The organism is Bacillus sp. CPT56D-587-MTF (assembly GCF_058792335.1).
The window spans coordinates 1,177,531-1,235,201 of the sequence record NZ_JBYTEF010000001.1; the positions used below are offsets into that span (position 1 = coordinate 1,177,531).

A 57,671-nucleotide genomic window follows, 5' to 3' on the forward strand; every position below is an offset into this window, starting at 1 on the left:
GGATGTTAATAAAAATAGTTTAAAGACAATACTTCTGTTTTTCACTGCGTCACCTCTTATGAGAAATACTGTAAATGATTTCTTTCTCCCGTTAAATCCGATTGGTTCAACTAATAATCAGTGAGGGATGGAAAAAACCTCCACTGATTAAAGTTTCACTTCATTATAACAAACGTTACAAGAAAGTAGAGGGGAGAAATCTGTCTCTTTATAAAGTAGTTATTTATAAAAAGTCACATAAAAAGAACTCGCCAGACGTATGACAAGTTCTTTAGTGTATTATTGTTGAATTGCTGCATCTAAAGCGATTTCAATCATTTCGTTAAATGTAGTTTGACGCTCTTCAGATGTTGTTTCTTCGCCAGTGAAGATGTGATCGCTAACTGTTAATACAGATAATGCATTTACACCGTATTTCGCTGCTAATGTGTAAAGAGCAGTTGTTTCCATTTCTACTGCTAATACACCGTAATCTCCAAGTTTTTTAACTATGTCCATGCTTTCACGATAAAACACATCTGCTGTTAAAACGTTACCGACACGAACGTGTAATCCTTTTTCAGTTCCAGCATCATAAGCTTTCTTTAAAAGGTCAAAGTTTGCAGCTGGTGCAAAATCAAATCCTGGGAATGTTAAACGGTTCATATTAGAATCAGTACAAGCCGTCATTGCGATAATAACATCACGAACTTTTACATCTTTTTGAATTGCACCGCAAGTTCCAACGCGAATTAAATTTTTAACTCCGTAGCTTTGGATTAATTCGTTTACATAAATAGAAATAGAAGGAACACCCATACCTGTACCTTGAACAGATACACGTTTTCCTTTATAAGTTCCAGTGAAACCTAACATACCACGCACATTATTATAGCAAGTAACGTCCTCTAGAAATGTTTCAGCGATATATTTTGCACGTAATGGATCACCAGGTAATAGAATAGATTCAGCGATTTCGCCTTGTTTTGCTTCGATATGTACACTCATAAAAAAGTCCTCCTTATAATGTATTGATAGAAATCAATATCATTTGCATTATACACTACGAATCCTTTCAATTAAAATCTTTTTATTATTTGTAATATGTGCAAAATAGGAGGATTTCATAAATCATAATCTAGAATATATATCTTAAGAAGTTTTGTATGAATAGAGACAATAAAAATGGTAGGTGATGTTTTGAAAAATCTTGTCATTGGGCTTATTGCGTTAGTACTTATTGTGGCAGGAGGATTTTACATAAAAAAATATCAAGAAAACGAAGAGACTGTAGGAGATGTTCAGGAAGTAAAGTGGGATGTTTCAAATGGAAAGGGAAATGAGAAAGTAGATATTGTATTTCAGTTGTTAAACAACAAGAATAATGAAATTCGTGGTGTAAATGATCAAATGCGGGCAGTGATTGTAGATGGACAGTTAAAAAACATACAACAAATTAAACCCACATTTGCAGGGAACGGGTCATATAAGTTATCTTCCAAAATAGCAAAAGACGAAGAATATACAATATTTTTATACGAAGACAAAAATAAGTCCGTAGAGTCATTCGCTAGGAAGAATTTTGGTAGAACGAAAGAGGAGAACAATAAGAAAAAAGTGAAATTTCCAATCGACAGTGTACTTACAAAAAAAATAGGAGAGTATGAAGTTTCTCTTTTATTTGGCGCATTACATCCGAATGAACCAGTTACGTTAACATTTCAGTTTCAAGCGAAAAAGGGTGAAAAATTGAAATTGCATTCAGAGAGAGGAGAAGTAGAGTCACTCTATATAGTGGATGAAACGAAGGAGAATTTTTTATACGCTATGCCTGTAGATACGGATGAGCAATTACAATACCGAATTACATTTCCTGCCGAGGGCACGTATAAAATGTGGGGGAATTTCTATATAAATGGTAAGAAGTATGAAAAAGAATTTATTGTACAAGTTCAAAAAAGAAAAAACAGCTAAGAATTTAGCTGTTTTTTCTTTTTCCTATTAATTTTGTTACAGAGAGCATTGTAATTGGTAAAGAATGATTCTTCCTAAATGCTAAATATTTACCGCTCCATGCTGGTTTATATTTTTCTTTAAAATGTCGTAATCCGCTGAAACTATACGTATAACGAACGTTATTAAAGATTGCAGCAGCCACTCGTTCAGACCAGAAAGACTGTGTGGATAAACCAACATTTGAAAGTGGTGCCATACCGATATTAAAGGAGTGGTATTCATTTTCTTTTGCCCACTGGAATAAGTGGATGAAAATTGCGTCCATAATGCCGCTAGGCGCATCTGGATAATATCGCATTAAATCGACAGATAATGATCCGTTTTGATATACAGGCATGAATGTTGTGAATGCAATAATTTTTCCATCCGCATCAGATAATGTTGCGATAGGAGCGCGACTAATATATTCACGATCGAAGTATCCGAGTGAAAAACCTTTCTCTTTTTTTCCACCAAGCCATGCATCTGAAACTTTTCTTAACTCTTCATATAATTCGTCGGAGAAAGGTGGCTCATGAATAGAGAATGTATAGCCTTCTCTTTCAAAACGGTTGAAAGTAGCTCGCATGCCAGCGCGTTTCTTTCCTGTTATTGTAAAGGTATTTAAATCAACAACAGCTTCTTCACCAAGCTTAAAGAAGTTATAACCAAAATCGTGGTATAAACTCATCCATTTACTTTCAATTTGATAGAATACACAAATGTATCCAAATCGATCAGCCTCAGCTAAAAACTCTTGCAATACAGTACGATAGGAGGAAGGGTCCCCAATTGGATCACCCAGTACAATAAGTCGTTTTCCAGTTATCGAGAAGAGAATGAGTGCTTTTCCATCACTACTGAAAAAGAACTGTTTATCTCCTAAAAAACCTAAATGACTAAGTACATTTCCACCATGTTCATCTAAGAAGTTTTGTAATCGTTTATCATTAGCTGGTTGCCCGGGAAATTCATTTCGATAACGATTTGCAATGAGTGAACCAATTAGTAAAAAAGTAGGAACAAAAAAGGCAGCTGCTAATGCACTTCGTTTTACTTGTGTAATATTACGAACGACAAAATCAGGTTTGAAAGCTTCTTTTGCACCTGCAAATAAAATACCTAAGTTTTTATATAAATATAACGTTACAAGTAGGAATATAAAAACTTTTACGATATCGGAAAGTGAGACTTCCATTTTCTCACGTACAAACCTTTTACGAAGCATATACAATACAGCGAGTACGATTAATAAAATAAAAGTTTCTTCAACATCAATTCCTTTTAGTGTGTTAAAAATAGCCGCTCCAATTAAAGATACAATCGTCATATAATAAGAACGTTTTGTTCCGTAATATATCCCCCGCGAAAGAATGAGGAGGAGAATACCGAATGTTAGCGATAAGCTAAAAGAAAATTGAATAAGATGTTTTGGAGCTAGAATATGTAAGGCGTGTGCCCGATTTATACTTGTCGGTAGAATGGTTGATAAAATAACCATTAAGCCAGCAAATACTGTTAAAGCAGCAGATGCCCAAGAACCTAACTTTCCTAGAAAGTCACGCTGCAAAGTCCATATAACACCAGTTGTCTCTAATGCAGGCGCAATAAAAGGTTTATCTTCAAACTTTTTAATGGCTACTCCTGTCATTTCAAAAGCTGCAAAAATGAGACCAAGGCAGAAGGGCAAGATGTAATAGACGAGACGATATAATAACATAGCAGGGAGTAAAACACCTGTATCGATGCCGTATTGCCCAAGCCCAGTTAAGAAGACAAGATCAAATGATCCAAGGCCACCAGGAACAAGACTAACGACACCAGCTAAAGCAGCAATAACATATACGCCTAAAAACTTTTGGAATTCGATTTCAATGCCAAATAATAGTAATATGACGTACATAACAATACCAGCAGATACCCATTCGACTAATGAAACTAATGAGTATAAAACAGTTGGGTTTTTCTCCTCTTCTTCTTGTTCCTCTGTTTGCGTCGCTTTTCTATTTTTTAATTTAGAAAATCCGATATATATAGGGACGAAAAGAGCGAAGAAGATAAGAACAGGCCATAGCCATGGTTTTTCATGCAAAATAAATCTCGTGTCTAATATTCCGATAAGACCAAGAAATGAAAGAATGGCTAATCCATTAATAAAGGCAGTTGTCATCCAAGCGATACTTTTAATAAGTTTTCCATTTTCTTTTATATATGGACGATAAAGCATTGTGCGTACGCCGGCTCCAACAAGACCACCAAACCCGATAAATCCATTTAAAGTATTAGCAATCCACGAGATACGGAAAATCTTTTGGACAGGAATGTCAGCTTTTAAGTAACGAAGCATAACATAGTCATAAAAGAACATTGTTGATACAGCGAATGCACCAAGTGTAATTGCTAAAAAGACTCCTCCAGTTGGAATGTTTTTAATTGTATCAATCGCTTCTAAAAAAGAAATGCCCGCTAATTCTTTTTTTGCTTGAAAGAATACAATTGTTAATACAACAAATGGGAAGATAATTTTCCCGATTTGTAAGAAACGTTTCCATGAAAACGACATAAATACAACTCTCCTTGTATAAGAAAACTGAGACAATAATATTATTATGACAAACTTCAAGAAAAATAAAAAGGTAATTTCCTGTATAGGGGAGCTATTTTTTATATAGGTATATTTAAAAGAATATTTTGTTTATCAGAAAATTAAGTTAGAATAAGGTGAAAGAAGGTTGAGGGGGGAGTATATGATTATAAAAGGTTACGTAGGATATGAGTTAGAAAAAGAGAAACCTAATACATCAGAAGATTTTTTTAACAGATCTGAAGTGACATATATATTAAATGGTAAAGAGAAAACTTTTTCGGTTTTATACGTTCGATATTTTGAAGAAGTTTTACAAGAAATTACTCCTTTTGAAGGAAATCCAGTGTATAAAGTAGAAGAACAAAACATATATTTGCGCGATATTGTAGCGATATGTTGTTTAATGAAAGATAAGGAGCTTCGTGCGCAAAAACGTTTGTATTTAAATAATATGGAAGAATTTCAACAATATTTTGATGAGGGAACGGTGTCGAAAGTACAAGAAATATTGGCTGAATTACATAAAAATAAAAGAGTAGAAATAGCGTGAAATGGCAAAGGAGAGAGAAAAAATGTCTAATTTTATGGTTGAAAATCAAACAGAACAAGTTTCTATATTTTTAGAAGATGCTATTAATTTAATAACCAATTATGTAAATTATCATACGTTACCTTCTTTATTAGAGGAAACACCAGCAGGGAATGAGCGATATTATAAAGGGTTATTAGCATCAATGAGACGACTTCTCGTTTTTTGCGAAGAAGGACAGGATGCATGTTTTGTTTTGTTGAATAGCCAGCCATTTCGAAAAACAGCAGCTGAAAAAATTTTATATAAGATTTACCATCAAGTAATTGCAGAGTTTTTTTCACCGAAGAGTGATCATTGGTATGAAAATAGTCGGTCTGCATATACAGGGAAAAATTCTATCGTTTTTCAACAAACACCACCTGCATCTTTAGAGCAAGTGATGAAGAGTTTAGAAGGTAAATTTCAATTGATGCGTGAAGAACTAGAATATTATGAGACGGATTATCAGACAAAGATGTTACACAAATATTGATTGAGGAAAAGAAGCTAAGGTGACTTAGCTTCTTTTCCTTTTGTACAGTTATATAAGGGATTTTCATTGAATATAGTTAAGTGGATAGCATTAGGGAGGTGCAACATGAATCAGCAAGGTGTATTTACAGATTACTTTCATGAAGTAGAAAATTGGTGTGAAAGTGTTCTTCACGTATTAGATAGTCGCGCAATGGAAGTGTATGATGTCCATATGCTTGCTTATAAAATTCAGACGTTATTAGAGCGTATGAAAGAGCATGAGTATGAAACAGATGCAGAGTTTATGTATGAAATAAGCGATGATGTAGAACATATTCAGCATCACTTGCAGGAAGTATTTATGCAAGAAGAAGAGGAATATGAATTATATGAAAGAGGGGATAGTGAACGAGCTGTCCCAATTGGAGGACATACACTCCCGCCATTACCTTATCCATATAATGCGTTAGAACCGTATATTTCTAAAGAAATTATGATGTTACATCATGATAAACATCATCGGAGTTACGTGGAAGGATTAAATAAAGCAGAGAAGATGATGGAAGAAGCGAGAAAAACAAATAAATTTGATTTAATTAAGCATTGGGAAAGGGAAGCGGCTTTTCATGGGTCAGGTCATTACTTACACACGATATTTTGGAATAACATGAAAAAAGACGGTGGTGGAAGTCCAAGAGGAACTTTTTCACAACAAATTGAACAAGATTTTGGGAGCTTTTTACGTTTCCAAAAACATTTTACAGAAGCAGCCTCTAAAGTAGAAGGTTCAGGCTGGGCAATTCTCGTTTGGGTACCCCGGTCTGGAAGGTTAGAAATTTTGCAAAGTACACTTCATCAATTATTTACACAATGGGATACGATACCGCTCCTTGTACTAGATGTCTGGGAACATGCGTATTATTTACAATACCAAAATCGAAAAGATGAATATATTAAAAACTGGTGGAATGTTGTAAATTGGCCTGATGTAGAAAAAAGGTTTGAAACTGCGAAACAAATTGAATGGACACCATATTAGACGCAAATTCTCTGCGTCTTTTTTAATGGAAGTAGAAGGAAGATTTCGTTCATATTTTAAAAGGCCAAGCATACACTTGTACAAAAAGTGCCAAAAGGACGTGGGGGGAAATATGAGACGAATTTGTGTAATCATTACGCTTCTTATGATGTATGCAAGCGTTATGCCGATTCCTACATATGCAAAGATGAACAGCAATGTTAGTGCTCGAAATGCTGTATTAATGGAGCAACAGTCTGGTCGTGTATTATACGGAAAGGCAGAACATGAGCCTCAAAAAATTGCTAGTATAACAAAAATTATGACCGCCTTATTAGCTGCTGAATCAGGGAAGATGAAAGAAATGGTATCAGTTAGTAATGAAGCGGTGAGGGTGGAAGGATCGGCAATCTATTTAAAGCCTGGACAAAAAGTGAAGTTAGAAGATTTAGTATACGGACTCATGCTTAGATCTGGTAATGACGCAGCGCAAGTAATTGCTGAAAGTGTGGGTGGGAGTATAGATGGATTCGTATATTTAATGAATCAAAAAGCGAAAGAAATTGGAATGAAAGATACGCACTTCTCAAACCCTCATGGCTTAGATGGAGATGGATCACATTATTCGTCGGCTTACGATATGGCATTATTAACGAAATATGCAATGGGAAACGAGACATTTAAGAAAATCTTTGGAACCAAAACATATAAATCAGATTCTTGGGATTACCCGTGGAAAAATAAACATAAGCTGGTAACGTCTTATTATGAATTTGCAACAGGGGGAAAAACAGGCTTTACGAAGAAAGCTGGGCGAACGCTTGTTACAACGGCATCAAAAGGTGGACTAGATTTAATTGTCGTAACTTTGAGTGCCTCTAGTGATTGGGATGATCATATGAATTTGTTTGATAAAGGTTTTGACCGTTTCAAACAAACGAAAGTTTTAGGACAAGGAGCAATTGCTGAAATAAATGAAAAGAAGTATGCCAACCATGTTTATACGAAAAATAGTTTTTCGGTACCGTTAACTGAAGAAGAAAAAAAGAACGTAGTATTAAAAGTTGAACTCGATAAAAGTACAAAACTTACGGATGGAGTAAAGGTTGGAAAGACAGACATTTATGTTGGTAATGAAAAAGTTGGAGAACGGAATTTATTTTATAGTAAACGAAAGTTAGTAGCTACAACGGGACTTTACTGGAATAATGTGAAAGAAATTTTTTCTTACATGATAGGTGTTGGGAACGATGGTTAATCTCGTATGGGTAGCGATGGCTGTCATTGGGATTGTATACGCCATGATAAATGGAACGATGGAAGAAGTGAATAAAGCTGTATTTGACGGAGCAAAAGATGCGGTAACGATTTGTATAGGACTTATTAGTGTTTTAGTATTTTGGCTCGGTTTAATGAAAATTGCAGAGGAAGCCGGATTGTTAAAAAAATTAGTTACACTTTTTATGCCGATAGTAAAAAGGTTGTTTCCAGAAATACCAAAGGATCATCCGTCTATGGGATTTATTCTATCAAATATGATGGCAAACTTTTTTGGTCTAGGTAATGCAGCGACCCCTCTTGGTATTAAAGCGATGGAACAACTGAAAGAGTTAAATGGAGGAAAGGATTCGGCGAGCCGTTCTATGGTGACGTTTCTAGCATTAAATACATCAGCTATTACATTAATTCCTACGACAGTCATTTCCATTCGAATGACGTATGAATCAGCGAATCCTACTGAAATTGTTGGGGTAACATTTATTGCACAAGTACTTTCTATGATTGGAGCAATTTGGATTGACCGCTATTTTTACCGAAGAAGGAGTAGAAAGGGGCGGAAAAAATGAGCATTGTAAATACAATTTCCTTATGGGTAATCCCTTGTGTAATTGGTTTTATCCTTTTATATGGCACAATAAAGAAAGTGCCGACGTATGAATCGTTCGTTGAGGGAGGAAAAGAAGGGATTCAAATTGCAATTTCCATCTTACCGTTTATGGTTGGAATGCTTGTGTCTATTTCTATATTCCGGTCTTCAGGTGCGTTAGATGCAATGATATCGGTAATGAAGCCAATGTTAGATTTGATCCATGTTCCAGCAGAAATTGTACCCTTAGCACTTATACGCCCTATTTCAGGCTCTGCTGGTTTAAGTATTACGACCGATTTAATTGCAACATATGGGCCAGATTCGTTTATTGGGAGATTGGCTTCTACGATGCAAGGGAGCACAGATACGACTTTCTATATTTTAACTGTATATTTTGGAGCGGTTGGGATTAGAAAAATGGGGGATGCACTAAAAGTAGGACTTTTTGCAGATTTAATCGGGATTATATGCTCAATTGTGTTCGTTTCTTTATTGTTTCAGTAATACTATTCATTTTTTACGCTATTTCGCTTATAATACGTATACGACCACTATTAAGGTGTAGCTTAATAGTGGTTTTTTTATGTGGTATTTTTGACAAAATGATGAACTTTTATTGTGAGAAATATGAAAAATATGGACAATAATAAAGGGTAAAAACATGATTTGACCTTTATATGTTTATTATCATCGCTATGTTGTTTAAGTAAGATGAAGCGAATAGCCGTAAAGCGTATGCGGTTGCCAAGTCTTTCTAATGTAAGGTAAGATAAATTCGAGGTGAAAAAAAGAAATGGAACGATTACAAAAAGTGATTGCGCAAGCAGGTATTGCATCGAGAAGAAAGGCTGAGGAATTAATTCAGCAAGGAAAAGTGAAAGTTAATGGAAAAATAGTGAAAGAGTTAGGGACAAAAGTAACTCCTCAAGATAAAGTAGAAGTAAATAATATCCCTCTTGAAAAAGAAGAACCTGTTTATTTTTTACTATATAAACCAACTGGCGTAATTTCAAGTGTATCAGACGATAAAGGAAGAAGTGTTGTAACGGACTTTTTCCCGGAAATTACACAACGTTTATTCCCAATCGGACGCTTAGATTATGATACGTCTGGCGTATTATTAATGACAAACGATGGGGACTTCGCAAACGTATTAATGCATCCTAGATATAAAGTTGAAAAAACATATGTTGCAAAAATAAAAGGGCCATTAACAGGTGAGAAAATTCGCATGTTAGAACGCGGTGTTACGTTAGAAGATGGTAAAACAGCACCAGCACGTGTGAAAATTATTTCTTGGGACAAGCGTAAAGAGATGGCTATTGTACAATTAACAATTCATGAAGGACGTAATCGTCAAGTACGTCGTATGTTTGAAGCGTTAGACTGTAAAGTAGTGAAATTAAAACGTGAACGTTATGCTTTCTTAGAAGTAGGAAGCCTGCGACCTGGTGATGCGAGAGAATTGACACCACATGAGGTGAAACAATTACGCGCGCTTGCTTCTACAAAGCCAAGATAAGCTATAGAGTTAAAAATTCACCAGTGGAGTGCTCTGCTGGTGATTTATTCAATACAACATTTACAGAAGATAATACATAACATTTACCGAGGAGAGGAGAGGTAATATGAAGAAAAATCGCTTATTATTTCGCGTTATTATTCTACTCATTTTATGTGGTGCTGTAGGATTTACCCTTTATCAAGGATTCTTTGCTAATAAAGAGAAAATGCAAATCGGAAAAGAAGCACCTAACTTTATTGTGACGGATTTAGAAGGAAAGAAAATTGAACTAAAAGATTTAAAGGGAAAAGGTGTATTTTTAAACTTTTGGGGCACGTGGTGTAAACCTTGTGAAAAAGAAATGCCTTATATGAATGAATTATATCCAAAGTATAAAGAAAAAGGCGTTGAAATCATAGCGTTAGATGCAGATGAAACGGATATTGCAGTAAAGAACTTTGTGAACCAATATGGTTTGAAATTCCCAGTTGCCATTGATAAAGGACAAAAGATTATAGGAACATATGGAGTAGGTCCTTTACCGACAAGCTTTTTGATTGATAAAGATGGAAAAGTAGTGGAGCAAATTATAGGGGAACAAACGAAAGAACAGTTAGAAGGGTATTTAAAGAAAATTACTCCGTAATAAAGAAAGCCTTTACATAAGGGGTGCGTGTTTATAGTGCCTCTGGTTTAAAAATTCTGAGTATTGCGGTAACTTGAGGTTAGAATATACAATAGTACATATAGATACAGGGGCGGTGAGAGTGTTGAAAGAAATTAAATGTGAATGTGGACATGTTAATCCGATAGGAACCGTTTTTTGTGAAGCTTGCGGGAAACCATTTGAAAGCAATGAAAATGCAAAACTATTGGATATGCGCTATGAGGGGAGTGCACGGAGATCTCTCACGCAGACAAAAACGATAGTCGATAAAATTTGGAGCTTTTTCTCTTCTGTAAAAGTAGGTGTATGGCTAATCGTAATAACTTTAGCTGCATCAGCGATAGGAACTATATTTCCGCAAGAAATGTACATAACTCCAGGTATTGCACCAGCTGAATATTATAAACAAGAATATGGATTTTTAGGACAATTATACTATCAATTAGGGTTTAATAATTTATACGGTTCATGGTGGTATATGATTTTGATTGCTTCTATCGGTATTTCACTTGTGATATGTAGTTTAGACCGCGTTATTCCACTTTATAAAGCTTTAAAAAAGCAAGGCGTAAAAAGACATCCTAGTTTTTTAAAGAGACAGAGATTATATGGGACTGGTACACCGCAAGAAGGTGACCTGGAAAGAGTGCAAGAGAATTTAAAGAAAAGAAACTATAACGTGAAAGTGGAAGACGGAAACGTTTTAGCAGAAAAGGGACGCTTCTCGCGTTGGGGTCCATATGTAAATCATATCGGTCTTATTATCTTTTTATTCGGTGCGATGCTTCGTTTTTTACCGAGTATGTACGTAGACGAAGCACTTTGGTTACGTGACGGTGAAACGAAAGAAATACCAGGGACGGATGGACAATACTACTTAAAAAACGAGAAATTTATAAAAGAAGTTTATGATAAAAGTAAGGACAAGGAAGTTTTTGATGAAGCGATTGATCGTGTAGGCGATAAAATGATTGCGAAAAACTTCCAAACGAATGCCGTATTATATAAAGCAGTAGGAGAAAATATAGCAGGACAAAAACCGAAATTAGAAAAAGTAAAAGAAGCGGAAATTCGAGTGAATGAACCACTGAAATTTGATCAATTTGCAGTGTATCAAGTTTCTTATAAAGAAAGTGAATTTAAAAGTATGTCCTTTAACTTGCAAAATAAAGAAAATAATCAAAAGTGGGGACCAATTAAAGTAGATTTAACGAATCCTAAGGAAAAATATGATTTAGGAAATGGTTATTCTCTAGAACTATTAAGCTATTTTCCTGATTTTTATTTTGATGAGAATGGAAAACCAAATACAAAAACGAAATTACCAAACAATCCTGCATTTGTATTTAAAATGTTTACACCTGAAACACCAGATGGTGAAGTGAGTTTTGTTGGTATTCAGCAAAATATAGAACCAGATGGAAACAACAAATATAAAATGTCGTTTGCAGGTGTTGAAATGCAAAATGCCACAGCACTTACTGTAAGAAAAGATTTAACGCTTTGGATTCTCGGCATTGGAGGATTTATATTTATGGTTGGTGTCATTCAAGGTATGTATTGGAATCATCGCCGTATTTGGATACAACGTGTTAATGATGAATGGTGGATTGCAGGGCATACAAATAAAAATTGGTTCGGTTTAAAGAAAGATATTGAAAGAGTACTAGAAGGTACAGCAATTCCACAGCCAAATGATAAAGTAATTGATAAAAAAATTAGTTAAGGTGGGGAAACGATATGGTGCAAATAAGTAGTAACTTTCTCTTTACCGCATTTATTTTATATTTAATTGCCACTCTATTTTTCGGGGGAGCAATTAAAGAAAAGGGTCATAAATGGGCAAATGTAGGAATAACGATTACAATTTTAGGGTTTATTGCACAAACAGTATATTTTGTTACAAGGTGGATTGCATCAGGACATGCGCCAGTTAGTAACTTTTTTGAATTTGGTACATTTTTCGGTATGATGCTTGTAGGAGCATTTATTGTCATGTATTTTATGTACCGTGTAAGCATAATCGGACTATTTGCATTACCAGTTGCGCTTTTATTAATTGCCTATGCAAGTATGTTTCCGAGGGAAATATCTCCGCTTATTCCATCTTTAAAAAGTAATTGGTTACATATTCACGTGACGACGGCAGCAGCAGGACAAGCCATTTTAGCGATTAGTTTTATTACAGGTGTTATGTATTTATTGAAAAATGTAGATCAATCGACGAGAAGTAAACGTACATTTTGGCTAGAGACGGTAGTATTTACACTTGTTTGTACAGTTGGATTTATTGGAGTAACAACGGTATTTTCTAGTATGAAATATGAAGCGAAGTTTCAATGGATTGATAAAAATGAACAACAAGTGGAAATGAAATACAATCTTCCGGCTTTAGTTGGACCGCACGAAGGGAAGTTACTGACAGAAAATAAATTAGAACCGGCAGTTGAAGTTCCAGCGATTGTAAATGCGAAAAAATTAAATACTGTTATTTGGTCAGTGTTAGTTGGAACATTACTGTATATTGTATTAAGACTTGTTTTACGGAAGCGAGTATCGGCGGCACTTCAGCCGTTAGTAAAGAATACGAATAGTGATTTACTAGATGAAATCGGATATCGATCTATTGCAATTGGATTCCCAGTGTTCACATTAGGTGCATTAATTTTTGCGATGATTTGGGCACAAATAGCGTGGACACGTTTTTGGGGCTGGGATCCAAAAGAGGTTTGGGCACTTATCACTTGGCTCTTTTATGCGGCAGTATTACATTTACGCCTATCAAAAGGATGGCATGGAGAGAAGTCAGCTTGGCTTGCAGTAATTGGTTTTGCAATCATTATGTTTAACTTTATTGTAGTAAACTTAATTATTGCCGGTTTACATTCATATGCATAGAGAAATAAAATAGGGGAGTGCATGTCACTTTCCTATTTTATTTTTGTCAACTTTTCTTCTTTTTTGAGAAAAACATGACAAAGTAGCGGTTGATTTTGTAAAATGATGTCGAGGACATTATATGCTGTTCAAAAAAAATACATAGTTTTGGAAAAAAATTGAACAAAATTTATTATTCTTGTGAAGCATAATATGGGAAGTGAAACATTTAGAAGATTGCTTAAATAAACGAGAATAGCGCAACATAATAGTTAAAGAAGGGTAGGTGTGAACCGCTGAGGTGAGAGTGCGCAGCGGGTAGAGATGGAAAATGAATCAAGAATTTTAATTGTAGATGATGAGGATCGTATTCGTCGTTTATTGAAAATGTACTTAGAAAGAGAACAATATACGATTGAAGAAGCAGATAATGGTGATACAGCTTTAGAAATGGCGTTGCAAAATGATTACGATTTAATCTTATTAGATCTTATGATGCCTGGTAAAGATGGCATTGAAGTATGTAAAGGGGTTCGTGAGAAGAAAGCGACACCAATTATTATGCTGACAGCAAAAGGTGAAGAAGTAAATAGAGTACAAGGATTTGAAGTTGGAACAGATGATTATATTGTAAAGCCATTTAGTCCACGTGAGGTCGTACTACGTGTGAAAGCGGTATTACGTCGTGCTGTACCAACAACATTCTTTACACAAGATACAACGACAAAAGATGTTACTGTATTCCCGCACTTAACAATTGATAACGATGCACACCGTGTTACTGCAGATGGTAATGAAGTAAACTTAACGCCGAAAGAATATGAGTTACTATTATTTTTAGCGAAAGCTCCTGATAAAGTATTCGATCGTGAGCAACTGTTAAAAGAAGTATGGCAATATGAATTCTTCGGAGATTTACGTACAGTTGATACACATGTAAAGCGTTTACGTGAGAAGTTAAGCAAAAAATCACCAGATGCAGCGAAAATGATCGTTACTGTTTGGGGTGTAGGTTACAAATTTGAGGTTGTGAACGACTGATGCTTTGGAGAAGTGTAGTAGGGAAGTTATGGATGACCATATTACTTCTCGTTTCGTTTGTTCTTGGATTTGTTGCGATTTTACTTTCACAGTTTTTTAGAACGTATTATGTTGATATGAGTGAAGCTAGGCTTCAAAAAGTTGCAACAAGTGTTTCAGAGTTAATTGAAGAAGGTGCCGATGTAAAAACGATTGAGAATATCGCTTACAAATTCTCTGACCCACTTTCAAGGATTATTATTGTAGAAGATGGTAAAGAAATCTCTTCTTCACCGAAACAAGAAGGGTTAGTCACTCTTACAATGGATGACTTAAAAGAAGATAAAGAATTAGCGGCTGTGTTTACAGACAAAAAAGAAATTAAGAATAATATTAGAAAAGCGTCTAATAGTAGGAAGAATAAAAACACCGAAAATGATATTATGATCGTCGGAAAACCAGTGCAATCAAAAAATCAAAGTGCAGTGTTCGTATATGAATCTTTACAAGTACCGATACAAGGTATGGAAAGAACAACTGATTTTATTTTCTTATCGGCTGGAATTGCGATTATATTAACAACTTTCTTTGCGTTCTTCTTATCTACTCGGATTACAGCACCGCTTCGTAAAATGCGTGAGGTTGCTTTTGAAGTGTCACGTGGGAAGTTTGATGCAAAGGCTCCTATGGTATCTCAGGATGAGATTGGTGAGCTTGCAACGGCCTTAAATCAAATGGGAAAACAGTTGAAGTTTAATATGAACGCCTTGCAACAAGAAAAAGAGCAGTTAGCAAGTATTTTGAGTAGTATGGCAGATGGGGTTATTACGTTAAATCAAGAAGGTGAAGTCGTTGTAATCAATCCGCCGGCCGAACATTTCTTACAAGTTTGGCAAGAAGAAAAAGAGATAGAGCTCAGTAAAAAACTACCTTCTGAACTTGTGGAATTATTCCATCTCGTTGTAGAAAGCGAACAACAACAAGTTGTTGAAATTAATTTACAAAAAGGAAACTATGTAGTTCTTATGACGCCGCTTTACAATCAAACGAAAATTCGTGGAGCTGTAGCAGTGCTGCGAGATATGACGGAAGAGCGTCGTCTTGAAAAGATGCGTCAAGATTTTATTGCGAATGTATCACATGAACTTCGTACACCAATGGTCATGCTGCAAGGGTATAGTGAAGCGATTTTAGATGATATTGTGCAAACGAAAGAGGAAATAGATGAGTTTGTTCAAATTATTTATGATGAATCTGTTCGTTTAGGTAAACTTGTAAATGAATTGTTAGATTTAGCTCGTATGGAAAGCGGTCATGTAGAGTTACATATTGGTGAAGTGGATATACATCCGTTTGTTGAAAAAATTGGTCGTAAATTCCAAGGGATTGCAAAGGATAAAGAGGTCGCGTTAACGGTTGATTTCAAAGGTCCAATTGAACAATACCCGTTTGATGCAGATCGTATGGAACAAGTATTGACGAATTTAATTGATAACGCAATACGTCATACGAATGCAGGCGGACATGTAACGCTTGTAATTGATACGAAAAATAACGGTCTTATTTTTGAAGTACAAGATTCGGGTGCAGGCATTCCAGAAGAAGATATTCCATTTTTATTTGATCGTTTCTATAAAGCTGATAAAGCAAGAACACGTGGGAAAAAGGGTGGAACAGGACTCGGGCTTGCGATTGCGAAAAATATTGTTCAAGGCCATGATGGTAAAATTTCTGTATCAAGTGTTGTTGGAGAAGGAACTACATTCTCTGTATATTTACCGAATCGTATAATTTAGATATGCGTTTTTAAAGTTGATAATGAATAAAGTTCTGCTGTTTTTTATTTTTTTGTAAACTCAATTAAATAAAGAATGGTAGAACTTTTTTCTATGTTGCTCGAATAAAGAATAATAAGAGAGGTGCTGTGAAGAAATGAACTTATATACAAAAACAGGAGATAAAGGAACGACAAGTGTAATAGGTGGCAGGGTTGATAAAGATGATATCCGTGTGGAAGCGTATGGAACAATAGACGAGGCAAATTCTCATATTGGATATGCAATGACTAAGCTTCAAGGCGGGGCTTTTATAGATATTTACAATGAGCTCGAAAATATTCAACATGAACTATTTGATTGCGGAGGAGACTTGGCAATAGTGGAACAAAAAATTCCTTATAAAGTGACAATTGTGATGGTTGAAAGTTTAGAAAGAAAGATTGATTTATATATAGAAGAAGCCCCGCCACTAGAACGCTTTATTTTGCCAGGTGGTAGCGAGGCAGCGGCTACTATTCATATTGCACGTACTGTTGTAAGGAGAGCAGAACGCTCTATAGTATCATTGCAAAAAGAAGTGAAAATAAATGAAGTTGTATTAAAGTATGTAAATAGATTATCTGATTATTTGTTTGCGATAGCTCGAGTAATAAATGCCCGATTACAAGTGAAAGATGTGGAGTATAACCGTAGTGCATTAGTTTTTCGTGATAAGAAAGAGAAGGAAGTGGAGTAATTCACTTTCTTTTTTGTATACTTTTTTCTGTAATATACCAAAATAGAGAAGGTATGGTGGTAATTAGAAAACGGAGGATGTATATGAAAGTTTTAAAATGCGGTGTCATGTTATTGAGTATACTGTTTGTATCTCAATTACATGTTTATGCAGAAGAAAATCGATGGACATGGCCTGTTGAAGGTCAGATAAGTGATTATTTTGGGACAAGGCATGGAAAACACTATGGTATTGATGTAGCTGCGCCGATTGGAACGCCTGTGGCAGCTATCCAAGATGGTAAGGTAACGAGGTCTTATTATTCAAGTAGTTATGGAAATGTTGTATTTATTAAACACGGAGAATATGAGGCTGTATATGCACATTTAAATAAGAGATATGTGGATCAAGGAGATTATATTTCCAAAGGAGAAAAAATTGGAGAAGTAGGGAACACGGGAGAATCGCGAGGTGCGCACTTACATCTAGAACTTCATCAAGGAAGATGGACGATGGCGAAAAAGAATGCGATGAACCCATTGCTTGTTTTAAGTGAACAAAGAAATGAAGTTGTTTCTTCGTCATTATATGTCGTACAAAAAGGGGATACTTTAGTTAGTATTGCACGGAAATTTAGTATGACACTTAAGGAAATTAAAGAAAAAAATGGATTGCAGCAAGAGCTAATTTATCCTAATCAACAATTATATGTTAAGTAAAGGAAACGCTTCAAAAATTAAACTTTGAACAAATTTATGTTCTTCTTAAATAAGATTCAATGTAAATGAAATTATATGGGCGCTTTTGCTAGAACTATTGAGTGAATCAGAGCATCTATATCTAAAAGAAAACCGTCCCAAAATTTATTTTGGGACGGCTTCTTTTACCAAAAAATAAAGACACATATAAATCCAGAAATAGCTAAATAGCTATATAAGTAAAAAACTTTTGTTCTTGTTTTCTCTTTTGTTCGAAACAGTACGATAGTCGGTTCAATTAAACCGATTGTCAAACAAAGTAGGCCAAGAAGCATACAACCAATCGAGATAGAATACAGGGCGATTTGTGGTGCTTGAAATGGAATCATCCATTTTAATAAAAATGCAATAAGTGCAGTGTAACAAATACTACCGATGTATTTATTCAGTGGTGTATTAGAACGAAAACCAGGAAGTTTTTTTAAGAAAGAGCGGGAAACAACTTCTGTTTGTAAAGATGTATGCTCTTCAATAATTTTTTGAGCTTCTTTTCCTTTTTGAAAAAGAGATAAGATCCAATTTCGCTCACCCTGAAAAATAAATTGAGAAGTTGTCAAATAGTGATCAATCTTCACTTTATTCCAACTCTTCCACGGATGACGCTCACACAATTTTAATTTACTTTCTGTTTTTTTATCATACTGATAAATACTGATGCCATCTTCATCGAAAGTAGCATAGTATGTCTCGTTTGAGAATGTGCCTAAATCAATTGGGCAGTAGAAAAGTAATTCTTTTTTTAAGTAAAAGTATTCTTTTCTTAAGTTTTTTTTCATTGCTTCTCGAATAGAATGTCTCTTGTCTTTTTTCATGACATTTCCTCCATAACTCAGAAAATGTTCTTATCTTAACAATTCAATATCTTATCACTTTTAATTATATATGACTAGGTAATTCAAAAGAGAAATGCCGAATAATAAAAAATATGGATTGTATTGTAAAATATCTCGCAATTTATTTGTTGTTACGAAAAATAAATAACTAATTTTAAATAAGTTACAATTTTTTAGTTCACAATGTTATGAGGTTGTTGTATAATGAAGGGGAAAATAGAATATCGGTCTATCTTCGGGGCAGGGTGAAAATCCCGACCGGCGGTGATGAACTATTTATGATTTTGTTCTAAGCCCGCGAGCCGTTAAGGCAGGATTTGGTGTGATTCCAAAGCCGACAGTATAGTCTGGATGGGAGAAGATGGAGGTTCAAGCGTTCAAAAAAGATATGGATTTGAACGTCTGTTTGGTGTGCCTTAAATTCTCCCTTTGTGTAAAACACAAAGGGTTTTTTCGTTCTATGAAAAAATAGGCATAGCAGAACCTTTCCACTTTCCATGAGATGATCGATGGAAAAGGAGAGAGAAAGATGAAACAAAAAAACAGTGTAGTGCAGATGGTGAGTGTAGCGATGCTAAGTAGTATTGCATATTTACTAATGATGTTGGATTTCCCGTTCCCAGGGCTTCCGCCATTTTTGAAAATTGATTTTAGTGATGTACCAGCTCTAATTGCGGCAATTATCTTTGGACCAGTAGCAGGAGTGATTGTAGAGGTGATAAAGAACATTTTACATTACGGGATTCAAGGAAGTTTAACGGGAGTACCAGTTGGAGAAATTGCAAACTTTATTGCAGGATGTTTATTTATTGGGCCAGCAGCTTTCTTATTTAGAAAGTATCGTACTGTGAAGAGTTTAACTACAGGATTAATGCTAGGGACAATTACAATGGCACTTATTATGAGTGTATTAAACTACATCATCATATTCCCGGCGTACACTTGGTTTTTAAATTCACCAGCTATGTCTAGCGAAGCTATAAAAACAACGGTTGTAACGGCAATCTTACCATTTAATTTAATTAAAGGGATTGTTGTAACAATTGTATTTGTAGCATTATTCTCACGCCTGAAAGTATGGGTGTTTGCAAAAATGAAAAATGCATAATATATACTAAAACCATTAGTAGTGTGAAACTACTAATGGTTTTTTATTAAGGAAAATAAAATTTAGATACAAAAAACGCCCCTCATCAATAGGAGGGGCGTTTTTTGAAGTTAATAAAAGACTATTCGAATTTTAAAGCGTCTCCGTCGAATGATTCGTCAGCAACTTTAATTGAGTCAGTTGGACAGCCTTCGAATGCATCCATCATATCTTCAATTAATACATCTGGAATTTCAACGATACCTTGGTTATCATCTAATGTTACAAATGCAATACCTTCATCATCATAGTCATAAATGTCTGGTGCAGCAGCGCCACAAGCACCACATGCAATACAAGTATCTTTATCAACGATTGTATATTTTGCCATCTTTTTTCCCTCCTGATAATATGTATGTGAAAAGCTCGCCATAAAAATTATAACCTTATTGTAAAACGGTTTGTAAAACTTTTCAACATAAAATTATAATGATAATGCTTATCAATTAGAGTGTCAACTTATTTTTGAATTATGTCATAAGATTTTCAAAATACGTAAATATGATTTCGTTTGATACAATAGAATATATACAAGTATATAGTTCTTATATGATAAGTTTAATGAGCGACAGTAGATAGTGTAATTGTACTGAAAAGAATGAAGTTAAGATTGGAAGGTGGAAGCGGTCATGCAAATACAATATACTTTGTTGCATTGTTTAAAACAATTGAATGGTGAAAGAACCGTTTCTTCTATTTATTATTTACTAAAGGGCAAACGTTCTTCGCAAACTTTACAAGATGGAAATATGTTCCGAATTTCTTTTTTGTTCGGAATATATAAATCATTAAATAGAAATGACTATGATGGTGAAGTTGCAAAGTTGTTGCAAGCGGATTTTATTCAAGAAATACATGAAAATACATATGTGTTAACACCTACGGGTAAAATGCAGTTACATAAATGGGAGGAAGTTTATGCTTTTCCGGCGCATTTGCATGGTTTACATTATGGTGAATTAGGTGAAACATTTTGGAAAAGATTATCATTAATTATTCAAACCATATCAAATTTACAACAGAATAATACGAGATTTATTCCAATTCAGCAAGATACAGAAATAATGATGTGGGTGAAACGTTTTCTAACAGGAAGGCCATATAAGAGAAGTGAGTTGGCGAGAAAACTATGGACGGAAGTACATAATCTTTTAGAAAAGAGTAATGCGATAGAAGCGACGATTGTAACATATCGATTAACGGGTTATGAACGCATTGGTTGTACATTGCAACAATTAGCAGAAATTACGAAACAAGATATATTCAGGGTGTATTTTTTATTTTGGGGTACAATACATTTCTTTATACAAGAAGTTCGTGATAAAGAAAATGAATTTCCACTATTAGCTGAAATTATATCTTATCCAAATGAGAGAGCTGAATTATTTAGTTTATCCACGAAAAAAACATATAATTTTTGGAGACAAGGACGTTCTTTAGAAGAAATAGCGACGATTCGGAATTTAAAGGTTGCAACGATAGAAGATCATTTTGTTGAAATTGCTTTGCGAGAAAAAGATTTTTCTATTGAAATGTTTATGGAAAAAGAAAAGATAGACAAAGTAATAAAAGTAATTGAAGCATTGCAAACGCGGAAGTTACGTGTTTTGAAACAAGCGGTTGGAGAAGATATCTCTTATTTTGAAGTTCGTCTTGTATTAGCGCGGATGGAGGGTGTAAATGAAACTTGAAGAATATTTATATAAGTGGTTTGGATATTCTGAATTTCGTCCAGGTCAAAAAGGAGTAATTACAGATTTATTAGAAGGAAAAGATGTGATAGCAATGCTTCCGACTGGAAGAGGGAAATCTATGTGCTATCAGTTTCCGGGGCTTATGCGAGAAGGAACAGTGCTTGTTGTATCACCGTTATTATCTTTAATGGAAGATCAAGTGACACAATTAAAGTATGTTGTGAAAAACCGAGTGATAGCATTTAATAGTTTTCGGACATTAAATGAAAAAAGAGAAGCGATGAAAAAATTATCTTCATATAAATTTATTTTTGTTTCACCAGAGATGTTGCAGTCGGAGTTATTAATTAGGGAATTGAAGAAAATTCATATTTCATTATTTGTTGTTGATGAGGCTCATTGTATTTCTCAATGGGGTTATGATTTTAGACCGGACTATAAAAAACTAAATGTAGTTATTGAAAATATTGGTTCTCCTACAGTATTAGCATTGACAGCCACAGCGACAAAAGGGGTACTGCAGGATATCGCAGATAGTTTAAATTTAAAGGGTGCCGCGGAACATGTATACTCTATTGATCGTCCTAATATTGCAATGGATGTGCAATTTGTAGAGACGATAGAAGAAAAGAAAGAGGCGCTTTTAGAGCAGGTGATGTATTTACAAGGGCCGGGGATTGTATATTGCTCAAGTAGAGCGTGGACAGAAAGGTTAACGGAATACTTGAGAGGGAAAGGTGTTACTGGTGTAGCTTTTTATCATGGTGGTATGGAACATGAAGAGCGTATGTTAATTCAACAGCAGTTTATGAACGATCAATTGCAACTTGTAATATGCACAAGTGCATTTGGTATGGGGGTAAATAAGGCGAATACGCGATATATTATTCATTTTCATTATCCAACTAATATAGCCTCTTACTTACAAGAAATCGGAAGAGCTGGAAGAGATGGCGAACCGAGTATAGCTATTTTATTATGTAGTCCGTTGGATCATGATTTACCAATTTCAATCATTGAGGATGAATTGCCAAGTAAGTCACAAATAAAATTTTTATTTTCTTTACTACAAGAAAGAATATTTCAAACGAAGGAATTACCAATAGAAGATGTAGAAGAAATTTGTTATAATGCAGCAAGATTTAATGAGCAATATTGGCGTTTCGTTCGTTATCATCTCGAACAGGTTGGAATTATACAACAACGAAGATTATTATTAGAAGGTTTGTCAGATGAAATCATGAACCGATTAATAGCTGAAGTAGAAATAAGGTTGCGTAATAAATATAGTGAGCTAGAAAATATGAAGTCATGGATACAAGTTAAAGGGTGTAGACGTGAATATGTGCTGCAACAGTTCGGTTATAGGAAAGAGCAAGAGTTAATTAATTGCTGCGATTATTGCGGTATTACCAAAGAAGATTATAAAAAAAGACGAGCGCAACAATCGGATTTCGACTATAATTGGGAAACAGAGTTACAAAAGCTTTTCGGCCTAGAAAAGATGGAGGAATGATGAACATTCAAAGGCATAATGTTGAAGATATGAGTCCGCAGGAAATAAGGCTGAATCTATATATAACACAGTTAATTATTATCGGTATTGGCTGTTTACTGGCATATATATTATTTCAAGATGTAAAAGAAGTCTTTAATTTATGGAAATGGGAACCAGTATCTATACTTATTATAGGTGGTTTGTTAGCGATTGGTATTGTGTTATTAGATTATGTTGCAATGCGAGTGTTTCCGGAGTCATGGTTTGATGATGGTGGTATTAACGATAAGATGTTTCGAGGAATGTCCGTTCTACACTTACTCGTTATTACGTTCTTGATTGGTTTTGCAGAAGAATTTTTATTTAGAGGTGTAGTACAGACTCATTTTGGAATTGTAATTGCGAGCTTCGTATTTGCAGTGTTACATATTCGTTATATAACAAAGCCATTTTTATTTTGTTTCGTCTGTTTTATTAGTTTTGTCTTTGGTTATGTATTTGAATGGACAGGAAATTTGTTTATAACAATCTTTGCACACTTTCTTGTTGATTTTATAATGGGACTCCAATTAAGAAAATAAATGGAAGGTGGTGGTGAACAACATGAGGAAACGAATTCCTGATTTTGAAGAGGAATTAGAAGTTGAGCGAGTGGAAGAAAAAGAAAGTTTACCGCCGCGTAGTGAAATTCATAGAAATAAAGAGAAAAAACAAAAGTTTAAAATAAATCACATTTTCGTCCGGGTTTTAACATTTCTATTCATTCTTCTGCCGATTAGTATTTTGTGGTACACGGATAAATATATTCAGGTGAAGGGTGATAGTAATAATGCTGGAAAAAGTGCGTTTGAAGTAATCTTCTTTGATTCAGCTAAATCTGAGTCGCAGAAACATTCTGAAAAAGTAATAACGCATACTGTGAAAGAGGGAGAAACTTTAGAAAGTATAGCGAAGCAATATTTTTCAGATGGAAATGGAATTGAAGTAATTAAAAAGTATAATAACTTGCAGGAAGATGAAGTGAGTGCAGGTCAAGAATTAAAAATTCCGATAAAAGATAAGTCCACAAAGCAAGAAAGCTAGCGAGTTAAGCGATCACAGTTTGTTATAAAAGCCTAGGATTATCTTTATGAGGAGGGAGTCAAAAATATGATATGGATTATATTATTCAGTACTCTCATAGGCATGGGGATTTTATTACTTTTTGTGATGTATAAAGAAGCGATGCGTAATACGGTGTTGGAACATACTTTAGTATTTAAAGAATTTCCGAAAAGTTTTCAAAAAGTAAATGTGTTTTTTATTTCTGATATTCATAGAAGGGTCATTTCGAATTTGTTAATTGAACAAGTAAAAGGAAAAGTAGATCTCGTAATTATCGGAGGAGATTTAGCAGAGAAAGGTGTCTCTTTATCAAAAATCTCTGCGAATATTCAAAAGTTAAGAGAGATAGGTCCTGTATATTTTGTGTGGGGAAACAATGATTATGAGATAGAATATCATGAATTAGATGCGTTATTATTAGAAAATAACGTAAAAGTTTTAGATAATACAAGAGTGGTATTTGAGTCTGAATTAGGAGAGAAAATTTGTTTGCTCGGTATAGATGATGTTGGATTGCACCGTGATCGTCTAGATTTGGCATTGGCGGATTGTAAAGAAGATGGTTTTCGTATCCTAGTTAGTCACAACCCTGATATAATAAAAAAAATGTCTGGAAATGAACAGATTTCACTTGTGTTAAGTGGACATACGCATGGAGGACAAATCCGATTATTCCCATCTAAAAAATATTTAAAAGGTGGCGTATATAACCATTTGAATACGATTCTCTTTGTTAGTAATGGGTATGGAACAACATTGATACCACTTCGTTTCCGAGCACCTGCTCAAACACATATCATTACATTGTGCGGAGGGAAATGATGCCAACTCTTAGTGGGAAATATAATATAAAAGCCGTTTCGAATATAATTGGAGTTCAGCCGAGTACGCTTCGTGCATGGGAAAGACGATATCAAATTATTGCCCCAAAGCGGAATCAAGCTGGGCATCGCTTATATACAGAAGAGCATATTCAAATTTTAAAATGGTTAATGGAAAAAGTTTCTTCCGGTATGATGATTGGACAAGCAGTTCAGTTATTAGAAGAGAATCGTTTGCAGAGTACAGTTCAAAAAGAGATACATTTCGATAAAGAAGTTGTTTTAGTGGACGATTTGCTACAAGCTTTGTTAAAATTTGATGAAATTACAATTGCTGCATTATTAAACGAAGCTTTTAGTATATATTCAACAGAAAAGGTTGTTGCCAGTATCGTTCTTCGAGTGACAGACAAATTATTAACGTCAAAAAATAATAATGAGATTTCAATGGTGCAATTTCAATATGCACTATCATTTTTACAAACGCGTCTAGGGATGGTGTATCACAATGCCTCAATGTTTTCCTCTTTACACAAAGTTATTGTGTTAGAAAAGGATGCATTGAAAGGATTTATTTTTTCAACTTATTTACGCTTAAAAGGATATGAGGCGATATATATTAGGACAAGCTTAGCTGAAGATGGTATGTTATCAGCGGTAGAGGAAATACAGCCGAAATATGTATTTATATCTTTTGCTGACGAACAAGAAATGAAAAAGACGATGAACTTTATAAATTTATTACAAGAAAAAAGGGAATCTCTTTCTGTTGGATTTATCGGAAATCTAGGCGTTCTAAACCAGTTGGACATTGAAACAATCTTAATTGGTGATACGAAAGAAGAATGGGATGGATGGTTAAAAATGTCGGAATAGTTGTTCGAAAAGAACCATCTATTTTCTATTTCATATAATAAAAATTAGATGCATTGGTTACGTAGGGAGGGTATGAGATGAGGCTGGAACGATTAAATTACAATAAGATAAAAATTTTTCTAACATTTGATGATTTATCTGAACGAGGATTAACGAAAGAAGATTTATGGAGAAATGCACCGAAAGTACAGCAATTATTTCGTGATATGATGCAAGAAGCAAATAAGGAATTAGGGTTTGAAGCAGATGGTCCGATTGCAGTTGAAGTGTTTTCTCTACAAGCACAAGGGATGGTTGTAATTGTAACGAAAGAAAATCAAGAAATGGATACAGATGATGAGTTCCGTGACGAGTTTATTGAAATGCAAGTGACTCTAGATGAAAGTGAGCATATATTATATGAGTTTGCTACGCTAGATGACGTAATTAACCTGTCGAATCGCTTATATAACCTTGGTGTAACTGGCGGAAAGCTATATACGTGGGATGAGCGCTTCTATCTTTGGGTGGAAGAAGAGGAACAAATTCAATTGTTAAAGGCGGATTTTATAGCTATTTTAGCGGAATACGGTAATCCGTCTACAGCAACCATTTATCGCATCATGGAGTACGGTAAAGAATTAATGGATGTTAACGCGATAGAACAAATACACAATTACTTTGTGAAAAAACAAAACCTCAGCTAATACAACATAGCTGAGGTTTTGTTTTTATTTGGAGAAGGGAAGGGATGATTGTAAATACTCGAACATACTTTTTGGAAATAAAATATGCAGTTTTATGGGAGGGTGGTTGATGAAAATAAAAAATATTTAAATATTTAAGTATTTTACTTTTCTAAAAGTAATAAAAGGACTATAATAATAGTGAAAACGCTTGCAACAGAAAATAGTTTGTATATATTTGTTAGCGTTTTCTATTGCATTCCAAATTTAAGGGTGTATACTAGGCAATGAAGGTTTACTAAACAAGTGAAATTACAGGGGGTTTACTTACTATGGTAGCCGAAAAGGGAACTCAAACAAAAACACAACAACAAAGGGAACAACATTTTGAACTATTGAATTCAACACAAATTGTTATTAGTGAAGCGTTAGAAAAATTGGGTTATCCAAACGAAGTATATGAATTATTAAAAGAACCAATTCGTATGATGACAGTGAAAATACCAGTTCGTATGGATGACGGGACTGTTAAAATATTTACAGGATATCGTGCGCAACATAATGATGCTGTTGGTCCAACGAAAGGTGGAATTCGCTTCCATCCGAATGTAACAGAAAATGAAGTGAAAGCACTTTCAATCTGGATGAGTTTAAAATGTGGTATTGTTGATTTACCATATGGTGGAGGTAAGGGTGGAATTATCTGTGATCCACGTGAAATGTCATTCCGTGAGTTAGAAAGATTAAGCCGCGGTTATGTACGAGCAATTAGCCAAATCGTAGGTCCGACGAAAGATATTCCAGCTCCAGATGTATTCACAAACTCTCAAATTATGGCGTGGATGATGGATGAGTATAGCCGTATTGATGAATTTAATTCACCAGGATTTATTACAGGTAAACCGCTTGTATTAGGTGGATCACATGGACGTGAAACAGCAACAGCGAAAGGTGTAACAATTTGTATTCGCGAAGCTGCTAAAAAACGTGGCATTGATATTAAGGGTGCACGCGTTGTTGTTCAAGGATTCGGTAATGCTGGTAGCTTCTTAGCTAAATTTATGCATGATGCAGGTGCGAAAGTTATTGCAATCTCAGATGCTTACGGCGCGTTACATGATCCAAACGGATTAGATATTGATTATTTATTAGACCGTCGTGATAGCTTCGGTACAGTAACAAAGCTATTTAACAATACAATTTCAAACAAAGAATTGTTAGAACTTGATTGCGATATTTTAGTACCAGCTGCAATTGAGAACCAAATTACAGAAGAAAATGCTAATGATATTAAAGCGAAAATCGTTGTTGAAGCTGCAAATGGTCCAACAACATTAGAAGCGACTAAAATTTTAACAGATCGCGGAATTTTGCTTGTTCCAGACGTGTTAGCAAGTGCTGGTGGTGTAACAGTATCTTACTTTGAGTGGGTACAAAACAACCAAGGTTACTACTGGACTGAAGAAGAAGTAGAACAACGTTTAGAAAAAGTAATGGTAAGATCATTTGATTCTATTTATGAAACAGCACAAGTTCGTAAAGTGAACATGCGCTTAGCGGCGTACATGGTTGGTGTTCGTAAAATGGCTGAAGCAAGCCGCTTCAGAGGTTGGGTATAAAATATTATATCTTGAGAAAACGTGATTTCCTTTCGAGGGAATCACGTTTTTTTGTTGAAGTATTAAATGAGGTGTTGTATATGGAGAATGAAATGCTGGAACGAGTAGAACAATTAGAAGAGAAGGTTAAGAGGTTAGAGGGAGAACTTGCAAGAACGATGAAAGCTCGAAAAATAAGTACCGTTCGGATGTTCGGGGAAGGGTTACTGTTTTTGGTATTTGGTGTGGTTGTAGTAGGGCCGATTATTGCCGTTGTAATCTCGATTTTTACTTGGCTTGCTGAAAAATAAAATAAAAATAAAAAGAACGCTTGTTCTATACGAACAAATGTGCTATACTCTCCTTAGATAAACAAAACGGAAATGATTTTAAGGAGAGATAAATGATGAAAATGACAGTAGACCAAAGATTTATGATGCCAGCAGATGTTGTAGAGCGAGTGGAAGTATTACGAAACAAACAAAGCAAGCGTGGCACATTATTACAATCGGTAAATAAATTTTTCGGTTTAGATACGAAAGAAGATTGTGTTTGGTTTTACGGTTTTTATGGAGTGGCTGTAAGTATCTTGTTGTTTATGGTGTTCACTTCAAATATTTTCGATTTTCTCTTCGCGTAAGAAATATGCGATAAGGACATTGCTACCGAATACATATATAAGGAAGTAAGGTAATCTTCTAGAGCGGGAGTTGGTAGCAATGGCGATGTTTCCTATAGAGCGCAACTATATTGGATATGGAAGTTCACGACCGGGGATTCCTCTGACTAAAGTGAGATTTATTGTAAGCCATGATACGGGGAATCCTGGAAGCAATGCGATAGGGAATCGAGATTACTTTAATGAATTACAACCGAAAGCTTCGGCGCATACATTTATAGATGATAAAACAATATTGGAGATTATTCCTATAAATGAAGTTGCGTATCATGTTCGATATGGTGTGCCGACGGATAATGACTTATATGGCTATGACGCGAATAAGGCGGCCATTGGAGTGGAACTTTGTTATGGTGGTGATGTTAACTTTTGGGAAGCATATAATCGTTTTACATGGTATCATGCGTATTTATGCCAAAACTTTGGCTTAAATCCGAAAAAAGATATCGTGTCACATAAAACGCTTGATCCAGCTAGAAAGATTGATCCTGAGAATGTATTAGGGAAACAAGGTATTAAATTTCAGCAGTTTTTAGCAGATGTCTATCGGATGTACGTTTCGTTTAGATGACAAATATATGAAAAATGAATACAATAAAGATAGGTGCCTACTGCTGTAAGTAGGTTTTTTCTTGTTTTTATAAATAGTGTATTGGTAGAAGACTAGGAGTGGACGAGTATGCAGAAAGAAACAGTTATTATAATCGGAGGCGGTCCGTGCGGATTAGCGGCTGCAATTTCGTTGCAAAAGGTAGGGATAAATCCGTTAGTAATTGAAAAAGGAAACATTGTAAATGCCATTTATAATTATCCAACTCATCAAACATTTTTCTCTTCTAGTGAAAAATTAGAAATTGGTGATGTAGCTTTTATTACAGAAAATCGTAAGCCAGTTCGAAATCAAGCGCTTGCGTATTATCGTGAAGTAGTAAGACGTAAATCTGTACGTGTAAATGCTTTTGAGCGAGTGGAGAAAGTTCAAAAAGATGGAGAAGCTTTTCAGGTTGAGACGACAAAGCGTGACGGAAGTAAGGAAATATATATAGCGAAATATATTGTTGTAGCAACTGGATATTATGATAATCCAAATTATATGAATGTTCCAGGTGAGGAATTGAAGAAAGTAGCTCACTATTTTAAAGAGGGGCATCCTTATTTTGATCGAGATGTAGTAGTTATAGGTGGGAAAAACTCGAGTGTAGATGCCGCGTTAGAACTTGTTAAATCTGGTGCACGTGTAACGGTACTGTATCGTGGAAGTGAGTATTCACCAAGCATAAAGCCTTGGATTTTGCCGGAATTTGAGGCGTTAGTACGAAATGGTACAATTCAAATGCATTTTGGGGCTCATGTGAAAGAAATTACTGAGCATACATTAACGTTTACAGTTGATGGTGAAGCTCTTACAATCAAAAACGATTTTGTATTTGCGATGACTGGTTATCATCCTGATCATAGCTTCTTAACGAAGATGGGTGTTCAGATTGATGAAGAAACAGGACGTCCAATTTATACAGAGGATAGAATGGAAACGAATGCTGAAAATATTTTCATTGCAGGTGTCATTGCTGCTGGAAATAATGCAAATGAAATATTTATCGAGAACGGAAGATTTCATGGAGATGCGATTGCGCAAACCATTGCATCAAGAGAAAAATAAAAAGGAGCTGTCGGGAAAACCTCGACAGCTCCTTTTTATTCGTGCATAAACATATTTTGAATGGATTCATGAGAATTTGTATTCTCTAATGCAACAAGTAATTTAATGCGTGCTTTTTGTGCATTTAAGCCGTATGTGAATACAATGCCCATATCTTTTAAGTGTTTACCGCCACCTTCATACGAATATACGTCTTGAACGATACCGTTGAAACAGCGAGAAACTAATACGACAGGAATACCTCTATTTAATAATCTTTCTAGACTAGGTAGTGTTCTTGGAGGGAGATTACCTTGTCCAAGAGCTTCGATAACAATGCCGTCTACAGGAAGATTTTCGATTGCTGCTAATAATGTATCATCCATGCCAGCATATGCTTTTAGAACAACTACATTTTTAGACACTTTGTTTATCGTATATGTTTCGTGATGTACTAAAGCGTGATGGAAGACAACGCCGCGTTTTGTTACCATTCCAATTGGTCCGTATTGTGGGCTTTGGAATGTTGCAACATTACTTGTATGTGTTTTCGTTACATTTGTAGCGCAATGAATTTCGTCGTTTAATACGACTAAAACACCTTTTTCTGCAGCTTCATCACAACTAGCAACTTTTACAGCTGATAAGAAGTTATATAGACCATCAGCACCTAACTCATTGCTAGAGCGCATTGCACCTGTCACTACGATCGGAATAGTTGCTTGTACTGTTAAATCTAAGAAATAAGCTGTTTCTTCTAATGTATCCGTGCCATGCGTAATGACTACGCCATGAATGTTGTCTTGTTTTACTCTTTCATCAATGATGACTTGTAATTGTAACATTTCGCTCGGTGTCATATGAGGAGATGGTAGGTGGAACACATCTTCAACGATTAAATCAACATCGCCTTCTAAATCAGGAATGAATTTTAAAAGAGGATTTTTTTCACCTGGTTGTACGACCCCAGTTTCTTTATCTTCCTCCATTGCAATTGTTCCACCTGTGTGTAAAACTAGGATTCTTTTCAATGCTTATACCCCTTTCAAGTAAAAAAATACATTTAGAACATAACATGTTTTGAGTAAATTCGACAATGGAAATGTATAAAAGTATGCCTCGAAAATGACAATAAAATTAACTGCTATATGTACGATGTATAGAATCATGAAACGAAATGTGCAAATATAGTATAGGAGGGAAGAATTCCGGTGAAAAAGATGGAGAGAATTTTTATTCGTATATTAATAATACAATTCATTTGTCTTTCTGTTGTGCAATTGTTATTTATACATAAGTCATCAGTGAAATATTTATCTAAAATTGTTTATTATGAGGGTGTCATGGTAAAAAACAAAGTGGAAATCTTGCAGGTGAATAGGTAGTTTTCATTTTCTTCTATGAAGGATTATGCTACAATAATTGAGGATTTAATGACGTGAAGCAAATGAGAAGAAGCAGGGTGAACACCTGCTTTTCGTTTTGTTTTATAAGTGAAAAAATGAGGTGTTACAATGGATAAACGAATTTCAATTGCTATAGATGGTCCAGCAGCTGCTGGGAAAAGTACAGTGGCAAAAGTTGTTGCGAAGGAACTTTCTTACGTTTATATTGATACAGGCGCAATGTACCGTACGCTTACATATGCAGCCCTTGAACAAAAAGTAGACATTGAAAATGAAGAGCAGTTAATGGAAGTTGTAAAGAATGTAAATATTGAGTTTCAGCAAGGAGAAAATACACAGCTTGTATTTTTAAATGGACAAGATGTTTCTGAAGTAATTCGTACACCTGATGTGACGAATCGAGTATCTATTGTAGCGAAACATCGCCTTGTTCGTGAAGAAATGGTACGTCGTCAGCAAGAGTTAGCGAAAAAAGGCGGCGTTGTAATGGACGGCCGTGATATTGGTACACATGTATTACCGGATGCTGAAGTGAAAATCTTTATGCTTGCTTCTGTTGAAGAAAGAGCGGAAAGAAGACATTTAGAAAATTTAAATAAAGGTTTCGATTCTAATTTAGAGCAGCTAAAAGAAGAAATTGCTCAGCGTGATAAATTAGATTCAGAACGCGAAGTTTCTCCACTAAAAAAGGCTGATGATGCATTGGAATTAGATACGACTTCTTTATCAATTGAAGAAGTTGTCCAAAAAATTATGAGCATTGTTTCTGGAGTGTTTGCGAAATAAAGAAAGGGGATAGTCCTCTTTCTTTTTTTGTTTAAATAGAAATGTAAAGGATACGTGAATTGTGAGTCTCTTTCCTTGACAAATGAGCTGATTTGTAAGAAGTTAGTTAAAGAGGAATAAAACTGTCAGAATATATTCGCTATTATATTTCAAAACATACTTTTTTCAAGCTGGTTTTGCTGTATACTATTTATATAGATTTAATATATTTTCTTGTGAATGTTATTGAAAAAGAGTATGTGATGAGAAATTCTTAAACATGCAAATGAAAACTTTGTTTTCATTTCGTATATACATAAAAAATGCTTTGTCAATTCTGTAGGGAGGTATTTCCATGGTAGAGAAAATGAATGAAGAAGTTATGGATTCAAAAGAATTACAAGTTGGTGACGTTGTTACAGGTTCTGTAACGAAGGTTGAAGAGAAACAAGTGCTTGTAAATGTTGGATACAAAACAGATGGCGTAATTCCAATTAGTGAATTAGCTAACGTTCATATTGAAAAAGCAAGCGATGTTGTAGAATTAGATCAAACACTAGAGTTGAAAATTATTAAATTAGAAGAAGATGATCTTGTCTTATCTAAACGTGCCGTTGATGCAGAAAAAGCATGGGTAGAACTACAAGAGAAATTTACTTCTGGTCATGTATTTGATGTTACTGTAAAAGATATTGTGAATGGCGGATTAGTTGTGGACCTTGGTGTTCGCGGTTTTATTCCAGCTTCACTTGTAGAAGTACATTATGTAGAAGACTTTACTGACTATAAAGGTAAAACATTAGCGGTGAAAATTGTTGAATTAGACCGTGAAAAAAATCGTGTAATCCTTTCGCATAAAGCGGTAGTAGAATTAGAACTAGATTCTAAGAAAAAAGAAGCAATTTCTTCATTAAAAGAAGGGGACGTTGTTGAAGGAACAGTACAACGATTAACTGACTTTGGTGCATTCGTTAACGTTGGTGGAGTGGACGGTTTAGTTCACATTTCACAAATTTCACACGAACGTGTAGAGCAACCTTCTGAAGTGTTAGAGCAAGGTCAAAAGGTTAAGGTAAAGGTGTTATCTGTTGATGCTGATACACAACGTATTTCTTTATCAATTAAAGCAGCTCAACCAGGACCTTGGGAAAACGTTGCTGGCGAAATAAAAGCTGGAGATATTCGTGAGGGAGTAGTAAAACGCCTTGTTACATTTGGTGCATTCGTTGAGATTTTACCGGGCGTTGAAGGGCTTGTACACGTATCTCAAATTGCAAATCGTCACGTGAAAAATCCGAATGAAGTATTGGAAATGGGACAAGAAGTAAAAGTGAAAGTACTTGAAGTTCACGTAGCAGAGAAACGTATTTCTTTAAGTATAAAAGAAGCGCTTGAGGAAAATAATGTAACTGAAGATTATAGTCAGTATGAGCCAAATGCTGATTCTGCTACTTTCCAATTAAGTGATATTATTGGTGAACAACTGAAAAAATTAAAGAAATAATGAGGGGTACAAGTGGTAAGGGCAAAACGTAAATTAGATCATATTGAATACGCTCTTTCTACTGGTCAGTCTCGTACGCATGGCTTTCATGATATTGATTTTGTGCATCAAAGCTTGCCAAATTCAAATTATGACACAATAACATGTGAAACAAAAATCGGCGAACTTTCACTAAGTTCGCCGATTTTTATCAATGCGATGACTGGTGGTGGAGGAGAGAAAACGTTACATATTAATGAGCAATTAGCATATGTAGCGAAACATCATAACCTTGCTATGGCTGTAGGTTCGCAAATGGCGGCGTTAAAAGATGAAAGTGAAGCTGCTTCTTATAAGGTGATTAGAAAGGTAAACCCAAATGGTATTTTCTTTGCTAATTTAGGTAGTGAGGCAACTATCGAGCAGGCAGAGCGCGCCGTTGATATGATTGAAGCGAATGCATTACAAATTCATTTAAATGTCATACAAGAGTTAACGATGCCAGAAGGAGACCGTGATTTTACTGGAGTACTTCAGCGCATTGAGAAAATTGTTTTAAATAGTAAAGTTCCTATCATTGTAAAAGAAGTTGGATTTGGGATGAGTAAGGAAACAATGCAACAGTTAGTGAACGTAGGTGTAACAGCAATTGATATTGGTGGGCAAGGTGGTACGAATTTTGCTGCTGTTGAAAACGAAAGAAGACAGCGAATGCTTTCTTATTTTAATAACTGGGGCATACAAACAGCAACCTCGATTATTGAAGCAACCTCTACAAATAATAACCTCTCTTTTATTGCATCTGGGGGTATACAAACAGCGCTTGACGTAGCGAAAGCAATCGCATTAGGGGCGAATACAACTGCGTTTGCTGGTTATTTTTTACGTATTTTAATGCAAGATGGTATCGAGAAGTTAGTAGATGAAATTGAGCTTCTACATACAGATTTGAAATTTATAATGACAGCTCTTGGTGCGAAGACGATAGAAGAGTTGCAATCTGTACCTCTTGTTGTAAAGGGGGAAACATATCATTGGTTAATGCAGCGTGGTATTGATACTGCGCATTATAGTAGGAGATAAAAAATCAACCATTCGGTTGATTTTTTTTTGTTCTATTCTTTTTCGTAATATAAAGTGGAGAATGGAATTAGTATTATATAAAAATATCATTTCGTAAAAATTGTAATTGAAAAAGGGTTGAAAAATGTAGATGGTGTGTTGTCGAATTACTGGAGAGAACTTAATTTTTAATGGGAATAGGTGAAGGTAAAAAGAAGTAATGGGAAGATATAGTATGCGAAATATTATTTCGATATAAATAGAAATCATTAAACTGATTATGTAAAAGACGGTTTCGTACAATATAGAAACCGTCTTTTTGTATTAATTAGTGCTGGTTTTGTTTTCGAGCCTGTTCTGGTGTATCAAGTCCAGTTGCACCTGGATATTGTAGTGATTGATCACGATCGGATTCAACGCGGCGTGATTCTCGTAGTTTTCGTTCTTGGCGATCTTTACCCATAATGAATAACACCTCCTTGTTAAAAGTGTTGCTGTTATAAGAAAAAACTATGCGTAAATAAAGTGGATTAACTTTCATAAAAAGTTCCCATAATGGAAAACATAGGAGGTGAAGTTGATGGATGGAAGTACTTTTTATTTTGTAGCTTGGATAGGGTGGATCATTGTAACCTTTTTTATGAAAAAGGACCCTATCCGGTGGAAGTTAGGCGCTTGTATACTGTTTTTTATAATTTGCTCTCCGTTACATGTAACGATTGCCTCATTCGTGGTATCAGTAAATGCTCTTTTACTTTGTATTATTTCTTTTATAGGGATCACGCTATATTCCGTCTGGAAAAAATTGTATAGCTTACTTTCGGCACTTATTATTGCAATGTTATATACGAGTTTTCATCTGTTAGAAATATATGATCCGATTTGGATTGTGGTGGATAGAGTGTTTCTGCTAAGTAGTGCTCTTGTGTATGCATCGGTGTTATTGCATGGGGATCGCATATTACGATTATGTTCTCTATATGTAGGGATGTTACAAGGAGAGCTGCTAGTGACATTTATTTTTAGGAAATTGAATTTTCCATATGATTACGGTAGTTTAGCATTTTTTGATATCGTCGCCATTTCTACATTATTCATGGCAATATTGTTTTGGATTGCAAAAGCATCAGTATACATGGAACGGTTTAAGAGAAAAACACGTAAAAGAAAGGCGAGGGTAATACATGACTGAATATACACCAGCCATTTTATGCGGCGTAATAGCAGGGACAGTTACAAGGGTGCTAATGCTTCGGACGGATACGCGGCAATATCCGACGAGGCTACATGGGAAAATTATTCATATTGCAATGGGGTTAATTGCAGCTGCTTTAGGAGCGATTGCAATCCCGTCTATTTTGAAAAAAGATTTTTCTGCCATTACATTTCTTACATTAGCAGCGACACAATTTCGTGATGTACGTAATATGGAAAGAAATACGCTTCAACAATTAGATGGGTATGAGCTCGTACCGCGTGGAAATACATACATTGAAGGAATTGCATTGGTTTTTGAAAGTCGCAACTATTTGGCAATGTTAACGTCGTTTGCAACGACGTTTGCGTATATAGGATTCCGTTCATGGATTGCAGGAGTAATTATGGCTATAATCGCATTTTTTATCGCGAAAAAATTAATGTCTGGTAAAAGGCTACATGATCTTGTTGAAATTGAGCACGTTCCGCTTCGTTTTGAAGGAGCAGGGCTTTATATTGACAATATTTACATTATGAATATTGGATTGCCAGCAAGACAAGAAGAAATTATGAAATATGGTATGGGTTTTATTTTAAAGCCGAAATCAATTGATGCGATGGTTACAATCTCAAATTTAGGGCAACGACAAGCTATTTTACACGATGTTTCAGTAGCGTTAGGGATTTATAGAGATTCTGGTACACCAGCGCTTGTACCGTTAGCAAAGCGTGATTTAGAGGATGGCAGGGTTGGGATTTTTGTCCTGCCGCAAGATCAAGATGCAGAGAAAGCGATAGGTGTCATAGGAAATGTACCAACGTTAGAAAGTGCTGTCCATATGTCATCGGAAGCCCCAAAAGGAAGGGGAGATAAGAGATGATGTTAGAAAGTGTTATTCTGGCAGTTATAACAACGACTCCAGAAAAATTTGCAGGTGGTGCTCCTTTATTCGTTTGCGAATCGACGGAGGAACTAGAATTTGTTGCAAATAATTTAGAAGCAATTTTAGATGGTATTGCACATCGCTTACAAGAGAATGTATATATTATTGTGAAACATTAGCAACGTATGTTATAATGTGAGGTGTTTTGATACGTTGAGAAATATTCTGGAATGCAAATCCCTTCTTGCACAAAGAAGGGTTTTTTACATAATAAACAGAAGCAAGTTGAAAGGATGAAAGTATATGCCGAAACCAGTAATAGCGATAGTAGGTCGCCCGAACGTAGGGAAATCTACTATTTTCAATAGAATTGTTGGAGAAAGAGTTTCAATCGTAGAAGATATTCCAGGTGTAACGCGCGATCGTATTTATAGCGCTGGAGAATGGTTAAATCATGAATTTAACATTATTGATACGGGCGGAATTGATATTGGAGACGAGCCGTTTTTGACACAAATTCGTCAACAAGCTGAAGTAGCAATTGATGAAGCGGATGTTATCATTTTTATGACAAACGGTCGTGACGGTGTAACAGCAGCTGATGAAGAAGTTGCAAAAATTTTATATCGTTCAAATAAACCGGTTGTACTTGCAGTAAATAAAGTGGACAATCCGGAAATGCGCAGTGACATTTATGACTTTTATGCATTAGGATTTGGCGAACCATTCCCAATTTCAGGTACACACGGATTAGGGTTAGGTGACTTGCTAGACGAAGCTGCACAACATTTTCCAAAGATTGAAGAAGACGGATATGATGAAGACACAATTCGTTTCTCTTTAATTGGACGTCCAAACGTAGGGAAATCATCACTTGTAAATGCTCTTCTTGGTCAAGAGCGTGTAATTGTTAGTAATGTAGCAGGAACAACTCGTGATGCTGTCGATACACCATATAGTAAAGATGGAAAAGATTATGTAATTATTGATACAGCTGGTATGCGTAAAAAAGGAAAAGTGTATGAAAGTACAGAAAAATATAGTGTACTTCGTGCGCTAAGAGCGATTGAACGTTCTGACGTTGTTTTAGTCGTTTTAGATGGTGAAGAAGGAATTATTGAGCAAGATAAAAAAATCGCTGGATATGCTCATGATTCAGGGCGAGCTGTTGTTATCGTTGTAAATAAATGGGATGCAGTGAAAAAAGACGAAAAAACAATGAAAGCATTTGAAGAAAATATCCGTGCTCATTTCCAATTCTTAGAATACGCACCAATTGTTTTCTTATCTGCAAAAACGAGAAAACGTACACAAACATTAATACCGGTTATCGATGAGGTAAATGAAAGTCATAGTATCCGTATTCAAACGAACGTATTAAACGATGTAATTATGGATGCGGTAGCGATGAATCCGACGCCAACTCATAATGGTAGCCGTCTGAAAATTTTCTATGCAACACAAGTTGCGGTAAAACCACCGACATTTGTTGTGTTTGTAAACGATCCAGAATTATTGCACTTCTCATATGAGCGTTTCTTAAAGAATCGCTTACGTGAATCATTTGGCTTCGTAGGAACGCCGATTCACATTATCGCTAGAGCAAGAGACTAATGGAGAGGATGTGATTTTATGACAAAAATCACAGTAGTAGGAGCAGGTAGCTGGGGAACAGCGTTAGCGATGGTATTAGCTGACAATGGACATGATGTACGTATTTGGGGAAATCGCCCAGAACTTATGGATGAAATTAATACGAAACATGAGAATAGTCGATATCTCCCAGGCATTACATTGCCAAGCACAATCGTAGCCTACTCTTCTTTAGAAGAAGCATTAGTAGATGTAAATACAGTACTGCTAGTAGTACCAACGAAAGCGTACAGAGATGTATTACAAGAGATGAAAGAAATTGTTACTGAACCAATTACTTGGATTCATGCGAGCAAAGGAATTGAACCTGGTACGTCAAAACGTATTTCGGAAGTGATTGAGGAAGAAATTCCAGAGCACTTAATTAAAGATGTTGTTGTACTGTCTGGACCGAGTCATGCTGAAGAAGTCGGTTTACGACAAGCGACAACAGTTACGTCTGCAGCAAAGCGTATGGAAGCGGCTGAGGAAGTACAAGATTTATTTATGAATAGTTATTTTCGTGTATACACAAATCCAGATATCGTTGGAGTTGAACTTGGTGGTGCGTTAAAAAATATTATCGCATTAGCTGCTGGTATAACTGATGGTCTTGGATTAGGTGATAATGCAAAGGCGGCATTGATGACACGTGGTTTAACAGAGATTGCTCGTTTAGGAAGAAAAATGGGCGGGAATCCGTTAACGTTTGCTGGTCTAACTGGTATGGGAGACTTAATTGTAACTTGTACAAGTGTTCATAGCCGAAATTGGCGCGCTGGAAATATGCTTGGAAAAGGACACTCTTTAGAAGAAGTGTTAGAAAGCATGGGTATGGTTGTGGAAGGTGTAAGAACAACGAAAGCTGCTCATGAATTGGCAGAGAAAATGGAAGTTGAAATGCCGATTACAGCTGCTTTATATGACGTGCTGTTCAATGGGAATAACGTAAAAGATGCAGTAGGCTCATTGATGGGACGTGTTCGAAAACATGAAGTGGAAGCTATACCTGATTTACTGTAAAGAAAAGCGACAGAAGTACATTTGTACTTCTGTCGCTTTTTTATTTTTTGGGTCTTTTCACCATTTTTTCATTTTTGCATAGGATGAAGAGTAACTTGAGGAGAGGGTGAAAAGAATGGATAATAATATTTTTAATAATATTGAGAAGGAAGCGAAAGTAAATAAAGAGGATATTTTTAAATTAGCATCATCCGTGCAAAATGCGAATTTACGTGATGAAACTGTACTTCGTCAATTAATTCATCAAGTGGCTCTTATGGCGGGACGTGAAGTGCCGAAAGAGCAAGAGGATCAAATTGTAAAAGCGATTATTAATAATAATATGCCAACAGATTTTGGTTCGTTAAGCAAAATGTTTAAAAAATAAATTATGAGAAACAAAGAGTTTGGAGATTGCATATGATAGCCATGAAAGAATGGGAATAGAGCTGTTTTTGGGCATATTTGGTCAACCGAAGCGAGAGATACAATCGCTTCGGTTTTATTTTTGCCTAGATTGGTGAGAAATGCTGGAAAACCTATTGATTAAAGTTACATACTCGCGATTTGTAGTAAAATGTTCTTTTTGTATTTGTTTAAAGATTTTAATTTGTTAAAATAGTATAAAAATAGATTAATAAAAAGGGGTGTGTATATGTCAGAAGGGCTTATGAAAATGTGGCTGGCTTTAGGGGCAATTGGATTTATGTTTTTTGCAGTAAGTTTTATTTTATTAAGTAGACATAGAATAAAGAATAAATTTTTGAAAGGGATTACAGCGTTAGTAGCGTACACCCTTATGATTGTGTCAGGAATTGTTATTTTTCTTGTTGTATTTAGTGGACCTGTACAGCAGTAAATGGAATGGTCTCGAAAATACTACATACGGAGCAAATTAGATTAGTATGAAAAGGTGATGCTAGTGAAAAAATTCCATATTATTTTAATATTTTGTTGTATGAGCCTTTTAACGGGGTGTCTGTATCCGAAAGAAAATATGAAGCAAAATGCGGTTCCTTATGAAGATCAGCTACAGGTTGTTCAAAAAGCTGTTGTGACATTTAAGGAGCAAAATGATGGGATATTGCCAATTAAGACGAGGGATATGAGTACACCTATTTATCAAAAGTATCCAATCGATTTTCAACAGGTTGCCCCGCGTTACATACAAGAAGCGCCAGGGAATGCGTATGAAAGTGGAGGAGTATATCAATACGTATTAATAGACGTTGAAACAAATCCGACAGTAAAGTTAATTGATGTTAGGATGGCTGAACAAATTCAGGAACTATCTTTAAAGCTTAGGATGTATCGTGATGAACATCAATATCCACCTTTTAAAAAAGTAATTTCAGATGGTGTATATGAATTGGATTTCAAAAAACTAGGATATAAAGATGTGCCACAAGTGACAAGTCCATATTCTGGTAAAGGACTTCCTTTTGTAATTAATGAAAAAGGAGAAGTTTTTGTTGATTATAGAATCGACCTATATGACGCTTTGAAAAAAAATGAAGGGCAGTTTACAGAGGGAGAAGATATTCGAAATATACTTTCGAAAGGTTCCCCGTTTGTACCAGCTTATTCTTTACCGTACACAGTAAAGGACGGAGAACCAATTTTTTTAAAATGATAAGTCATGAACCTTTCTTTTAGTGAATAAGTTCTAGAAGAAAGGTTTTTTATGTTATACAACTTACGATGCAAACAAAAGATATTTTTTAATAGTCATATGAAATTGGACAAAATTATATGATATATTGTCCGAACTTCTAGAATACCATTATATTATATCAGATATTATAGGCAACGTTAGAGAAGGTATTAGTTGACTATAAACGCGGAATTATTCCCAAAAATTTTGAGGGAGGGAATCACTTGGAAAAGGTAGATATTTTTAAAGATATTGCAGAACGAACAGGCGGTGATATTTATTTTGGAGTTGTAGGAGCTGTTCGAACAGGGAAATCAACATTCATTAAAAAATTTATGGAACTTGTAGTTATTCCAAATATTGAGAATGAGTCTGACCGTCAAAGAGCGCAGGATGAATTGCCTCAAAGTGCTGCTGGTCGTACAATTATGACGACGGAACCGAAGTTTGTTCCAAACCAAGCGGTTTCTATCGAAGTAGATGAAGGACTTGAAGTGAATATTCGATTAGTAGATTGTGTTGGATATACGGTTCCTGGAGCGAAGGGCTATGAAGATGAGAATGGCCCGCGTATGATTAATACCCCTTGGTATGAAGAACCTATTCCATTCCATGAAGCTGCAGAAATCGGCACGCGTAAAGTAATTCAAGAACATTCAACAATTGGTGTTGTAATTACAACAGATGGAACAATTGGTGAAATTCCAAGAAGAGATTATATAGAGGCAGAAGAACGCGTTGTAAATGAGTTGAAAGAAGTAGGAAAACCTTTCATTATGATAATTAATACGGTACAGCCGTATCATCCAGATACAGAGCAATTACGCCAAAGTTTATCAGAAGAATATGATATCCCGGTTATTGCAATGAGTGTGGAGAGTTTAAGAGAAACAGATGTATATAATGTACTTCGTGAAGCGCTATTTGAATTCCCTGTATTAGAAGTGAATGTGAACCTTCCGAGTTGGGTAATGGTGCTAAATGAAGGGCATTGGTTGCGTCAAAGTTATCAAGAAGCAGTTCAAGAAACTGTGAAGGATATAAAACGTCTTCGTGATGTGGATCGCGTTGTTTGGCAGTTTAGTCAATATGAATTTATTGATCGAGCGAGCCTAGCTGGCATTGATATGGGGCAAGGTGTGGCGGAGATTGATTTATATGCGCCAGATGAATTATATGATCAGATTTTAAAAGAAGTAGTAGGAGTAGAAATTCGAGGGAAAGATCATTTGTTAAAGCTTATGCTCGATTTATCTCATGCGAAAATAGAGTACGATCAAGTGGCGGATGCACTGCGTATGGTTAAGCAAACAGGATATGGTGTAGCAGCACCTGCATTAGCGGATATGAGCTTAGATGAGCCAGAAATTATTCGTCACGGTTCAAGGTTTGGTGTGAAGTTAAAAGCGGTAGCGCCATCTATTCATATGATTAAAGTAGATGTAGAGTCAACGTTTGAGCCGATTATTGGTACTGAAAAGCAAAGTGAAGAATTAGTTCGTTATTTAATGCAAGATTTTGAAGATGACCCGTTATCAATTTGGAATTCTGATATATTTGGACGTTCACTTAGCTCGATTGTTCGAGAAGGAATTCAGGCGAAATTATCTTTAATGCCAGAAAATGCTAGATATAAATTAAAAGAAACGCTAGAAAGAATTATTAATGAAGGATCTGGCGGATTAATTGCGATTATACTATAAGAAAAAATCCCTCTCATTGTAGAGGGATTTTTTGTTTTTTTTGATTATAAAATAGAAAAATAAACAGTCATTATCTAATACATTGTTGTAAATTGTCAAGTTTCATCAGATTTTCACATTTTAAGAGTAACAATTTCCTTAAAAATATTGAATTATAAAGGAGAATCGTATAATATAGGCGTTGATAATGATTTATCTACATCTTTGTAGTATAGAATTTGCAAAAATTGCCTACAAATGAAAGTAAGACTCATTTTATGATCATTATACAGTCTTATCTTTGGGAGGAGGTGAATGGCATGAACAAGACAGATTTAATCAATGCTGTTGCAGAAGCAAGTTCCCTTTCTAAAAAGGACGCAACAAAAGCAGTAGACGCTGTTTTTGATTCTATCTTAGAAGCTTTAAAACAAGGTGATAAAGTACAACTGATCGGATTCGGTAACTTCGAAGTTCGTGAGCGTGCGGCTCGTAAAGGTCGTAACCCACAAACAGGTGAGGAGATTGAAATCGCTGCAAGTAAAGTACCTGCATTCAAACCTGGTAAAGCGTTAAAAGATGCGGTTAAATAATCCTTACATATTAACAGGGAAGAAGAGTTTCCTTTTTGGGAACTCTTCTTTTTGCTTTTAAAAACATAAATATGCTAGAATGTGTTCGTATCACTTTTAGGTTTTCGGGAGGGCTAGCGGATGGCAAAAGTTAATTTAGAACAAATTGAACATGCAGTACGCCTTATTTTAGAGGCGATTGGGGATGACCCAAATCGTGAGGGAGTACTTGATACACCAAAGCGTGTTGCAAAAATGTACGCAGAAGTGTTCTCAGGTATGCATGAAGATCCGAAAGAGCATTTGCATAAAGTATTCGGAGAAGATCACGAAGAGCTTGTACTAGTAAAAGATATACCATTTTATTCGATGTGTGAGCATCATTTAGTACCATTCTATGGAGTTGCTCACGTTGCATATATTCCGCAAGGTGGAAAGGTAACAGGGTTAAGTAAATTAGCTCGTACCGTAGATACAATTGCACGTCGCCCACAACTGCAAGAACGTATTACATCAACAGTAGCGAACTCTATTATGGAAGTACTAGAGCCTCATGGTGTAATGGTAGTAGTAGAAGCAGAACATATGTGTATGACGATGCGTGGTGTGAAAAAACCAGGTGCGAAAACAGTAACGACAGCAGTGCGTGGTGTGCTTGAAAATGATGCTGCAGCGCGCAGTGAAATTTTATCGTTTATTAAAACGAAGTAAAGAAAAGCGGGAAACTGCTTTTCTTTTTTTTTTTAGTAAATAAATGATATAGTTTTAACTAGACAGAGTGAGATTAGAAAGATTGCTTACATGAATGGTAGGTGTAGCCAAGTTTTGGTTATAGAAAATAGAGTGTATGTGTTATAATAAGTTTTATGAATTAGAAAACAAGGGTGATTTTTTGTGTGTGACATCTACGGAGGGTATGCGGGTATAAAAGAAAAATTGATGGAGAAATTACGCCATCCTTATTTTATAAACTATATTGAAGAACCATTTATTGATGAAGAAAAGATAGCATTGTTATATGGTGCTTTAAAGAGTGCAAACTTACATATAGAACAAATTGAGCATTACGTAGTAACAATTATGCTCGTACAAATTGCGCTTGATACGCATGAAAGGGTATCAAATAAAGCAGGCGAGGAAGAGATTGAATTCCATAAATGTCGTCAATTAACAGTACTTGCAGGCGATTACTATAGTGGACTATATTATTATTTATTGTCTATGAATCGTGATATTGTTTTAATTCGTGCACTTGCTGAAGGAATTAAAGAGATAAATGAACACAAAATTATGTTATACCAAAAAGCGCATGAAACGACGGATGACATAATGAAAAGCATAGTAACGATTGAGTCTGCGCTCCTTCAAAAAACATGTGATCATTTTCAGTTATCACATTGGAAGCCATTTATCACATACGTATTAGGTGGAAATCGCCTTCAAAAAGAAATTCAATTGTATGCTGATAAGCAACATTCACCTGTTTTTCAAGCTATGCAAGATGCTTTAGGGGATAAAGCAGAAGTAGTGATTAATGGTTGGATGAAGGAATTGAGAAAGAAAGAAAAACAATTTTTAGAAAATCACACAGACATAAATGAAATAAATTCTGTGTTAAGGAATAAATAGAAGACATAAGCAATTTTACATTGGAAGAAGGTACGAGCATGCAACAATCAAAAGAAGAAAGAGTACATGACGTATTTGAAAAGATTTCTGATAAATACGATGTGATGAATTCTGTAATTAGTTTTCAAAGACATAAAGCGTGGCGGAAAGAAACGATGCGAATTATGGATGTACAACCAGGCAGTCAAGCGCTTGATGTATGCTGTGGAACCGCAGATTGGACAATTGCGCTAGCTGGAGCCGTAGGTGAGCAAGGAAAGGTTGTTGGCTTAGACTTCAGTGAAAATATGTTATCTGTTGGTAAGCAAAAGGTAGAGGCGTTACAATTAAAACAAGTAGAACTTCTACATGGGAATGCAATGGAACTTCCGTTTGAAGATAATACGTTTGATTATGTGACGATTGGGTTTGGTTTACGTAACGTACCGGATTATATGCACGTATTAAAAGAAATGACGCGTGTAGTAAAACCAGGTGGAAAAGTAATCTGTTTAGAAACATCTCAACCAACAATGATTGGTTTTCGACAAGGGTATATTTTATACTTTAAATATATCATGCCGTTATTTGGAAAGATGTTTGCGAAAAGTTATAAAGAATATTCATGGCTTCAAGAATCTGCTAGTACGTTCCCAGGGATGAAAGAATTGGCTCAAATGTTTGAGCAAGCTGGACTTGAACGTGTGCAAGTGAAACCATTTACTTTTGGGGTAGCAGCAATGCATTTAGGAATTAAACCAGAATCAAAATAGAAAAAAGAAGTTTTAGGTTAAGGTGAACAATATGAAGTTACAACTTATGTACTCTTTTTTACGATCGGATATTAATGTGATAGAAAAAGAATTAAAAAAGACAGTCGCTTCTGAACAGCCATTAGTAGAAGAGGCAGCATTACAGCTTATTGAAGCTGGTGGGAAACGAATTCGTCCTGTATTTGTGTTGCTTGCAGGAAAATTTGGAGATTATAAGTTAGATGCGATTAAGCATGTTGCTGTTGCGTTAGAACTTATTCATATGGCTTCTCTTGTTCACGATGATGTTATTGATGCTGCATTTTTACGACGCGGCAGTGCGACTGTGAATGCGAAATGGGGAGATCGTATTGCGATGTATACAGGGGACTATCTGTTCGCTAAGTCTCTTGAATGTATAACCAATATCGAAATTCCAGAGGCACATCAAGCGTTATCACATACTATTTTAGAAGTCTGTAAAGGTGAAATTGAACAAATTAAAGATAAATACAATTATGACCAAAATTTAAGAACGTATTTAAGAAGAATAAAGCGAAAAACAGCATTATTAATTGCCGCGAGTTGTCAATTGGGAGCGATTGCTGCTGGTGCTAATCGTGATACGGTAAATCGTCTATTTTGGTATGGGTATTTTGTAGGAATGTCTTATCAAATTATTGATGACATTTTAGACTTCGTTTCTACAGAAGAGAAACTTGGAAAACCTGCTGGTGGGGATTTACTACAAGGGAATATTACACTTCCTGCTTTATATGCGATGGAAGATCCCGTACTTCGTCAGAAAATCACATCTGTACATGAAAATTCAACAGCAAGTGAAATGCAAGAAATTATTGATGCTGTAAAAAATAGTACAGCAATTGATCAAGCATTTGCGTTTAGTGAACGTTATTTACATAAAGCTTTAGAAATAATAAAACCACTCCCACGTGGAAAAGCAAAGTACGCATTACAAAATGTTGCAAAGTATATTGGAAAACGAAAATTTTAAGGTTTATTCTAAAAAATAAAATAATCTCTCTATTTCAAAACTATTGCACAATTGTGATAAGGGTGATAATATGTGTGTGGGGATATACAATTACATACATAATTCAGAAGTGGAGAGATTTTTTATGGAAAAAACATTTCTAATGGTAAAACCAGACGGTGTACAACGTGCCTTCATTGGGGAAATTGTAGCTCGTTTTGAGAAAAAAGGCTTTCAATTAGTTGGTGCAAAATTAATGCAAGTCACTCCAGAAATTGCTGGACAACACTACGCTGAGCATAAGGAAAAACCTTTCTTTGGTGAGTTAGTAGACTTTATTACATCTGGACCTGTATTCGCAATGGTATGGCAAGGTGAAGGTGTAGTAGATACAGCTCGTAACATGATGGGGAAAACAAGACCACATGAAGCAGCTCCTGGAACAATTCGTGGAGATTTCGGTGTAACTGTTGCGAAAAACATTATCCATGGTTCTGATTCTTTAGAAAGCGCAGAGCGCGAGATTGCTATTTTCTTTAAAGAAGAAGAATTAGTTGACTACTCAAAATTAATGAATGAATGGATTTACTAATTATTTTGAAATAATTTGTAAACGCTTTAATCACTGTGATAATAGTAAAAAGTGCAAGGAGAATAGGGGTATTCTTCTTGCACTTTTTTTATTTTCAGTTAGTTACGAAGTTTGAACTGTTATGATATATTGATATTTAAATTAGGACTATCGGAAATATAGAATAAGAAAATGGTCGATTTATGATATAATTTCTTTAATATTTTTAGAATGATAAAAGTTAATATAGTGAGATAAATACATATACGAAAAGAGGAATAATGTATGCGATATATTACAGCTGGTGAATCTCATGGTCCACAACTTACAACGATTATAGAAGGTGTTCCGGCAGGATTGTCTTTAGTAGCAGATGATATAAACGAAGAGTTAGCTAGAAGGCAAAAGGGATATGGGCGCGGTAGACGCATGCAAATTGAAACGGATCAAGTGCAAATTTTAAGTGGTGTTAGACATGGAGAAACATTAGGTTCCCCTATTGCACTTGTTGTTGAAAATCGTGATTTTGCACACTGGACAAAAATTATGGGGGCGGAGCCTTTAACTGAGCAAGAAGAAAAAGAGATGAAAAGGAAAGTGACAAAACCAAGGCCTGGGCATGCTGATTTAAATGGTGCGATTAAATATGGTCATAGAGATATGAGGAATGTACTGGAACGTTCGTCAGCGCGCGAAACGACGGTGCGTGTTGCTGCTGGTGCGGTTGCTAAAAAGGTGTTAGCAGAACTTGGTATTAAAGTAGCGGGCCATGTAATTGAAATTGGCGGTGTACAAGCTAAGGAGATTACGTATAGTTCAATTGAAGAATTAAAGAGTATTACCGAAGCATCTCCTGTACGTTGCTTAGATGACGAAGCTGGTAACCAAATGATGAAAGCGATTGATGATGCGAAAGCAAATGGTGATTCAATTGGTGGAATCGTTGAAGTAATTGTGGAAGGGATGCCAATTGGAGTAGGTAGCTACGTGCATTATGATCGAAAACTGGATGCGAAATTAGCAGCTGCAATTATGAGTATTAATGCTTTTAAAGGTGTCGAGATTGGAATTGGTTTTGAAGCAGCGCATAGACCAGGAAGTGAAGTTCATGATGAAATTCTGTGGAATGAGGAGCATGGATATACACGAAGAACAAATAATGCAGGTGGATTAGAAGGCGGTATGACGACTGGAATGCCAATTGTTGTGCGCGGTGTGATGAAACCGATACCTACACTTTATAAACCTCTTCAAAGTGTAGATATTGATACGAAAGAGCCTTTTACAGCGAGCATTGAACGTTCAGATAGTTGTGCAGTGCCAGCAGCTAGTGTCGTTGCAGAAGCGGTTGTGGCTTGGGAATTAGCGACAGCTTTAATAGAACAATTCGGATTAGATCGTATGGAACTAATTCGTGAAAATATTGAGAAACATAATGAATATGCGAGGGGATTTTAATGGGAAACATACATATTCAAACGAAATCAAAAGAATATGATGTACATGTTGGTAAAGAAGTGTTGTCAAACTTAACAACGATCGTTCAGAATATGCAGCCAGCGGTATCTAACGTAATGATTATTTCAGATGAAGCTGTTGCATCACTACATTTACAGACAGTTATCGATGCATTACAAGTAGAGCAGCACGTGTTTTCGTTTGTTGTACCAAGTGGCGAAAAAGAGAAGTCTTTCGAAAATTTCTATGCGGCTCATACGTCAGCTCTTGAAAATAAATTAGATAGAAATTCTTTAATTCTTGCACTTGGAGGCGGAATGATTGGAGATTTAGCTGGTTTTGTTGCTGCATCGTTTATGCGTGGTATTCGCTTTGTGCAGGTTCCGACAACTTTATTAGCGCACGATAGCGCAGTGGGTGGGAAAGTAGCGATTAACCATCCGTTAGGTAAAAATATGATTGGTGCATTCCATCAGCCAGAAGCAGTTGTATATCATACACCGTTTTTACAGTCTCTTCCTGAAAAAGAGTGGCGTTCAGGTTATGCAGAGGTGATAAAGCATGCTCTTATCGGTGATGTGGAGCTATACCATTGGTTAAAAGAAGAAGTGCAAACATTAGCGGATCTTCATGATGAGAAGTTAATCCATATATTAACGAAGGCGATTCCTGTAAAGGCAAATGTTGTGTCACAAGATGAAACAGAGAAGGGTGTACGTGCTCATTTGAATTTTGGACATACGTTAGGACATGCTCTTGAAAAAGAGCTAGGGTATGGAAATATTACTCACGGTGACGGTGTAGCGGTTGGAATGTTATTCGCCATATTTTTAAGTGAGCAAGTGTACAAGGTTGATCTTGCTTATGAAGATATGAAGCAGTGGTTCTTGAAATACGGCTATCCAAAAATGCCAGGAGATTTGAATGTAGAGCGCCTCGTTCAATTGATGAAACAAGATAAGAAAGCAAATGCAGGAGCAATTCATATGGTGCTTATGCAGGAATATGGGGTAGTGAATGTCGTATCTATTTCAGATGAGACTGTTCATATTGCGTTAGAGGCATTTCAAAAAGATATGGTTTAAAATGATAGCGAAGTGCTGTGAAGTGCTCATTTAGAGGTATTCTCGTAATAGTGACGGTTATGACAAAAGATTACAGTAAGGGGCTATAACCGTATTGTAATCAAATTGAATGAAATGACTGGGGGAAGAAAAATGAGAGTGAAAGAGCAATTGTTAACTTTGAGAGCGTATGTGCCTGGGAAAAACATTGAAGAAGTAAAACGAGAATATGGTTTATCAAAAATTGTGAAATTAGCATCCAACGAAAATCCATTCGGTTGCTCAGCACGTGTGACAGAAGCATTAACTTCTTTAGCGAGCCAATATGCCCTTTATCCAGATGGATATGCCTTTGAACTTCGGACAAAAATAGCGGAACATTTAGGTGTAAAAGCAGAACAACTACTATTTGGTAGTGGATTAGATGAAGTCATTCAAATGATTAGCCGAGCGTTACTACATGAAGGAACAAACGTTGTAATGGCGAATCCTACGTTTTCACAATATCATCACCATGCTGTTATTGAAGGAGCAGAAGTTCGTGAAGTATCACTTAAAGATGGTATTCACGATTTAGATGCAATGCTAGAGCAAGTAGATGAGAAAACGAAAATTGTATGGATTTGTAATCCGAATAATCCAACAGGTACATATGTTGAGAAACAAAAATTACTTTCATTTTTAGAATCAGTTCCTAAGTCGGCTCTCGTTATTATGGACGAAGCATATTATGAATACGCGGAAGCAGAAGACTATCCGCAAACATTACCACTTCTTGAAAAGTATGAAAATCTTATGGTTTTACGCACGTTTTCAAAAGCATATGGTTTAGCTGCTTTTCGTATCGGATATGCGATTGGGGATGCGAAGTTAATCGGACAGCTAGAAGTAGCTAGGTTACCATTCAATACATCAACTGTAGCCCAATCTGTAGCACTCGCTGCATTAGAAGATCAAGCTTTTTTACAAGATTGTGTGCAAAAGAATGCTGAAGGTTTAAATCAGTATTATGCATTTTGTAAAGAATATAACGTATTCTATTATCCATCTCAAACAAATTTCATTTTCTTAAAACTCGGTATACCAGGTAATGAAGCTTTCGAACGATTAATGAAAAAAGGATATATCGTTCGTTCTGGTGCTGCATTTGGTATCGATGATGGTATTCGTATTACTGTCGGTTTGAAGGAAGAAAATGATGAAATTATAGAGTTACTGAAAGAGCTTGTAAATGAGCAAGTACAGAAAGAAGAAACATATTCTTAAGAGATTGTGAAGGCTCCTATTATAGGAGCCTTTTTTATCGCATTCAAAATAAAGGTTGAAGACTGCTAATTAAGTTATTCTGTAAACCACGGTTTGTATGGCTTGATAATTAGTGAGAGAAGTTATTTGCACGGTCATAAAAGAAAGCGGTACAATAGAAGATGATGATAAGGTATCGGTGTCATATCCGAACCTTTTGAACAATTAACTACTCTGTAGGAAGAAGTATAAGAAGAAGCATGCTCATTCTAAAGGTTGCGTTCTAACAGTGAGTTGCTTATGATAAATGAACAGAAAAGAATATTTTTTAGAATTAAAGGAGACGTTTATGCAAAAGTTTGAACAAGCTGTTTCATATATTGAAAATGGTGAAGCAGAAAAAGGATTACAATTATTAAAAGAACAATTAAAAATTGCGAATGATGAAGAGAAGTATGATATCGCTCGTTACTATCATACACTTGGATTTACAGATGAGGCATTAGCAATTACTGAAGACTTACGTTTACTGTATCCAGAAGAAAGTGAATTCACTGTATTTTTAGCAGAATTATATATTGATCTAGATAAAGAAGATGAAGCGATTGAAGTGCTTCATGATATTCCAGAAAATGACGATTTATATGTTCAATCGTTATTACTTGTTGCAGATTTATTCCAAATGCAAGGTTTTGATGATGTAGCAGAGCAAAAACTATTAAAGGCGAAAGAAATGATGCCTGATGAACCTGTTATTACGTTTGGGTTAGCAGAATTATATAGTAGTAAAGGTGAAGAACAAAAGGCAATTACTTATTATGAATCGCTATTAGCGGAACATAAAGTAATGGGTGGTGTCGTGATCGCACTTCGCCTCGCAGAAACGTTAAGCGCGATCGGAAACTGGGAAGAAGCGATTTCTTATTATGAAGCAGGCCTAGAGGAACAAAAAGATATTCACTCATTATTTGGATATGCCTTCACATTATACCAAGGTGAAGAATATCAGAGAGCAATTGGTGCTTGGCAGGAATTAAAAGAATTAGACCCTGAGTACGCATCACTGTACATGTATTTAGCGAAAAGCTATGAAAAAGAAGGAATGCTTCAAGAAAGCTATGAAACGCTTCATGAAGGAATTAAAGTAGATGAGCTTTCAGTTCCATTTTATGTAGAGTTAGCGAACATTGCGGCGAAATTAGGAAAAATAGTAGAAGCAGAGGAAGTTCTTCAAAAAGCGCTTGAGTTAGATCCAGGGCATTTAGGTGCAACATTAAAATATGCATATATCTTAAAAGAACAAGAAAAGTACGAAGAGTTAATTGCAATTGTAGAGCGTGCTATTGATAGTGGAGAACCAGATACACAACTACTTTGGGATCTTGCGTATGCAAAAAAACAATTAGAAATGTATTCGGATGCATTAAAACACTATGAAAGTGCATATACTTCTTTTAAGAATCATCCAGACTTCTTAGAAGAGTACGGTTATTTCTTATTGGAAGAAGGAAAACGAAAAGAGGCGAAAGAAGTATTTACCCAGTTATTACAACTAGACCCGACACAAATTCATATTGAAGAGTTGTTATATAATTTAGAGGATTTTTCATAAGTTGGAAGGAAACTGAATGCCGCTTCTTGAATCTAAAAAGAAAAGAGAAAGACAGAGGAGGGACTTAATTGCTATGAATACCCCTGTTTCTGTAAACGAGAAGAAGGATTTTGTAAAATGGTTTTTGAATAATTACCAACTGAAACAGCGTGAATGTGTATGGATTCTGAATTATTTAATGAGTCACGACCAATTGATGCATAAAGTCCACTTCGTAGAGCATGCAAAATATTGTCCGCGTGGCTTAGTGATGTCAGCGAATTGTGTGAAAGACACACCGTTTCACTTTTTTAAACAAAATGTTATGACAACAGATGCTGAAAAATCGTTTCATGATATTCGTTTAAATCGAGATGAGGATATTTATATTCAACTCAACTTTAAATCATCGTTTCAAAATGCGAATTATGTAGCTGTATTAGAAGAAAACCCATATCTACCAAAGCATATTGAAGTAAATGAAAAAGATCGTTTACTTGCAGAAAGGTTTTTGGAAGAAAGTGTATTTTCGTTTAGGAGAGAACGCCTTTTGAAACAAATTGATGAAGCGTTAGATAAGCAAGATAAGGAAGCGTTTCATAGATTAACGGCAGAGTTAAAAACTTTATAGAATTTATTTGGATTAATAAATTTTTACAAATTTCAGACTTTCATCAAGAAAAACTACCTATATTGGGTAGTTTTTCTTTTTTTACCTCTTTTAGTATGGTTTAATATATATAAAGTGAAAGTTCTGTCATTTGTAAGTGAAGGAGGGAAGGAATTTGAAGTGGATTGTAAAAGATGTGGAACAGTTTGAGCAAGCAAGAGAGTATGTTGATACAGGAGTAATACCGCTGTTATCAATTTCGGCAGCAAAAGAAATGAAAATGGTTGTAGAACAAGGTGAATTTATCGAATTGTTGAGCACGGAATTGGAAAGAGAGTATAAGGGAAGAGTGCTTTTACTGCCTGCGTTTACGTATTTGGTAGAAAGTCAAAAGAATGAAAAAGGTCGTTTGCAAGAATGGACAAATCATTTACGAAGTGAAGGTTTTAAGCATATTGCTTATGTTACAAGTGATTTTTCATGGAAAGAGGATATGCAAGAGTTACAGGGAGATTTGTTTTGGTTTCCTTCATTAGCATTAGAACAATTTAGTGATCAAGCAAAAAGAGAAGTTATTCATGCACATATAAAAAATATAATGGTGATGTTGGAAGAGAAATGGGGAAACTCATAATAAACAGAAAGTTCTTATTATTATGAGTAGTATGATATTGACCTGTGCATGAGCGTATTATATCATGATAGTGTCCTAGTTTTTATTTTTTATATAATTTATCACGAGGGGACAATTTCTGATAGAGGGGGGAAATTTTCGTGAGCGAGAAAGAACATCGCGTGTCAAGAAGACAATTTTTAAATTACACACTCACAGGGGTAGGAGGCTTTATGGCTGCCGGTATTTTAATGCCGATGACGCGATTTGCGCTTGATCCGGTGTTAAGAAAAGAAGCGGGAACGGATATGGTTGCTGTTGCGCAAGTAAAGGATATTACAACAGAGCCGAAGCGTTTCGATTTTAAAGTGAAGCAGGTTGATGGTTGGTACAAGTCTGAAGAACCAAAATCAGCTTGGGTTCATAAAGATGAAAGCGGAGACATTGTTGCGTTCTCTCCAGTATGTAAACATTTAGGATGTACAGTTAACTGGAATTCGGACAAAGCACATCCGAATCAATTCTTTTGCCCATGTCACGGGGGTCGTTATACAAAAGATGGGATTAACATTAAAGGTACGCCACCCCTTGCTCCGCTTGATGTGTACGAGTCTAAAGTGAAAGATGGAACGCTGTATCTAGGAAAAGCGAAGCCAAGAGGGGGTGCAAAGTAGATGTTAAATAAAATTTATGATTGGGTGGATGAAAGATTAGATATTACACCAATATGGCGTGATATCGCTGATCATGAAGTACCTGAACATGTAAACCCGGCACATCACTTTTCTGCATTCGTCTATTGCTTTGGAGGACTTACCTTTTTCGTTACTGTAATTCAAATTTTATCTGGAATGTTTTTGACGATGTATTATGTGCCTGATATTAAAAATGCTTGGGAATCAGTTTACTATTTACAAAATGAAGTTGCTTATGGGCAAATTGTTCGTGGTATGCACCACTGGGGTGCTAGTCTCGTAATTGTAATGATGTTTTTACATACACTCAGAGTTTTCTTCCAAGGTGCGTATAAAAAGCCCCGTGAGTTAAACTGGATTGTTGGTGTTCTTATTTTCTTTGTTATGTTAGGTCTTGGTTTTACCGGATATTTATTACCGTGGGATATGAAAGCTTTATTTGCTACAAAAGTAGGGATTCAAATTGCAGAGCAAACACCGCTCATTGGTCCTTATATTAAAACATTACTCGCTGGTCATTCCGAAATTGTTGGCGCTCAAACATTAACTCGCTTCTTTGCTATTCACGTCTTCTTCTTACCAGCAGCACTTCTAGGTTTAATGGCCTTCCACTTCATCATGATTCGCAAACAAGGTATTTCCGGTCCACTATAAGAGATTGCTAAATTAAAGGGGAAAGAACTAAAGGAGGGAGATTATGCATCGCGGCAAAGGGATGAAGTTTGTAGGAGATTCTCGGGTACCAGTAGCTCGGAAACCAAATATTCCAAAAGACTATTCTGAATACCCAGGGAAAACAGAAGCATTTTGGCCGAACTTCTTGTTAAAAGAATGGATGGTTGGTGCAGTTTTTTTAATCGGTTATTTATGTTTAACAGTGGCGCATCCGTCGCCGCTTGAGAGAATGGCGGACCCAACAGATGCTGGATATATACCACTTCCAGATTGGTATTTCTTATTCTTGTATCAGTTATTAAAGTATTCGTATGCTTCCGGTTCATTTACTGTAATTGGAGCATTTATTATGCCAGGGATTGCGTTTGGAGCATTACTGTTAGCTCCATTTCTTGATCGAGGTCCAGAAAGACGTCCATTGAAGCGTCCTGTGGCAACTGGATTTATGCTTTTAGCAATTGCATCGATTATCTTTTTAACTTGGGAATCTGTAGCACACCACGACTGGGAAGCTGCAAAAAAACAAGGAGCAATTGTAAAAACAGCGCCAGTTGATAAAAATGATGATGGCTATAAATTAATGCAAAAAAATACTTGTTTAACATGTCATGGTGACAATTTACAAGGCGGGGCAGCAGCACCGGCACTGCAAAACTTAACTTTAAAGCCAGAAGAAATTGCTAAAATTGCGAAAGAGGGAAAAGGTTCAATGCCTAAAGGTGTATTTAAAGGTACGGATGAGGAACTGAAGAAGCTTTCGGAATTCGTTGCAAAGTATAATAAAAAATAATAAAAAAGCTGACTACAAAATTTGTAGTCAGCTTTTCTATTTAGTTGGATGAAGTTTGTTATAATAGAGTAGGATTTAGTGAATGAATTACTTTGCTTGAAAGGTGTTGGACATACGGATTGGTGTACTTGTATGCAATGTTAAGACAACGCTCGGTATTATTATTTTTATTAATTGTTAACTTATTAGGTACAATTTATGGATTTATATGGTACGGAAATCAATTGAAAGAAACGTCACCTATATTTTGGCCGTTTGTACCAGATAGTCCTATGGCGACTCTCTTTTTTGTCTTTGTTTTAATTGCTTTTTTGGCAAAGAGAAACTGGGGATTAATAGAAGCGTTAGCGATTGTAACTTTAATAAAATATGGTATTTGGGCTGTTGTTGTAAACGCGATTATGATTTACGTAAAAGGGCCTATAGGCCTTATGGGCTACATGTTAATGCTTTCGCACTTCGCGATGGCAATACAAGGATTTTTATATGCTCCATTCTATCGTATAAAAAAATGGCATTTTATAGTAGCAGCTGTGTGGACGTTGCATAACGATGCAATTGATTATTTATTTTGGCAAATGCCGCGATATGGAATTATGCATTTGTTTGTAGAGGAAATTGGTTATTTTACGTTTTGGTTAAGTATTGCTGTACTATGTATTACATATTATTGTTGCTTACGTGAGCAAAGAAAACAATTTTCTTTATGATGGTTAGAACATTTAGGGGGAGAACATGGAGAAAAATAAGAGTGGTACAAAAATATTGGATCGATTGATTACTTTAGTTGTTTCATATAGCATAGCATTTTCTATTTTTGCACTCGCAACAACGGCAGTTGTATATGGAAAATGGTTGTATTATTTTGAAATTGATTTTTTAAATATTCCTGATTTAGCGGATATGACGAAGGATGAAATTAAAAGAAATTACGATGTGCTTATTACATATTTATCCCCGTTTTATGACGGAGCATTACATTTGCCCACATTAGATATGTCCACAAATGGCCGTATTCATTTTGTAGATGTTAAAAATATTTTAGTAAAGATTCAATATGTGATGTATGCGACAATTATGATTGCAGTGATAGGCGGAATTTATTTATTAAAAAAGAAAAATGAAAAGTTTTTACTGCACGGATCGATTTTAACAATCATTTTTCCGATAGCGCTTATGTTACCAATTGCTATTAATTTTGAAAAGAGTTTTGTATTATTCCATAAACTTTTATTTAGTAATGATTATTGGGTTTTTGATCCTGAAAAGGATCCAATTATATTAATGTTACCAGAAGAG

General features: G+C 35.5%; 65 protein-coding genes and 1 riboswitch (2 of these 66 only partly in view). Of the genes, 58 read left to right on the plus strand and 7 right to left on the minus strand.

Annotated features, from left to right (window positions below; genetic code table 11):
• Nucleotides 1-45: the beginning of a sensor histidine kinase gene (locus AC3WVZ_RS06175; RefSeq protein ID WP_000797515.1), read on the minus strand. Its footprint begins 1,770 nt before the window's first position; 45 of the gene's 1,815 nt are visible here — the first part of the coding sequence; it begins with the start codon at nt 43-45; its stop codon lies off the left edge, out of view.
• A 234-nt stretch (nt 46-279) separates the two neighbouring features.
• Nucleotides 280-987 carry a purine-nucleoside phosphorylase gene (deoD, locus tag AC3WVZ_RS06180; RefSeq protein ID WP_000110703.1) on the minus strand — a complete coding sequence of 236 codons (708 nt, stop codon included), beginning with the start codon at nt 985-987 and terminating at the stop codon, nt 280-282.
• A 177-nt stretch (nt 988-1,164) separates the two neighbouring features.
• On the opposite strand from deoD, the gene AC3WVZ_RS06185 reads away from it, so the two are divergent.
• Nucleotides 1,165-1,953, plus strand: a complete 789-nt coding sequence (locus AC3WVZ_RS06185) for a DUF8832 domain-containing protein (RefSeq protein WP_000232610.1) — start codon at nt 1,165-1,167, stop codon at nt 1,951-1,953.
• A 4-nt stretch (nt 1,954-1,957) separates the two neighbouring features.
• Here AC3WVZ_RS06185 and mprF read toward each other — a convergent pair whose 3' ends face one another.
• Complete coding sequence (gene mprF, locus AC3WVZ_RS06190) at nt 1,958-4,537, minus strand: bifunctional lysylphosphatidylglycerol flippase/synthetase MprF (protein ID WP_000010848.1); 2,580 nt, start codon at nt 4,535-4,537, stop codon at nt 1,958-1,960.
• A gap of 184 nt (nt 4,538-4,721) precedes the next feature.
• Between mprF and AC3WVZ_RS06195 the strand changes: the two genes are divergently transcribed.
• The 14 genes from AC3WVZ_RS06195 to AC3WVZ_RS06260 all read left to right on the plus strand — a co-directional run bounded on the left by AC3WVZ_RS06195 (nt 4,722) and on the right by AC3WVZ_RS06260 (nt 17,774).
• Nucleotides 4,722-5,111: a hypothetical protein gene (locus tag AC3WVZ_RS06195; RefSeq protein ID WP_000584367.1), complete on the plus strand. Its 390-nt coding sequence runs from the start codon at nt 4,722-4,724 to the stop codon at nt 5,109-5,111.
• 22 nt (nt 5,112-5,133) lie between these two features.
• On the plus strand, nt 5,134-5,625 hold the full coding sequence (locus tag AC3WVZ_RS06200; RefSeq protein ID WP_000064519.1) for a YpuI family protein: 492 nt from the start codon (nt 5,134-5,136) through the stop codon (nt 5,623-5,625).
• A 105-nt stretch (nt 5,626-5,730) separates the two neighbouring features.
• The gene (locus AC3WVZ_RS06205) at nt 5,731-6,645 is read left to right on the plus strand and encodes a superoxide dismutase (RefSeq protein ID WP_001075741.1); all 915 of its coding nucleotides are present in this window, start codon (nt 5,731-5,733) and stop codon (nt 6,643-6,645) included.
• A gap of 112 nt (nt 6,646-6,757) precedes the next feature.
• The gene (gene dacB, locus AC3WVZ_RS06210) at nt 6,758-7,882 is read left to right on the plus strand and encodes a D-alanyl-D-alanine carboxypeptidase DacB (RefSeq protein WP_001252638.1); all 1,125 of its coding nucleotides are present in this window, start codon (nt 6,758-6,760) and stop codon (nt 7,880-7,882) included.
• Nucleotides 7,875-8,471, plus strand: coding sequence for a spore maturation protein SpmA (gene spmA, locus AC3WVZ_RS06215; protein ID WP_000247811.1), 597 nt, complete (start codon nt 7,875-7,877; stop codon nt 8,469-8,471). Before dacB ends, spmA begins: the two co-directional genes overlap by 8 nt.
• Nucleotides 8,468-8,998, plus strand: coding sequence for a spore maturation protein SpmB (spmB, locus tag AC3WVZ_RS06220; RefSeq protein ID WP_000029514.1), 531 nt, complete (start codon nt 8,468-8,470; stop codon nt 8,996-8,998). The genes spmA and spmB overlap by 4 nt, the downstream gene beginning before the upstream one ends.
• 289 nt (nt 8,999-9,287) lie before the next feature.
• Entirely contained in the window at nt 9,288-10,016 is a 729-nt protein-coding gene (gene rluB / locus AC3WVZ_RS06225; RefSeq protein ID WP_000440556.1) for a 23S rRNA pseudouridine(2605) synthase RluB, read from the plus strand.
• Between the two features lie 106 nt (nt 10,017-10,122).
• The gene (gene resA / locus AC3WVZ_RS06230) at nt 10,123-10,644 is read left to right on the plus strand and encodes a thiol-disulfide oxidoreductase ResA (protein ID WP_000742192.1); all 522 of its coding nucleotides are present in this window, start codon (nt 10,123-10,125) and stop codon (nt 10,642-10,644) included.
• A gap of 121 nt (nt 10,645-10,765) precedes the next feature.
• Complete coding sequence (gene resB / locus AC3WVZ_RS06235; protein ID WP_000910524.1) at nt 10,766-12,391, plus strand: cytochrome c biogenesis protein ResB; 1,626 nt, start codon at nt 10,766-10,768, stop codon at nt 12,389-12,391.
• A gap of 14 nt (nt 12,392-12,405) precedes the next feature.
• On the plus strand, nt 12,406-13,563 hold the full coding sequence (gene resC / locus AC3WVZ_RS06240; RefSeq protein ID WP_000250083.1) for a cytochrome c biogenesis protein ResC: 1,158 nt from the start codon (nt 12,406-12,408) through the stop codon (nt 13,561-13,563).
• A 303-nt stretch (nt 13,564-13,866) separates the two neighbouring features.
• Nucleotides 13,867-14,583, plus strand: a complete 717-nt coding sequence (gene resD, locus AC3WVZ_RS06245) for a DNA-binding response regulator ResD (protein WP_000426861.1) — start codon at nt 13,867-13,869, stop codon at nt 14,581-14,583.
• Nucleotides 14,583-16,358: a sensor histidine kinase ResE gene (gene resE / locus AC3WVZ_RS06250; protein ID WP_000964677.1), complete on the plus strand. Its 1,776-nt coding sequence runs from the start codon at nt 14,583-14,585 to the stop codon at nt 16,356-16,358. Before resD ends, resE begins: the two co-directional genes overlap by 1 nt.
• Before the next feature lie 136 nt (nt 16,359-16,494).
• A complete protein-coding gene (locus AC3WVZ_RS06255; RefSeq protein ID WP_233936198.1) occupies nt 16,495-17,076 on the plus strand; it encodes a cob(I)yrinic acid a,c-diamide adenosyltransferase in 582 nt (193 codons plus the stop codon).
• Nucleotides 17,077-17,159: 83 nt separating this feature from the next.
• Complete coding sequence (locus AC3WVZ_RS06260; protein ID WP_000866117.1) at nt 17,160-17,774, plus strand: peptidoglycan DD-metalloendopeptidase family protein; 615 nt, start codon at nt 17,160-17,162, stop codon at nt 17,772-17,774.
• Between the two features lie 164 nt (nt 17,775-17,938).
• Here AC3WVZ_RS06260 and AC3WVZ_RS06265 read toward each other — a convergent pair whose 3' ends face one another.
• Nucleotides 17,939-18,625, minus strand: a complete 687-nt coding sequence (locus AC3WVZ_RS06265; RefSeq protein WP_000710837.1) for a hypothetical protein — start codon at nt 18,623-18,625, stop codon at nt 17,939-17,941.
• Nucleotides 18,626-18,873: 248 nt separating this feature from the next.
• A riboswitch (FMN riboswitch) is annotated at nt 18,874-19,013 on the plus strand.
• Between the two features lie 162 nt (nt 19,014-19,175).
• On the opposite strand from AC3WVZ_RS06265, the gene AC3WVZ_RS06270 reads away from it, so the two are divergent.
• Nucleotides 19,176-19,754: an ECF transporter S component gene (locus AC3WVZ_RS06270; protein WP_233936200.1), complete on the plus strand. Its 579-nt coding sequence runs from the start codon at nt 19,176-19,178 to the stop codon at nt 19,752-19,754.
• Between the two features lie 121 nt (nt 19,755-19,875).
• Here the strand turns inward: AC3WVZ_RS06270 and AC3WVZ_RS06275 are convergent, their stop codons facing one another.
• Entirely contained in the window at nt 19,876-20,124 is a 249-nt protein-coding gene (locus AC3WVZ_RS06275) for a ferredoxin (protein WP_001151993.1), read from the minus strand.
• 298 nt (nt 20,125-20,422) lie between these two features.
• Between AC3WVZ_RS06275 and AC3WVZ_RS06280 the strand changes: the two genes are divergently transcribed.
• The 12 genes from AC3WVZ_RS06280 (at nt 20,423) to AC3WVZ_RS06335 (ending at nt 30,388) form a co-directional block, all read left to right on the plus strand.
• Entirely contained in the window at nt 20,423-21,484 is a 1,062-nt protein-coding gene (locus tag AC3WVZ_RS06280; protein ID WP_001167004.1) for a YpbB family protein, read from the plus strand.
• The gene (gene recQ, locus AC3WVZ_RS06285; protein WP_000762973.1) at nt 21,474-23,003 is read left to right on the plus strand and encodes an ATP-dependent DNA helicase RecQ; all 1,530 of its coding nucleotides are present in this window, start codon (nt 21,474-21,476) and stop codon (nt 23,001-23,003) included. Before AC3WVZ_RS06280 ends, recQ begins: the two co-directional genes overlap by 11 nt.
• Nucleotides 23,003-23,566, plus strand: coding sequence for a CPBP family intramembrane glutamic endopeptidase (locus AC3WVZ_RS06290; protein ID WP_001025780.1), 564 nt, complete (start codon nt 23,003-23,005; stop codon nt 23,564-23,566). Before recQ ends, AC3WVZ_RS06290 begins: the two co-directional genes overlap by 1 nt.
• Before the next feature lie 22 nt (nt 23,567-23,588).
• On the plus strand, nt 23,589-24,068 hold the full coding sequence (locus AC3WVZ_RS06295) for a LysM peptidoglycan-binding domain-containing protein (protein WP_001231553.1): 480 nt from the start codon (nt 23,589-23,591) through the stop codon (nt 24,066-24,068).
• Between the two features lie 66 nt (nt 24,069-24,134).
• Nucleotides 24,135-24,911 carry a metallophosphoesterase gene (locus AC3WVZ_RS06300; protein ID WP_000637791.1) on the plus strand — a complete coding sequence of 259 codons (777 nt, stop codon included), beginning with the start codon at nt 24,135-24,137 and terminating at the stop codon, nt 24,909-24,911.
• Complete coding sequence (locus AC3WVZ_RS06305) at nt 24,911-25,786, plus strand: MerR family transcriptional regulator (protein ID WP_001142719.1); 876 nt, start codon at nt 24,911-24,913, stop codon at nt 25,784-25,786. The genes AC3WVZ_RS06300 and AC3WVZ_RS06305 overlap by 1 nt, the downstream gene beginning before the upstream one ends.
• A 77-nt stretch (nt 25,787-25,863) precedes the next feature.
• The gene (locus tag AC3WVZ_RS06310) at nt 25,864-26,472 is read left to right on the plus strand and encodes a genetic competence negative regulator (protein WP_001235402.1); all 609 of its coding nucleotides are present in this window, start codon (nt 25,864-25,866) and stop codon (nt 26,470-26,472) included.
• Nucleotides 26,473-26,783: 311 nt separating this feature from the next.
• On the plus strand, nt 26,784-28,070 hold the full coding sequence (gene gudB, locus AC3WVZ_RS06315; protein WP_000225173.1) for an NAD-specific glutamate dehydrogenase: 1,287 nt from the start codon (nt 26,784-26,786) through the stop codon (nt 28,068-28,070).
• Between the two features lie 80 nt (nt 28,071-28,150).
• Nucleotides 28,151-28,360, plus strand: coding sequence for a hypothetical protein (locus AC3WVZ_RS06320; protein WP_000426763.1), 210 nt, complete (start codon nt 28,151-28,153; stop codon nt 28,358-28,360).
• Between the two features lie 92 nt (nt 28,361-28,452).
• Nucleotides 28,453-28,689 (plus strand): DUF3961 domain-containing protein, encoded by a 237-nt coding sequence (locus AC3WVZ_RS06325; RefSeq protein WP_001983018.1) that lies wholly within the window; start codon nt 28,453-28,455, stop codon nt 28,687-28,689.
• A gap of 79 nt (nt 28,690-28,768) precedes the next feature.
• Nucleotides 28,769-29,299: a peptidoglycan recognition protein family protein gene (locus tag AC3WVZ_RS06330; protein WP_001240655.1), complete on the plus strand. Its 531-nt coding sequence runs from the start codon at nt 28,769-28,771 to the stop codon at nt 29,297-29,299.
• A 108-nt stretch (nt 29,300-29,407) separates the two neighbouring features.
• Nucleotides 29,408-30,388, plus strand: a complete 981-nt coding sequence (locus AC3WVZ_RS06335; RefSeq protein ID WP_001168522.1) for a YpdA family putative bacillithiol disulfide reductase — start codon at nt 29,408-29,410, stop codon at nt 30,386-30,388.
• A gap of 35 nt (nt 30,389-30,423) precedes the next feature.
• Here AC3WVZ_RS06335 and ansA read toward each other — a convergent pair whose 3' ends face one another.
• The gene (gene ansA / locus AC3WVZ_RS06340; protein ID WP_000822010.1) at nt 30,424-31,398 is read right to left on the minus strand and encodes an asparaginase; all 975 of its coding nucleotides are present in this window, start codon (nt 31,396-31,398) and stop codon (nt 30,424-30,426) included.
• A gap of 180 nt (nt 31,399-31,578) precedes the next feature.
• On the opposite strand from ansA, the gene AC3WVZ_RS06345 reads away from it, so the two are divergent.
• The 4 genes from AC3WVZ_RS06345 (at nt 31,579) to AC3WVZ_RS06360 (ending at nt 35,104) form a co-directional block, all read left to right on the plus strand.
• On the plus strand, nt 31,579-31,752 hold the full coding sequence (locus tag AC3WVZ_RS06345) for a YpfB family protein (protein WP_000738057.1): 174 nt from the start codon (nt 31,579-31,581) through the stop codon (nt 31,750-31,752).
• A gap of 129 nt (nt 31,753-31,881) precedes the next feature.
• The gene (cmk, locus tag AC3WVZ_RS06350; protein WP_000361252.1) at nt 31,882-32,559 is read left to right on the plus strand and encodes a (d)CMP kinase; all 678 of its coding nucleotides are present in this window, start codon (nt 31,882-31,884) and stop codon (nt 32,557-32,559) included.
• A gap of 334 nt (nt 32,560-32,893) precedes the next feature.
• Nucleotides 32,894-34,042 carry a 30S ribosomal protein S1 gene (gene rpsA, locus AC3WVZ_RS06355; protein WP_000229559.1) on the plus strand — a complete coding sequence of 383 codons (1,149 nt, stop codon included), beginning with the start codon at nt 32,894-32,896 and terminating at the stop codon, nt 34,040-34,042.
• A gap of 12 nt (nt 34,043-34,054) precedes the next feature.
• Entirely contained in the window at nt 34,055-35,104 is a 1,050-nt protein-coding gene (locus AC3WVZ_RS06360) for a type 2 isopentenyl-diphosphate Delta-isomerase (RefSeq protein WP_000251036.1), read from the plus strand.
• Nucleotides 35,105-35,411: 307 nt separating this feature from the next.
• Here AC3WVZ_RS06360 and AC3WVZ_RS06365 read toward each other — a convergent pair whose 3' ends face one another.
• On the minus strand, nt 35,412-35,546 hold the full coding sequence (locus AC3WVZ_RS06365; protein WP_000513900.1) for a YpzI family protein: 135 nt from the start codon (nt 35,544-35,546) through the stop codon (nt 35,412-35,414).
• Between the two features lie 117 nt (nt 35,547-35,663).
• On the opposite strand from AC3WVZ_RS06365, the gene AC3WVZ_RS06370 reads away from it, so the two are divergent.
• The 26 genes from AC3WVZ_RS06370 to lit form a co-directional block, all read left to right on the plus strand.
• Complete coding sequence (locus AC3WVZ_RS06370) at nt 35,664-36,275, plus strand: YphA family membrane protein (protein WP_065382322.1); 612 nt, start codon at nt 35,664-35,666, stop codon at nt 36,273-36,275.
• Nucleotides 36,268-37,161, plus strand: coding sequence for a YIEGIA family protein (locus AC3WVZ_RS06375; RefSeq protein WP_000141596.1), 894 nt, complete (start codon nt 36,268-36,270; stop codon nt 37,159-37,161). Before AC3WVZ_RS06370 ends, AC3WVZ_RS06375 begins: the two co-directional genes overlap by 8 nt.
• Nucleotides 37,158-37,343, plus strand: a complete 186-nt coding sequence (locus tag AC3WVZ_RS06380; RefSeq protein ID WP_000979059.1) for a capping complex subunit for YIEGIA — start codon at nt 37,158-37,160, stop codon at nt 37,341-37,343. Before AC3WVZ_RS06375 ends, AC3WVZ_RS06380 begins: the two co-directional genes overlap by 4 nt.
• A gap of 124 nt (nt 37,344-37,467) precedes the next feature.
• Nucleotides 37,468-38,778: a ribosome biogenesis GTPase Der gene (der, locus tag AC3WVZ_RS06385; protein WP_001125893.1), complete on the plus strand. Its 1,311-nt coding sequence runs from the start codon at nt 37,468-37,470 to the stop codon at nt 38,776-38,778.
• An 18-nt stretch (nt 38,779-38,796) separates the two neighbouring features.
• On the plus strand, nt 38,797-39,819 hold the full coding sequence (locus tag AC3WVZ_RS06390) for an NAD(P)H-dependent glycerol-3-phosphate dehydrogenase (protein WP_000161763.1): 1,023 nt from the start codon (nt 38,797-38,799) through the stop codon (nt 39,817-39,819).
• Between the two features lie 115 nt (nt 39,820-39,934).
• A complete protein-coding gene (locus AC3WVZ_RS06395) occupies nt 39,935-40,186 on the plus strand; it encodes a stage VI sporulation protein F (protein ID WP_000369754.1) in 252 nt (83 codons plus the stop codon).
• A gap of 267 nt (nt 40,187-40,453) precedes the next feature.
• Nucleotides 40,454-40,657 carry a DUF2768 domain-containing protein gene (locus AC3WVZ_RS06400; RefSeq protein ID WP_001289008.1) on the plus strand — a complete coding sequence of 68 codons (204 nt, stop codon included), beginning with the start codon at nt 40,454-40,456 and terminating at the stop codon, nt 40,655-40,657.
• Nucleotides 40,658-40,720: 63 nt separating this feature from the next.
• The gene (locus tag AC3WVZ_RS06405) at nt 40,721-41,431 is read left to right on the plus strand and encodes a YphF family lipoprotein (RefSeq protein ID WP_233936201.1); all 711 of its coding nucleotides are present in this window, start codon (nt 40,721-40,723) and stop codon (nt 41,429-41,431) included.
• Nucleotides 41,432-41,676: 245 nt separating this feature from the next.
• On the plus strand, nt 41,677-43,155 hold the full coding sequence (gene spoIVA, locus AC3WVZ_RS06410) for a stage IV sporulation protein A (protein WP_000416519.1): 1,479 nt from the start codon (nt 41,677-41,679) through the stop codon (nt 43,153-43,155).
• A 299-nt stretch (nt 43,156-43,454) separates the two neighbouring features.
• Nucleotides 43,455-43,727 (plus strand): HU family DNA-binding protein, encoded by a 273-nt coding sequence (locus tag AC3WVZ_RS06415; protein WP_001043860.1) that lies wholly within the window; start codon nt 43,455-43,457, stop codon nt 43,725-43,727.
• A 120-nt stretch (nt 43,728-43,847) separates the two neighbouring features.
• The gene (gene folE / locus AC3WVZ_RS06420; protein ID WP_001151482.1) at nt 43,848-44,417 is read left to right on the plus strand and encodes a GTP cyclohydrolase I FolE; all 570 of its coding nucleotides are present in this window, start codon (nt 43,848-43,850) and stop codon (nt 44,415-44,417) included.
• A 183-nt stretch (nt 44,418-44,600) separates the two neighbouring features.
• A complete protein-coding gene (locus AC3WVZ_RS06425; protein WP_000332847.1) occupies nt 44,601-45,335 on the plus strand; it encodes a heptaprenyl diphosphate synthase component 1 in 735 nt (244 codons plus the stop codon).
• Nucleotides 45,336-45,373: 38 nt separating this feature from the next.
• Nucleotides 45,374-46,087 (plus strand): 2-heptaprenyl-1,4-naphthoquinone methyltransferase, encoded by a 714-nt coding sequence (gene menG, locus AC3WVZ_RS06430; RefSeq protein ID WP_001187674.1) that lies wholly within the window; start codon nt 45,374-45,376, stop codon nt 46,085-46,087.
• A 31-nt stretch (nt 46,088-46,118) separates the two neighbouring features.
• Nucleotides 46,119-47,081: a heptaprenyl diphosphate synthase component II gene (gene hepT / locus AC3WVZ_RS06435; protein ID WP_000776077.1), complete on the plus strand. Its 963-nt coding sequence runs from the start codon at nt 46,119-46,121 to the stop codon at nt 47,079-47,081.
• A 124-nt stretch (nt 47,082-47,205) separates the two neighbouring features.
• Nucleotides 47,206-47,652, plus strand: coding sequence for a nucleoside-diphosphate kinase (gene ndk, locus AC3WVZ_RS06440; RefSeq protein WP_000415883.1), 447 nt, complete (start codon nt 47,206-47,208; stop codon nt 47,650-47,652).
• A 264-nt stretch (nt 47,653-47,916) separates the two neighbouring features.
• Nucleotides 47,917-49,089 (plus strand): chorismate synthase, encoded by a 1,173-nt coding sequence (gene aroC, locus AC3WVZ_RS06445; protein ID WP_001269384.1) that lies wholly within the window; start codon nt 47,917-47,919, stop codon nt 49,087-49,089.
• The gene (gene aroB / locus AC3WVZ_RS06450; RefSeq protein ID WP_000526819.1) at nt 49,089-50,174 is read left to right on the plus strand and encodes a 3-dehydroquinate synthase; all 1,086 of its coding nucleotides are present in this window, start codon (nt 49,089-49,091) and stop codon (nt 50,172-50,174) included. Before aroC ends, aroB begins: the two co-directional genes overlap by 1 nt.
• A gap of 132 nt (nt 50,175-50,306) precedes the next feature.
• A complete protein-coding gene (gene hisC, locus AC3WVZ_RS06455; protein ID WP_001264019.1) occupies nt 50,307-51,419 on the plus strand; it encodes a histidinol-phosphate transaminase in 1,113 nt (370 codons plus the stop codon).
• A gap of 328 nt (nt 51,420-51,747) precedes the next feature.
• The gene (locus AC3WVZ_RS06460) at nt 51,748-53,010 is read left to right on the plus strand and encodes a tetratricopeptide repeat protein (RefSeq protein WP_001168671.1); all 1,263 of its coding nucleotides are present in this window, start codon (nt 51,748-51,750) and stop codon (nt 53,008-53,010) included.
• A 73-nt stretch (nt 53,011-53,083) separates the two neighbouring features.
• The gene (locus tag AC3WVZ_RS06465) at nt 53,084-53,620 is read left to right on the plus strand and encodes a ReoY family proteolytic degradation factor (protein WP_001095925.1); all 537 of its coding nucleotides are present in this window, start codon (nt 53,084-53,086) and stop codon (nt 53,618-53,620) included.
• A 154-nt stretch (nt 53,621-53,774) separates the two neighbouring features.
• On the plus strand, nt 53,775-54,233 hold the full coding sequence (locus AC3WVZ_RS06470; protein ID WP_000871313.1) for a YpiF family protein: 459 nt from the start codon (nt 53,775-53,777) through the stop codon (nt 54,231-54,233).
• 140 nt (nt 54,234-54,373) lie between these two features.
• Nucleotides 54,374-54,886, plus strand: coding sequence for a menaquinol-cytochrome c reductase iron-sulfur subunit (gene qcrA, locus AC3WVZ_RS06475; protein WP_001290418.1), 513 nt, complete (start codon nt 54,374-54,376; stop codon nt 54,884-54,886).
• Nucleotides 54,887-55,561 (plus strand): menaquinol-cytochrome c reductase cytochrome b subunit, encoded by a 675-nt coding sequence (qcrB, locus tag AC3WVZ_RS06480; RefSeq protein WP_000932700.1) that lies wholly within the window; start codon nt 54,887-54,889, stop codon nt 55,559-55,561.
• 43 nt (nt 55,562-55,604) lie between these two features.
• The gene (gene qcrC, locus AC3WVZ_RS06485) at nt 55,605-56,372 is read left to right on the plus strand and encodes a menaquinol-cytochrome c reductase cytochrome b/c subunit (protein ID WP_000554603.1); all 768 of its coding nucleotides are present in this window, start codon (nt 55,605-55,607) and stop codon (nt 56,370-56,372) included.
• A gap of 119 nt (nt 56,373-56,491) precedes the next feature.
• Nucleotides 56,492-57,082, plus strand: coding sequence for a lipoprotein heptaprenylglyceryl N-acetyltransferase LhaT (lhaT, locus tag AC3WVZ_RS06490; RefSeq protein WP_025709269.1), 591 nt, complete (start codon nt 56,492-56,494; stop codon nt 57,080-57,082).
• Nucleotides 57,083-57,107: 25 nt separating this feature from the next.
• Nucleotides 57,108-57,671 carry the 5' portion of a lipoprotein intramolecular transacylase Lit gene (lit, locus tag AC3WVZ_RS06495; protein ID WP_000414378.1) on the plus strand. 123 nt of this gene lie beyond the right edge of the window, so only the first 564 of its 687 coding nucleotides appear in the window; the start codon lies at nt 57,108-57,110; its stop codon lies beyond the right edge, outside the window.

Bases quoted from the DNA above. Each gene is read 5' to 3' on its own strand.
- deoD (WP_000110703.1), bottom strand. From the start codon at position 987: ATGAGTGTACATATCGAAGCAAAACAAGGCGAAATCGCTGAATCTATT.
- AC3WVZ_RS06185 (WP_000232610.1), top strand. From the start codon at position 1,165: ATGGTAGGTGATGTTTTGAAAAATCTTGTCATTGGGCTTATTGCGTTA.
- mprF (WP_000010848.1), bottom strand. From the start codon at position 4,537: ATGTCGTTTTCATGGAAACGTTTCTTACAAATCGGGAAAATTATCTTC.
- AC3WVZ_RS06195 (WP_000584367.1), top strand. From the start codon at position 4,722: ATGATTATAAAAGGTTACGTAGGATATGAGTTAGAAAAAGAGAAACCT.
- AC3WVZ_RS06200 (WP_000064519.1), top strand. From the start codon at position 5,134: ATGTCTAATTTTATGGTTGAAAATCAAACAGAACAAGTTTCTATATTT.
- AC3WVZ_RS06205 (WP_001075741.1), top strand. From the start codon at position 5,731: ATGAATCAGCAAGGTGTATTTACAGATTACTTTCATGAAGTAGAAAAT.
- dacB (WP_001252638.1), top strand. From the start codon at position 6,758: ATGAGACGAATTTGTGTAATCATTACGCTTCTTATGATGTATGCAAGC.
- spmA (WP_000247811.1), top strand. From the start codon at position 7,875: ATGGTTAATCTCGTATGGGTAGCGATGGCTGTCATTGGGATTGTATAC.
- spmB (WP_000029514.1), top strand. From the start codon at position 8,468: ATGAGCATTGTAAATACAATTTCCTTATGGGTAATCCCTTGTGTAATT.
- rluB (WP_000440556.1), top strand. From the start codon at position 9,288: ATGGAACGATTACAAAAAGTGATTGCGCAAGCAGGTATTGCATCGAGA.
- resA (WP_000742192.1), top strand. From the start codon at position 10,123: ATGAAGAAAAATCGCTTATTATTTCGCGTTATTATTCTACTCATTTTA.
- resC (WP_000250083.1), top strand. From the start codon at position 12,406: ATGGTGCAAATAAGTAGTAACTTTCTCTTTACCGCATTTATTTTATAT.
- resD (WP_000426861.1), top strand. From the start codon at position 13,867: ATGGAAAATGAATCAAGAATTTTAATTGTAGATGATGAGGATCGTATT.
- resE (WP_000964677.1), top strand. From the start codon at position 14,583: ATGCTTTGGAGAAGTGTAGTAGGGAAGTTATGGATGACCATATTACTT.
- AC3WVZ_RS06255 (WP_233936198.1), top strand. From the start codon at position 16,495: ATGAACTTATATACAAAAACAGGAGATAAAGGAACGACAAGTGTAATA.
- AC3WVZ_RS06260 (WP_000866117.1), top strand. From the start codon at position 17,160: ATGAAAGTTTTAAAATGCGGTGTCATGTTATTGAGTATACTGTTTGTA.
- AC3WVZ_RS06265 (WP_000710837.1), bottom strand. From the start codon at position 18,625: ATGAAAAAAGACAAGAGACATTCTATTCGAGAAGCAATGAAAAAAAAC.
- AC3WVZ_RS06270 (WP_233936200.1), top strand. From the start codon at position 19,176: ATGAAACAAAAAAACAGTGTAGTGCAGATGGTGAGTGTAGCGATGCTA.
- AC3WVZ_RS06275 (WP_001151993.1), bottom strand. From the start codon at position 20,124: ATGGCAAAATATACAATCGTTGATAAAGATACTTGTATTGCATGTGGT.
- AC3WVZ_RS06280 (WP_001167004.1), top strand. From the start codon at position 20,423: ATGCAAATACAATATACTTTGTTGCATTGTTTAAAACAATTGAATGGT.
- recQ (WP_000762973.1), top strand. From the start codon at position 21,474: ATGAAACTTGAAGAATATTTATATAAGTGGTTTGGATATTCTGAATTT.
- AC3WVZ_RS06290 (WP_001025780.1), top strand. From the start codon at position 23,003: ATGAACATTCAAAGGCATAATGTTGAAGATATGAGTCCGCAGGAAATA.
- AC3WVZ_RS06295 (WP_001231553.1), top strand. From the start codon at position 23,589: ATGAGGAAACGAATTCCTGATTTTGAAGAGGAATTAGAAGTTGAGCGA.
- AC3WVZ_RS06300 (WP_000637791.1), top strand. From the start codon at position 24,135: ATGATATGGATTATATTATTCAGTACTCTCATAGGCATGGGGATTTTA.
- AC3WVZ_RS06305 (WP_001142719.1), top strand. From the start codon at position 24,911: ATGCCAACTCTTAGTGGGAAATATAATATAAAAGCCGTTTCGAATATA.
- AC3WVZ_RS06310 (WP_001235402.1), top strand. From the start codon at position 25,864: ATGAGGCTGGAACGATTAAATTACAATAAGATAAAAATTTTTCTAACA.
- gudB (WP_000225173.1), top strand. From the start codon at position 26,784: ATGGTAGCCGAAAAGGGAACTCAAACAAAAACACAACAACAAAGGGAA.
- AC3WVZ_RS06320 (WP_000426763.1), top strand. From the start codon at position 28,151: ATGGAGAATGAAATGCTGGAACGAGTAGAACAATTAGAAGAGAAGGTT.
- AC3WVZ_RS06325 (WP_001983018.1), top strand. From the start codon at position 28,453: ATGATGAAAATGACAGTAGACCAAAGATTTATGATGCCAGCAGATGTT.
- AC3WVZ_RS06330 (WP_001240655.1), top strand. From the start codon at position 28,769: ATGGCGATGTTTCCTATAGAGCGCAACTATATTGGATATGGAAGTTCA.
- AC3WVZ_RS06335 (WP_001168522.1), top strand. From the start codon at position 29,408: ATGCAGAAAGAAACAGTTATTATAATCGGAGGCGGTCCGTGCGGATTA.
- cmk (WP_000361252.1), top strand. From the start codon at position 31,882: ATGGATAAACGAATTTCAATTGCTATAGATGGTCCAGCAGCTGCTGGG.
- rpsA (WP_000229559.1), top strand. From the start codon at position 32,894: ATGGTAGAGAAAATGAATGAAGAAGTTATGGATTCAAAAGAATTACAA.
- AC3WVZ_RS06365 (WP_000513900.1), bottom strand. From the start codon at position 35,546: ATGGGTAAAGATCGCCAAGAACGAAAACTACGAGAATCACGCCGCGTT.
- AC3WVZ_RS06370 (WP_065382322.1), top strand. From the start codon at position 35,664: ATGGATGGAAGTACTTTTTATTTTGTAGCTTGGATAGGGTGGATCATT.
- AC3WVZ_RS06375 (WP_000141596.1), top strand. From the start codon at position 36,268: ATGACTGAATATACACCAGCCATTTTATGCGGCGTAATAGCAGGGACA.
- AC3WVZ_RS06380 (WP_000979059.1), top strand. From the start codon at position 37,158: ATGATGTTAGAAAGTGTTATTCTGGCAGTTATAACAACGACTCCAGAA.
- der (WP_001125893.1), top strand. From the start codon at position 37,468: ATGCCGAAACCAGTAATAGCGATAGTAGGTCGCCCGAACGTAGGGAAA.
- AC3WVZ_RS06390 (WP_000161763.1), top strand. From the start codon at position 38,797: ATGACAAAAATCACAGTAGTAGGAGCAGGTAGCTGGGGAACAGCGTTA.
- AC3WVZ_RS06395 (WP_000369754.1), top strand. From the start codon at position 39,935: ATGGATAATAATATTTTTAATAATATTGAGAAGGAAGCGAAAGTAAAT.
- AC3WVZ_RS06400 (WP_001289008.1), top strand. From the start codon at position 40,454: ATGTCAGAAGGGCTTATGAAAATGTGGCTGGCTTTAGGGGCAATTGGA.
- AC3WVZ_RS06415 (WP_001043860.1), top strand. From the start codon at position 43,455: ATGAACAAGACAGATTTAATCAATGCTGTTGCAGAAGCAAGTTCCCTT.
- folE (WP_001151482.1), top strand. From the start codon at position 43,848: ATGGCAAAAGTTAATTTAGAACAAATTGAACATGCAGTACGCCTTATT.
- menG (WP_001187674.1), top strand. From the start codon at position 45,374: ATGCAACAATCAAAAGAAGAAAGAGTACATGACGTATTTGAAAAGATT.
- hepT (WP_000776077.1), top strand. From the start codon at position 46,119: ATGAAGTTACAACTTATGTACTCTTTTTTACGATCGGATATTAATGTG.
- ndk (WP_000415883.1), top strand. From the start codon at position 47,206: ATGGAAAAAACATTTCTAATGGTAAAACCAGACGGTGTACAACGTGCC.
- aroC (WP_001269384.1), top strand. From the start codon at position 47,917: ATGCGATATATTACAGCTGGTGAATCTCATGGTCCACAACTTACAACG.
- aroB (WP_000526819.1), top strand. From the start codon at position 49,089: ATGGGAAACATACATATTCAAACGAAATCAAAAGAATATGATGTACAT.
- hisC (WP_001264019.1), top strand. From the start codon at position 50,307: ATGAGAGTGAAAGAGCAATTGTTAACTTTGAGAGCGTATGTGCCTGGG.
- AC3WVZ_RS06460 (WP_001168671.1), top strand. From the start codon at position 51,748: ATGCAAAAGTTTGAACAAGCTGTTTCATATATTGAAAATGGTGAAGCA.
- AC3WVZ_RS06465 (WP_001095925.1), top strand. From the start codon at position 53,084: ATGAATACCCCTGTTTCTGTAAACGAGAAGAAGGATTTTGTAAAATGG.
- qcrB (WP_000932700.1), top strand. From the start codon at position 54,887: ATGTTAAATAAAATTTATGATTGGGTGGATGAAAGATTAGATATTACA.
- qcrC (WP_000554603.1), top strand. From the start codon at position 55,605: ATGCATCGCGGCAAAGGGATGAAGTTTGTAGGAGATTCTCGGGTACCA.